At 41.5% G+C, this 56,882-nt stretch carries 61 protein-coding genes, 2 rRNA genes, 1 riboswitch and 2 other annotated features (2 of these 66 only partly in view); of the genes, 13 read left to right on the top strand and 50 right to left on the bottom strand.

What is annotated here, in order from left to right; genetic code table 11:
- The 10 genes from NSQ49_RS21465 to NSQ49_RS21420 form a co-directional block, all read right to left on the bottom strand.
- Positions 1-390, bottom strand: the 5' portion of a protein-coding gene (locus tag NSQ49_RS21465) for a response regulator (protein WP_159862805.1). 264 nt of this gene lie to the left of the window's left edge; only the first 390 of its 654 coding nucleotides appear in the window; the start codon lies at positions 388-390; its stop codon lies beyond the left edge, outside the window.
- A 91-nt stretch (positions 391-481) separates the two neighbouring features.
- A complete protein-coding gene (locus NSQ49_RS21460; protein WP_159862804.1) occupies positions 482-1,132 on the bottom strand; it encodes a sensor histidine kinase in 651 nt (216 codons plus the stop codon).
- A 36-nt stretch (positions 1,133-1,168) separates the two neighbouring features.
- Complete coding sequence (locus tag NSQ49_RS21455) at positions 1,169-2,674, bottom strand: nitrate/nitrite transporter (protein WP_251284003.1); 1,506 nt, start codon at positions 2,672-2,674, stop codon at positions 1,169-1,171.
- Positions 2,675-2,679: 5 nt separating this feature from the next.
- Positions 2,680-2,955: a hypothetical protein gene (locus NSQ49_RS21450; protein WP_251284004.1), complete on the bottom strand. Its 276-nt coding sequence runs from the start codon at positions 2,953-2,955 to the stop codon at positions 2,680-2,682.
- The gene (locus NSQ49_RS21445) at positions 2,942-3,253 is read right to left on the bottom strand and encodes a hypothetical protein (protein ID WP_159862801.1); all 312 of its coding nucleotides are present in this window, start codon (positions 3,251-3,253) and stop codon (positions 2,942-2,944) included. Before NSQ49_RS21445 ends, NSQ49_RS21450 begins: the two co-directional genes overlap by 14 nt.
- A gap of 5 nt (positions 3,254-3,258) precedes the next feature.
- Positions 3,259-3,450 carry a hypothetical protein gene (locus NSQ49_RS21440; RefSeq protein ID WP_159862800.1) on the bottom strand — a complete coding sequence of 64 codons (192 nt, stop codon included), beginning with the start codon at positions 3,448-3,450 and terminating at the stop codon, positions 3,259-3,261.
- Positions 3,440-3,964: a Rieske (2Fe-2S) protein gene (locus NSQ49_RS21435; protein ID WP_159862799.1), complete on the bottom strand. Its 525-nt coding sequence runs from the start codon at positions 3,962-3,964 to the stop codon at positions 3,440-3,442. Before NSQ49_RS21435 ends, NSQ49_RS21440 begins: the two co-directional genes overlap by 11 nt.
- Before the next feature lie 12 nt (positions 3,965-3,976).
- Entirely contained in the window at positions 3,977-4,537 is a 561-nt protein-coding gene (locus NSQ49_RS21430; RefSeq protein WP_159862798.1) for a 4Fe-4S dicluster domain-containing protein, read from the bottom strand.
- The gene (locus NSQ49_RS21425; RefSeq protein ID WP_159862797.1) at positions 4,538-6,706 is read right to left on the bottom strand and encodes a molybdopterin oxidoreductase family protein; all 2,169 of its coding nucleotides are present in this window, start codon (positions 6,704-6,706) and stop codon (positions 4,538-4,540) included.
- Entirely contained in the window at positions 6,693-7,775 is a 1,083-nt protein-coding gene (locus NSQ49_RS21420; RefSeq protein ID WP_251284005.1) for a hypothetical protein, read from the bottom strand. Before NSQ49_RS21420 ends, NSQ49_RS21425 begins: the two co-directional genes overlap by 14 nt.
- A gap of 248 nt (positions 7,776-8,023) precedes the next feature.
- On the opposite strand from NSQ49_RS21420, the gene NSQ49_RS21415 reads away from it, so the two are divergent.
- Positions 8,024-8,290, top strand: a complete 267-nt coding sequence (locus tag NSQ49_RS21415) for a hypothetical protein (protein ID WP_159862795.1) — start codon at positions 8,024-8,026, stop codon at positions 8,288-8,290.
- 43 nt (positions 8,291-8,333) lie between these two features.
- On the opposite strand, the gene NSQ49_RS21410 is transcribed toward NSQ49_RS21415, so the two are convergent.
- Positions 8,334-8,666, bottom strand: coding sequence for a hydrolase (locus NSQ49_RS21410; protein WP_251284006.1), 333 nt, complete (start codon positions 8,664-8,666; stop codon positions 8,334-8,336).
- Positions 8,667-8,821: 155 nt separating this feature from the next.
- On the opposite strand from NSQ49_RS21410, the gene NSQ49_RS21405 reads away from it, so the two are divergent.
- The gene (locus tag NSQ49_RS21405; protein WP_159862793.1) at positions 8,822-9,334 is read left to right on the top strand and encodes a DUF3231 family protein; all 513 of its coding nucleotides are present in this window, start codon (positions 8,822-8,824) and stop codon (positions 9,332-9,334) included.
- Between the two features lie 148 nt (positions 9,335-9,482).
- On the opposite strand, the gene NSQ49_RS21400 is transcribed toward NSQ49_RS21405, so the two are convergent.
- A complete protein-coding gene (locus NSQ49_RS21400; RefSeq protein WP_251284007.1) occupies positions 9,483-9,764 on the bottom strand; it encodes a hypothetical protein in 282 nt (93 codons plus the stop codon).
- Between the two features lie 136 nt (positions 9,765-9,900).
- Here NSQ49_RS21400 and NSQ49_RS21395 point away from each other — a divergent pair, with 136 nt between their 5' ends.
- Positions 9,901-10,038 (top strand): hypothetical protein, encoded by a 138-nt coding sequence (locus tag NSQ49_RS21395; protein ID WP_201306492.1) that lies wholly within the window; start codon positions 9,901-9,903, stop codon positions 10,036-10,038.
- An 87-nt stretch (positions 10,039-10,125) separates the two neighbouring features.
- Positions 10,126-10,305, top strand: a complete 180-nt coding sequence (locus NSQ49_RS21390; protein ID WP_159862791.1) for a hypothetical protein — start codon at positions 10,126-10,128, stop codon at positions 10,303-10,305.
- 177 nt (positions 10,306-10,482) lie between these two features.
- Here NSQ49_RS21390 and NSQ49_RS21385 read toward each other — a convergent pair whose 3' ends face one another.
- Complete coding sequence (locus tag NSQ49_RS21385; RefSeq protein WP_159862790.1) at positions 10,483-12,609, bottom strand: peptidoglycan D,D-transpeptidase FtsI family protein; 2,127 nt, start codon at positions 12,607-12,609, stop codon at positions 10,483-10,485.
- A gap of 184 nt (positions 12,610-12,793) precedes the next feature.
- Here NSQ49_RS21385 and NSQ49_RS21380 point away from each other — a divergent pair, with 184 nt between their 5' ends.
- The gene (locus NSQ49_RS21380; RefSeq protein WP_251284008.1) at positions 12,794-13,258 is read left to right on the top strand and encodes a DinB family protein; all 465 of its coding nucleotides are present in this window, start codon (positions 12,794-12,796) and stop codon (positions 13,256-13,258) included.
- 13 nt (positions 13,259-13,271) lie between these two features.
- Here the strand turns inward: NSQ49_RS21380 and NSQ49_RS21375 are convergent, their stop codons facing one another.
- A complete protein-coding gene (locus NSQ49_RS21375; protein WP_251284009.1) occupies positions 13,272-13,958 on the bottom strand; it encodes an SOS response-associated peptidase in 687 nt (228 codons plus the stop codon).
- Positions 13,959-14,056: 98 nt separating this feature from the next.
- On the opposite strand from NSQ49_RS21375, the gene NSQ49_RS21370 reads away from it, so the two are divergent.
- Positions 14,057-14,212, top strand: coding sequence for a hypothetical protein (locus NSQ49_RS21370; RefSeq protein WP_201306480.1), 156 nt, complete (start codon positions 14,057-14,059; stop codon positions 14,210-14,212).
- Positions 14,213-14,245: 33 nt separating this feature from the next.
- Here the strand turns inward: NSQ49_RS21370 and cdaS are convergent, their stop codons facing one another.
- Positions 14,246-14,845: a sporulation-specific diadenylate cyclase CdaS gene (cdaS, locus tag NSQ49_RS21365; protein ID WP_159862787.1), complete on the bottom strand. Its 600-nt coding sequence runs from the start codon at positions 14,843-14,845 to the stop codon at positions 14,246-14,248.
- 120 nt (positions 14,846-14,965) lie between these two features.
- On the opposite strand from cdaS, the gene NSQ49_RS21360 reads away from it, so the two are divergent.
- Positions 14,966-15,571, top strand: coding sequence for a methyltransferase domain-containing protein (locus tag NSQ49_RS21360; protein WP_251284010.1), 606 nt, complete (start codon positions 14,966-14,968; stop codon positions 15,569-15,571).
- A 35-nt stretch (positions 15,572-15,606) separates the two neighbouring features.
- Here the strand turns inward: NSQ49_RS21360 and NSQ49_RS21355 are convergent, their stop codons facing one another.
- The 13 genes from NSQ49_RS21355 to NSQ49_RS21295 all read right to left on the bottom strand — a co-directional run bounded on the left by NSQ49_RS21355 (position 15,607) and on the right by NSQ49_RS21295 (position 27,689).
- Positions 15,607-16,347 carry a TPM domain-containing protein gene (locus tag NSQ49_RS21355; RefSeq protein WP_159862785.1) on the bottom strand — a complete coding sequence of 247 codons (741 nt, stop codon included), beginning with the start codon at positions 16,345-16,347 and terminating at the stop codon, positions 15,607-15,609.
- A complete protein-coding gene (locus tag NSQ49_RS21350) occupies positions 16,344-16,922 on the bottom strand; it encodes a LemA family protein (protein ID WP_159862784.1) in 579 nt (192 codons plus the stop codon). The genes NSQ49_RS21355 and NSQ49_RS21350 overlap by 4 nt, the downstream gene beginning before the upstream one ends.
- A 289-nt stretch (positions 16,923-17,211) precedes the next feature.
- Positions 17,212-18,204: an aliphatic sulfonate ABC transporter substrate-binding protein gene (locus NSQ49_RS21345; RefSeq protein WP_159862783.1), complete on the bottom strand. Its 993-nt coding sequence runs from the start codon at positions 18,202-18,204 to the stop codon at positions 17,212-17,214.
- A gap of 16 nt (positions 18,205-18,220) precedes the next feature.
- Complete coding sequence (locus tag NSQ49_RS21340) at positions 18,221-18,976, bottom strand: ABC transporter permease (RefSeq protein WP_159862782.1); 756 nt, start codon at positions 18,974-18,976, stop codon at positions 18,221-18,223.
- Entirely contained in the window at positions 18,960-19,748 is a 789-nt protein-coding gene (locus NSQ49_RS21335) for an ABC transporter ATP-binding protein (RefSeq protein WP_159862781.1), read from the bottom strand. Before NSQ49_RS21335 ends, NSQ49_RS21340 begins: the two co-directional genes overlap by 17 nt.
- Positions 19,749-19,903: 155 nt before the next feature.
- The gene (gene trpA, locus NSQ49_RS21330; protein WP_159862780.1) at positions 19,904-20,689 is read right to left on the bottom strand and encodes a tryptophan synthase subunit alpha; all 786 of its coding nucleotides are present in this window, start codon (positions 20,687-20,689) and stop codon (positions 19,904-19,906) included.
- Positions 20,686-21,891, bottom strand: a complete 1,206-nt coding sequence (gene trpB, locus NSQ49_RS21325) for a tryptophan synthase subunit beta (protein WP_159862779.1) — start codon at positions 21,889-21,891, stop codon at positions 20,686-20,688. The genes trpA and trpB overlap by 4 nt, the downstream gene beginning before the upstream one ends.
- A complete protein-coding gene (locus NSQ49_RS21320) occupies positions 21,888-22,511 on the bottom strand; it encodes a phosphoribosylanthranilate isomerase (protein WP_159862778.1) in 624 nt (207 codons plus the stop codon). Before NSQ49_RS21320 ends, trpB begins: the two co-directional genes overlap by 4 nt.
- Positions 22,508-23,296 (bottom strand): indole-3-glycerol phosphate synthase TrpC, encoded by a 789-nt coding sequence (gene trpC / locus NSQ49_RS21315; RefSeq protein ID WP_159862777.1) that lies wholly within the window; start codon positions 23,294-23,296, stop codon positions 22,508-22,510. Before trpC ends, NSQ49_RS21320 begins: the two co-directional genes overlap by 4 nt.
- The gene (trpD, locus tag NSQ49_RS21310; RefSeq protein WP_159862776.1) at positions 23,297-24,322 is read right to left on the bottom strand and encodes an anthranilate phosphoribosyltransferase; all 1,026 of its coding nucleotides are present in this window, start codon (positions 24,320-24,322) and stop codon (positions 23,297-23,299) included.
- Positions 24,294-24,905: an anthranilate synthase component II gene (locus tag NSQ49_RS21305; protein WP_159862775.1), complete on the bottom strand. Its 612-nt coding sequence runs from the start codon at positions 24,903-24,905 to the stop codon at positions 24,294-24,296. The genes trpD and NSQ49_RS21305 overlap by 29 nt, the downstream gene beginning before the upstream one ends.
- Entirely contained in the window at positions 24,902-26,293 is a 1,392-nt protein-coding gene (gene trpE / locus NSQ49_RS21300) for an anthranilate synthase component I (protein WP_159863028.1), read from the bottom strand. The genes NSQ49_RS21305 and trpE overlap by 4 nt, the downstream gene beginning before the upstream one ends.
- 68 nt (positions 26,294-26,361) lie before the next feature.
- Positions 26,362-26,605, bottom strand: a binding site (T-box leader).
- 139 nt (positions 26,606-26,744) lie between these two features.
- Positions 26,745-26,996 (bottom strand) — a binding site (T-box leader).
- Positions 26,997-27,056: 60 nt separating this feature from the next.
- Complete coding sequence (locus NSQ49_RS21295) at positions 27,057-27,689, bottom strand: MOSC domain-containing protein (RefSeq protein WP_159862774.1); 633 nt, start codon at positions 27,687-27,689, stop codon at positions 27,057-27,059.
- A 181-nt stretch (positions 27,690-27,870) separates the two neighbouring features.
- Here NSQ49_RS21295 and NSQ49_RS21290 point away from each other — a divergent pair, with 181 nt between their 5' ends.
- Positions 27,871-29,130 carry an MFS transporter gene (locus tag NSQ49_RS21290; protein WP_251284011.1) on the top strand — a complete coding sequence of 420 codons (1,260 nt, stop codon included), beginning with the start codon at positions 27,871-27,873 and terminating at the stop codon, positions 29,128-29,130.
- 36 nt (positions 29,131-29,166) lie between these two features.
- Here NSQ49_RS21290 and NSQ49_RS21285 read toward each other — a convergent pair whose 3' ends face one another.
- From NSQ49_RS21285 to NSQ49_RS21245, 10 genes are all read right to left on the bottom strand, one after another.
- Positions 29,167-29,946: an alpha/beta fold hydrolase gene (locus NSQ49_RS21285; protein ID WP_159862772.1), complete on the bottom strand. Its 780-nt coding sequence runs from the start codon at positions 29,944-29,946 to the stop codon at positions 29,167-29,169.
- 69 nt (positions 29,947-30,015) lie between these two features.
- Entirely contained in the window at positions 30,016-30,141 is a 126-nt protein-coding gene (locus NSQ49_RS21280) for a hypothetical protein (RefSeq protein WP_268891644.1), read from the bottom strand.
- 278 nt (positions 30,142-30,419) lie between these two features.
- Positions 30,420-30,476 carry a hypothetical protein gene (locus NSQ49_RS26745; RefSeq protein ID WP_369425971.1) on the bottom strand — a complete coding sequence of 19 codons (57 nt, stop codon included), beginning with the start codon at positions 30,474-30,476 and terminating at the stop codon, positions 30,420-30,422.
- A 167-nt stretch (positions 30,477-30,643) separates the two neighbouring features.
- Entirely contained in the window at positions 30,644-30,898 is a 255-nt protein-coding gene (locus NSQ49_RS21275) for a hypothetical protein (protein ID WP_201306479.1), read from the bottom strand.
- An 88-nt stretch (positions 30,899-30,986) separates the two neighbouring features.
- A complete protein-coding gene (locus NSQ49_RS21270) occupies positions 30,987-31,784 on the bottom strand; it encodes a DUF2935 domain-containing protein (RefSeq protein WP_159862771.1) in 798 nt (265 codons plus the stop codon).
- Between the two features lie 123 nt (positions 31,785-31,907).
- The gene (locus NSQ49_RS21265; protein WP_159862770.1) at positions 31,908-32,774 is read right to left on the bottom strand and encodes a GNAT family N-acetyltransferase; all 867 of its coding nucleotides are present in this window, start codon (positions 32,772-32,774) and stop codon (positions 31,908-31,910) included.
- A 429-nt stretch (positions 32,775-33,203) separates the two neighbouring features.
- On the bottom strand, positions 33,204-35,075 hold the full coding sequence (locus NSQ49_RS21260) for a PTS fructose transporter subunit IIABC (RefSeq protein WP_159862769.1): 1,872 nt from the start codon (positions 35,073-35,075) through the stop codon (positions 33,204-33,206).
- Position 35,076: 1 nt separating this feature from the next.
- On the bottom strand, positions 35,077-36,006 hold the full coding sequence (gene pfkB, locus NSQ49_RS21255) for a 1-phosphofructokinase (protein ID WP_159862768.1): 930 nt from the start codon (positions 36,004-36,006) through the stop codon (positions 35,077-35,079).
- Positions 36,003-36,755, bottom strand: a complete 753-nt coding sequence (locus tag NSQ49_RS21250) for a DeoR/GlpR family DNA-binding transcription regulator (RefSeq protein WP_159862767.1) — start codon at positions 36,753-36,755, stop codon at positions 36,003-36,005. Before NSQ49_RS21250 ends, pfkB begins: the two co-directional genes overlap by 4 nt.
- A gap of 403 nt (positions 36,756-37,158) precedes the next feature.
- A complete protein-coding gene (locus NSQ49_RS21245; protein ID WP_159862766.1) occupies positions 37,159-37,434 on the bottom strand; it encodes a DUF2188 domain-containing protein in 276 nt (91 codons plus the stop codon).
- A 267-nt stretch (positions 37,435-37,701) separates the two neighbouring features.
- On the opposite strand from NSQ49_RS21245, the gene NSQ49_RS21240 reads away from it, so the two are divergent.
- The 3 genes from NSQ49_RS21240 (at position 37,702) to bioB (ending at position 40,875) form a co-directional block, all read left to right on the top strand.
- Positions 37,702-39,078, top strand: coding sequence for a M28 family metallopeptidase (locus NSQ49_RS21240; RefSeq protein ID WP_159862765.1), 1,377 nt, complete (start codon positions 37,702-37,704; stop codon positions 39,076-39,078).
- A 183-nt stretch (positions 39,079-39,261) separates the two neighbouring features.
- A complete protein-coding gene (locus NSQ49_RS21235) occupies positions 39,262-39,858 on the top strand; it encodes a biotin transporter BioY (protein WP_159862764.1) in 597 nt (198 codons plus the stop codon).
- A gap of 24 nt (positions 39,859-39,882) precedes the next feature.
- Complete coding sequence (bioB, locus tag NSQ49_RS21230) at positions 39,883-40,875, top strand: biotin synthase BioB (protein WP_159862763.1); 993 nt, start codon at positions 39,883-39,885, stop codon at positions 40,873-40,875.
- Positions 40,876-40,913: 38 nt separating this feature from the next.
- Here bioB and NSQ49_RS21225 read toward each other — a convergent pair whose 3' ends face one another.
- The 9 genes from NSQ49_RS21225 to NSQ49_RS21185 all read right to left on the bottom strand — a co-directional run bounded on the left by NSQ49_RS21225 (position 40,914) and on the right by NSQ49_RS21185 (position 54,380).
- Positions 40,914-41,951: a ribonucleotide-diphosphate reductase subunit beta gene (locus tag NSQ49_RS21225; RefSeq protein WP_159862762.1), complete on the bottom strand. Its 1,038-nt coding sequence runs from the start codon at positions 41,949-41,951 to the stop codon at positions 40,914-40,916.
- A 10-nt stretch (positions 41,952-41,961) separates the two neighbouring features.
- Complete coding sequence (locus tag NSQ49_RS21220) at positions 41,962-44,184, bottom strand: ribonucleoside-diphosphate reductase subunit alpha (protein ID WP_159862761.1); 2,223 nt, start codon at positions 44,182-44,184, stop codon at positions 41,962-41,964.
- Between the two features lie 134 nt (positions 44,185-44,318).
- Positions 44,319-44,512: riboswitch (cobalamin riboswitch) on the bottom strand.
- A 732-nt stretch (positions 44,513-45,244) separates the two neighbouring features.
- The gene (locus tag NSQ49_RS21215) at positions 45,245-46,438 is read right to left on the bottom strand and encodes a hypothetical protein (RefSeq protein ID WP_236566139.1); all 1,194 of its coding nucleotides are present in this window, start codon (positions 46,436-46,438) and stop codon (positions 45,245-45,247) included.
- 51 nt (positions 46,439-46,489) lie between these two features.
- Positions 46,490-47,656 (bottom strand): amidohydrolase, encoded by a 1,167-nt coding sequence (locus tag NSQ49_RS21210; protein ID WP_159863025.1) that lies wholly within the window; start codon positions 47,654-47,656, stop codon positions 46,490-46,492.
- Between the two features lie 350 nt (positions 47,657-48,006).
- A complete protein-coding gene (locus tag NSQ49_RS21205) occupies positions 48,007-49,365 on the bottom strand; it encodes an IS1182 family transposase (protein ID WP_159871981.1) in 1,359 nt (452 codons plus the stop codon).
- A 110-nt stretch (positions 49,366-49,475) separates the two neighbouring features.
- Positions 49,476-50,774 (bottom strand): hypothetical protein, encoded by a 1,299-nt coding sequence (locus NSQ49_RS21200; RefSeq protein WP_159871873.1) that lies wholly within the window; start codon positions 50,772-50,774, stop codon positions 49,476-49,478.
- 469 nt (positions 50,775-51,243) lie between these two features.
- Positions 51,244-53,667: a heavy metal translocating P-type ATPase gene (locus tag NSQ49_RS21195; RefSeq protein WP_251284999.1), complete on the bottom strand. Its 2,424-nt coding sequence runs from the start codon at positions 53,665-53,667 to the stop codon at positions 51,244-51,246.
- A gap of 147 nt (positions 53,668-53,814) precedes the next feature.
- Positions 53,815-54,021, bottom strand: a complete 207-nt coding sequence (gene copZ, locus NSQ49_RS21190; protein ID WP_159871879.1) for a copper chaperone CopZ — start codon at positions 54,019-54,021, stop codon at positions 53,815-53,817.
- A 17-nt stretch (positions 54,022-54,038) separates the two neighbouring features.
- A complete protein-coding gene (locus tag NSQ49_RS21185; RefSeq protein WP_251284998.1) occupies positions 54,039-54,380 on the bottom strand; it encodes a metal-sensitive transcriptional regulator in 342 nt (113 codons plus the stop codon).
- A 166-nt stretch (positions 54,381-54,546) separates the two neighbouring features.
- Between NSQ49_RS21185 and NSQ49_RS21180 the strand changes: the two genes are divergently transcribed.
- Positions 54,547-54,696, top strand: coding sequence for a hypothetical protein (locus NSQ49_RS21180; RefSeq protein WP_201306630.1), 150 nt, complete (start codon positions 54,547-54,549; stop codon positions 54,694-54,696).
- Between the two features lie 36 nt (positions 54,697-54,732).
- Here NSQ49_RS21180 and NSQ49_RS21175 read toward each other — a convergent pair whose 3' ends face one another.
- Positions 54,733-54,912: an H-type small acid-soluble spore protein gene (locus NSQ49_RS21175; protein ID WP_159871885.1), complete on the bottom strand. Its 180-nt coding sequence runs from the start codon at positions 54,910-54,912 to the stop codon at positions 54,733-54,735.
- Between the two features lie 313 nt (positions 54,913-55,225).
- Here NSQ49_RS21175 and NSQ49_RS21170 point away from each other — a divergent pair, with 313 nt between their 5' ends.
- Positions 55,226-55,849 carry a LysE family transporter gene (locus tag NSQ49_RS21170; protein ID WP_251284997.1) on the top strand — a complete coding sequence of 208 codons (624 nt, stop codon included), beginning with the start codon at positions 55,226-55,228 and terminating at the stop codon, positions 55,847-55,849.
- Positions 55,850-56,080: 231 nt separating this feature from the next.
- On the opposite strand, the gene rrf is transcribed toward NSQ49_RS21170, so the two are convergent.
- Together rrf and NSQ49_RS21160 are read right to left on the bottom strand one after the other, a co-directional pair.
- A 5S ribosomal RNA gene (rrf, locus tag NSQ49_RS21165) occupies positions 56,081-56,197 on the bottom strand.
- Positions 56,198-56,400: 203 nt separating this feature from the next.
- Positions 56,401-56,882 (bottom strand): 23S ribosomal RNA (locus tag NSQ49_RS21160) (it continues 2,454 nt past the right edge of the window).

Raw genomic sequence — 56,882 nt, 5'->3', positions numbered from 1 at the left:
TGCAGAAGGATGCAGGTACGCATTCCCGCTAGCAACAGACCGGATGGCTGTAAGCAGTTCATCATGGGGTGCACTCTTTAAAATACACCCGGAAGCACCAGCTTGAATCGCCCTGAATAAGTACTCTTCATCATCATGCATCGTCAAAATAAGGATCGCTATTTCAGGCATTAACTTTTTTAATTCTGAGGTTGCCGACATGCCATCTTTCCCATGGGGCATGCTTAAATCCATGACAACCACATCAGGCTTTAATTCCATGGCCTGCTGAATCCCCTCATTGCCTTCAGAAGCTTCACCAACCACCTGCATGTCATCATGGTTATTTAAAAGCATTTTCAAACCCATCCTGACCACCGCGTGGTCGTCGCAAAGTAATATATTGATCAAGCCTGCTCCCCCTTAGCTTTTGTCCGTATATAAAATTCCACAATAGGCAACAAGGGAACCGCTGTATGCAGATCCCTTGATAAGAATAATCTTAGTATAACGGAAGGGTGATATCTATTGAAGTCCCTTCACCGATTTTTGAGCTGATGGCGCATTTGCCGTTGATTAACAGCATTCTTTCCATCATGGCAGCAATGCCGGCTGAGTTTTTCATCGCGGCATCTACATCAAAGCCCTTCCCCTTATCATTAATCGTGATTGAAAGCTTTCCCGGCTCCCACCGAATGAAAATGCCTGCACTCATTGTATCCGCATACCTTGCTATGTTAGCCAGAGCTTCCTGGCAAACACGGAACAGAGTAATCCTTTCCTGTTCTCTGATTTGCACTTCCTTTCCCTCATGCTGAAGATCAACGGTGACTCCATATGTGGAAGTGTATAATTTCAGATAACTTTTCAGGGCCGGGAGCAGGCCGAGGGTTCCTAGAGCAGGGGGATGCAATTCCACAGCCAAAAGCCTAATCTCCTGAATTGTCTTTTCCATCATTTGTGCCATATCCCCTATATGACCTTTCATCTCTGGCTGATCGACAGAAGTAAGAATGAACTGCATGCCTGTATATAAGCTGTAAAGCGTCTGCCCTACCCCTTCGTGAAGCTCCAGGGCAATGCGCTTGATTTCATCTTCCTGAGATTGAATGATATATGAACTGATATTTTTCTTAGCTGGCTGGGTTTCCATTTCATCCCTCCTCCTTTTGAAATTATTTAGCTTATTTTATGCTTTTTTTACCCGATGGCTGGAAATATCGCTGAACATGCCTGCATATTGAACTACATCTCCGGCATCATTTTTAATGGCACTTATGGTAAGCCATTGGAGATACTGTTCCCCATCCTTACGGGAATTCCATATCTCCCCTTGCCAGAATCCATTTTTTTCAATTGAATTCCACAAGTCCTGATAGAAGGCTTTAGATTGCCTTCCTGATTTAAGGATACTTGGTTTTTTGCCGACTACTTCCTCTTGCTTATAGCCGGTAATCTCTGTGAAAGCAGGGTTTACAGAGATGATTTTTCCGTTCTTATCTGTAACCAGTATACCTTCGATTGTATGATCAATCACCTGGCTCGCAATTTCCATCCTTCCCTGGAAGTACATCCATACAACCAGAATTAGGCTGGCAAGCGCGACCTGAGATAATGCCATAAAACCTATCGCATAATGCCCTGTAATATTAAATAGGAGAGTTAAAAGCAGCGGAGGGAAAAATCCGCCCAGACCGCCCATAGCAGACACAATTCCGTTTACAATGCCTGCCTGCTTCTGGAAATACATAGGCACAAGCTTAAAGATAACGCCATTTCCTATTCCTGCTGATAGAGCAATGCTTAAGCATCCAAATGTATACCATGTAATAGAAGGAGATAGAGATAGAATCACCGCAGAAATGGTATAGACTCCAAAAACAAACATCAGCAAAACTAAAGAGTGAAAACGGTCAGCCAGCCATCCGCCTATTGGTCTCATGGCAGTTGCCAGAACAATGAACCCTGCTGTTCTTAATCCCGCATCAACTTTATCAAGTTCAAAGTGAGCTACAAGGAAGTTTGGCAGATAAATAGTAAAAGCCACAAATGACCCAAAGGTAATAAAATAGAATAGGCTCAAAAGCCATAGTTTTTCATTTTTATAGACGCCTTTTATTTGCTCGATAAGCGGAGTCTGTACCTTAATTTCTTTTTTATCTCCCAGGAAGAAGTTAGCCGCAATGAAAATCCCCAGCAGAACAAGGTAAATCTGTACAGTTAGGGACCAGCCAAGTTTTGTGGCAACAACTGGTGCTGCAAAGGCAGTGATGGCCGTTCCAAGATTCCCTGCCCCATAAATGCCATTTACAAATCCATGGCGCTCCTTTGGGTAATACTTCGGAAGGGAAGTAACACCTACAGAGAATACTGCTCCGCCAAGGCCAAGGAATAATCCCCCGATAAGCAAATCAGTAATCGAATCTGCTATGCTGATATAATAGACTGGGAATAATAGAAGTATAAAACTCAGCATAAAGATTACTCTGGCGCCAAACTGATTAGCATAATATCCCAGAGGTATTCGAAGCAGCGATCCGAGGATGACCGGAACAGCTGTTACAAGCGCAAGCTTGTCGGATGGAATATTGATATCTTCCTTTATAAACGGCATAAGGGAGGATATCAGCACCCAAACCATAAACCCGGCCACTAAATTTAACGTCTGCAAAGGAAGCTGTATTTTTCTTATCATTTTGTTCACGCTCTCTTCTTAATTACATATTTTAATCCGGCTTCCTGATCAATTGCAGCCCACTGGGTCTCGGATGCTTTTACAGAGGATGTCAGCGGGACCGCAAAAAAGTTCATTTTATCAAAATAAATCCGCAAGTGTGTTCCATCAGGGCAAAGTCCGGTTTTTTCAATTATCTTAGGAACAAATGGCGCTTTGTCACTTCCATCTTCATCTAAGATTGCCACCTGAACCCTTTCCCTGACAAATCCATCCAGTTCCTTTTTATTAATGAGTTCCACAGCTGCCGCACCCTCTTTTAGCAGGGTAAACATACATCTGGTATCCCTGAAGATATTTCCAGAAGGATTCTCCTGCGTTTTCTTCTATAAATTCAATGGTTTCCTCTTCCGATTGCCATTTGCTCATGCCTTTTACCTCTGCTACAACAATGTCCATGCCGTCATGTGACTTTTCATCCAAGTACCAGTTAAGGCGGACTCCCTTAAAGAGCTCAGACAGGAGCTGATCAACTTCAGAAACAAAATTGCCGGATTGTTCTCGTACAAAACAAAAATCAAGATAAGTTTCACTATTCATGTAAATCACGCCCTCATGTTAATCGTCTTTTTATAAGCGAATACAGCCAGGGGAAAAAGAATAATATTCAGCCCGCCGAAAATCAGTACATTTTCATAGTTTTCGTAATAAAATTGATGGACCATATATTGAGTGAAGACAATATTCATCATTAGTATCGCGGCTAAGATAATGACGCCCAGGTAACTACGCTTCATAACGCTTCACCCTCACTGCATAGACTGCACCATTCTCAACTTTAACCTGTATTTCCGGAAGCGGCCTTCTTGGCGGTCCCGCTGTTGGCGCACCGGTTTCCACATCGAACTTCCCGTGGTGGCAAGGGCATATCATTTCTCCTTGCTCCTTCACCCAAAATACCGGGCAGCGCAGATGTGTACACGCATTTTGATAGGCAACATATTTGTTCTCTGATAAGCGAATCAATATCGCATCATCATGATCACCGGGAAATTTGAACTCCACTGCATCACCGATTGGCAGCTTGCTTACTTCGGTTATTTTCTTATGAGGATATTCTTTTTCGCCCAGCCCCATTAATTCTTTGGCAGCTACCGCCCCCCAGGGAAGGGAGGACACCGCAAATACGCCGGCAGCACCAACCAGGGTTTTCATAAATCCCCTTCTATCCAGTTTTCTTTCATTATTCCGTTCGATATTATGCGTGTAATTATCCTCATTAAAGGGAATCTTGTTATTCCTTTCAGACATCCCTAATCCCTCCTAAAACAGCTTTGTAATCCCCTGCAGAATTCCCGGCAGATTTACCTTTACGTTTGTTTCGCCTTCAAGATAAGGCATGCTTGTAACCCATTTGCCGTTATCAAGATTAAATTGCTTCTTCTTGTTTTCAATTTCTTCATCTGTCAGCCACTGCAATGTGTTGGATGGACATACACTCGCACACATAGGAGGAATGCCATCTTTAGTACGGTCAATACATAGGTCGCATTTGTACATTAAGTTCTGCTCAGTATCAAATTTCGGGATGCCATATGGGCAGGCAATGGTACAGTTCTGGCAGCCGATGCATTTTTCGACAAGTGCGGATAACACAGCGCCTGTTTCATGAATTTGAATAGCCTGGGCAGGACAGCTTCGCGCACATGCTGGATTTTCACAGTGAAGGCACATGAGAGGCATTGTCTGCCGGTTTACAAGAGGATTTACATCATACACATAGTTTCTGTTGCGCTCCTCATGCCCCCCGCATTGTGTACATGCTGCCAGACAAGAACGGCATCCTATACAGTTTTCAAGTTCCAAATACAGCCTCTTTTTCATTTATTGCACCTTCTTTAATTCGACTTTTTCCAGCTGTGCAGCACATGCCTTGAACTCAGGCATACGGGAGATTGGATCTAATGCTGCAATTGTTAGCAGATTAATAGAATCTTCATGTCCAAAATGGTATGGAACAAAGACTGTATCCTTGCGGATAGCTTCCGTAATTTTGACTTTATAAATAGCCTCGCCTCTTCTTGTATATAAACGCACTCTTTCTTCATGCTCCATATTATAGGCAGAAGCTGTTTCAGGATGGATTTCTACAAATGGTTCCGGACACATATCATGCAGGAATGGTATCCTTCGGGTCTGATTGCCTGATAGATAATGATAAACTACCCGGCCAGTTGTTAAGCGGAGCGGATACTTTTCACATGGTTCTTCGGCTGGCGGACGGTACGGCAGGGCGCATATTTTGGCTTTGCCATCTGGATGGTAAAATTTCTTATCAAGGAACATATGCGGTGTCCCTTCATCATTTTCGTCTTTGCACGGCCAGAAGACTCCGTCCTGCTTATCGATTTTATCCCATGTAGCTCCATAGTAATCTGCATAGCCGCCCTTTGTTGCAAGCCTGAACTCATCTGCAACATCGCTTGCTGTTTTTAGGTGAGAAAAATATTTTCCTCTGCCTAACCGCTCAGCCAGCTCGACTTGAATCTGCCAGTCCGGCTTTGATTCGCCTACAGGCTCCTGAGCCTTATTGATCTTAATAATACGTCCTTCAATATTTGTTACTGTTCCTTCATCCTCTGACCACGTAACTGCTGGCAGGATTACATCTGCAAATTCAGCAGATTCAGATAGATAAAAATCGGAGCAGACCATGAAATCTAATGTTTTAAATGCTTTTCTGACAAAATTTTGATTTGGTGCAGATACAGCCGGATTTGAACAAAGAAGATATAAACCGCGAATGGTCTTTTGCTCCATTAGCTCTATCATTTCATACGCGGATACACCAGGCTGCGGCATTTCTTCCGGGCTAATGCCCCATACACTGCATACTTCTTCAACATGTTTTGGATTTGTAATTTTTCTGTAGCCTGGAAGCAAATCTGACTTTTGTCCATGCTCCCTTCCGCCCTGTCCATTGCCCTGCCCGGTGAATGTGGCTACTCCGGCTTTTGGACGTCCGATTTTTCCTGTTACAAGAGCCATATTGGTGTAGGCGGAAACATTATCAACACCTTTATGCTGCTGTTCCACGCCTCTTGCAAACATAACAACTGCATTGGGTGCTTTTCCGTATATTTCAGCTGCTCGGATTATTTTTTCCGGTGCTACACCAGTCAGCATGCTTGTATATTCAGGGGTGAATTCCTTTACCAGTTCCTTTGTTTCTTCAAATCCGTTCGTATGTTCATTAATAAATTCTTCATCTATATAGCCCATTTCAATTAATTGATATATAATTCCGTTTGCAAGTGCAAGGTCTGTTCCGGGCTGCAAATCAAGATGGAGGTCAGCCCTTCTCGCAATTGGCGTTTCACGGGGATCCACCACAATGATATAACCGCCTCTTTCCTGAACGTTCCAAATACGGAACATGGAAGTTGGGTGGCACTCAGCTGTATTACTTCCGGCGATGAACAGACAGTCAGTTTCATGAATATCTGTCCAGGGCAATGTTGACCCTCTATCCACTCCGAAGGAACGAAGGAATCCGCCGGCTGCACTTGACATACAGAATCGGCCGTTATAGTCGATATAGCGTGTTCCCAGAGCAACCCGGGCAAACTTTCCTGTCAGATAACATTTTTCATTTGTCATTGAAACTCCGCTGAAAACGGACAGTGAATCTTTTCCGTATTTTTTCTGAAGCTCTTTGAATTTTTTTGCGATCAAATCATACGCCTCATCCCAGCTTGCTTCCCGGAATCCTTCTGCCGTTCCTTTCAAAGAAGCATCATCCCTGATCAGCGGTTTTAGCAGACGATCTTTGTGGTTGGTCTGCTGGTAGGCGGTAACACCTTTCGGGCACATTTTGCCAACAGTAACCGGCCAGTCATAACGGGGTTCAACCCCGATAATTTTATTTGTCTGTGTATTAACCCTCAAGTTCATTCCACATTGCATGCCGCAATAACTGCAGTGAGTTTTTATCAATTTTTCGTTCGGATGGTTTAAATTCTCTATTTCTTTAAAAAACTTATCCCTTTGCATTCTGGTTTGCCTCCTTGACCTTCACTTCATGAGTAGGGAATCCGGAAAATTGTGCAATCCGGTATTTTCTTCGGCAAGGGAGGCACATTTCAGCAAGATGATGCCCTTCCTTTGCTTTGAATTCAATAGCGTTCACGCCGAGTACATCGACTACATCTTTTGATTGTTCAACTGAAACAAACTGATCTCCGCAGACCCTGCATTCCTTCATGCCCTGTTCAGCGTAATGTTCCCTGTAGTTTCTTGCCAGAACACTCATTGGGCGGAAAGGAATATGTGCAAGCTTTCCAAACGGCAGGTAAATCAGTGTGATGATGACTGACCATTGATGGATCAGGGACATTGCTGGCTGTCCTGAGCCGTGCAAAAAGATATTCATAAAGGTTAAAGCCAAGCCTGTGAAACTAACTAGAAGCAGCATATACAGTGGCATGAAATCATACAGGAATTTCTGCTCTGCTCTAGCCTGCATATTTCTCAGGCGGCGGTAAAGCGCCATGCAAACACCGGCAATTACCATTACTGCTGTGATATTCAGTGCATTGTAAGAAAGGTTGGCGATAATGCCATCCGCCGGAACCGTCATCACCTTCATGCCCATTGCAATAATGTTGTAATGGCCATTATCATCCATCGTAAAATACATCCAGCCGAACACGAGAGGGAATGTAACAAAGCAGGATAGGATACATCCCCAGCCGATCAGTACGTGCTGAGTCCATCGGTAAATTCCCCTATTCCAGATAAAGTTGTAAGTTGCAAGATGCTCAACAGATGTCTTTGGCGTTGACTTTCTAAAAAGCAGCTTCAATCCTTTTTTCAAAATAAGCTTAGTTGGCGGTCTTTCGCCCCAGGCGATGAATCTATAGAAAAACCCTCCAATAAACACAATCGTTCCGACCATATATCCGTAAAGGTTTAAATCAACATGTGTAAACATTCTCGTGCCAATAAAAGAAAGAATAGCTAATGCTGTTACAGATAAAAACATCGACTTGGCAAAATGTGATGCAAACGCATTGTTTAATGTGTTTCCTGATTTTTGATTGACTGCAGCTTTTGCCTGCATAATAACTCCTCCTCATTCACAAACAATTACCTTAACCTTATTGTAAAATCGGGAGGAGTTTTTACATATCGGGGAAATTCCCCATTAGGAGGGGGAATTTCCCCTATCTTGGTATGCTGTTAATTTCATCAAAAAAACTCCCGCGTTCCCGAGAGAGTCCGAATAGAGCCTTCATTCTCCTTCTTCCAGAAATAATGCCTTCTCTCTGGAAGAAGATATGCTATTATTAGAAAAAAGGAGTGGTTATTATGGCTAAATCAGCAGCAAAGAAGATGCGCGATAAAGCAGTGCGTGAGGGGAAAAGGAATCCTGAATGCAGCAGAAGTCCCTTTGTATTTACAGACATGCGATCGAGGAAAACAAAAACAAAAAAAGATTATTTATATAGAAGTAAAAATAAGAACCTCAATTCTGAAGAAGGCAGAAAAGATGGTTCTTTTTATTATACATATTTGAGGGACCTTGATTATAATGCTCAATTTATCTTGCCTGGACTGCAGTTTATTTCACAATAAAAAAAAACGGCCTGTCCATTAAGACCAGCCGCTTTTTCTGCTTTTATTTACTAATGCCCTTTTGTAATATTCCCATTTCTTCAATATTTCTCCGCGTTTCATTATCACCAAGTTCATAAATCAGCTTATACATATCCTCCATAGAAGCATCATAATTATGATTTTCTGCCTTCTCCTTATCCTCCACAAACGGAACATGTGCAAGCTCAAAAGTTTTCATATCTGCGTCATAATTACTCTCAATGTAATCAGCAAGCTCCTGCATTTCCTGGTCATTGGCATGAATTTTAAACTGCCATTCAACTGCTTCAACGGGTTCTGCGTAAACTTGTGCATTTTCAATATCTATATAATATGATTTTTTTGTTTGATCCATAGTTCACATCTCCTCTGCTTTTATACGCTATTTACCACAAATCATCGAAGTTTAACCATTTATATTGAATACATTTTTAGGCTTCGGATGGGCATGATATAGCTGTGCATTTTAAGGAAGGTGGCACAATAATGAATTTTCTCAGGAGGTATACTATGGGTATTTTAAGCGGAAATCCAAAAGATGAGCCGATGCACTATGGTGAAGTCTTCAGTACTTGGTCTTACCTGCTTGCTGGAAAAGGAATGGCTTCTGCGTACCAGACCATGCTAAGCCACTCTGGAGATGAGGACTTAAAGAAATTGCTTCAGGAAGCTATTCGCCTATGCAAGCAGGAAGAAGAACAAATCGAGGCGATGTTAAAGGAAAACGGGATTGGCCTTCCTCCTGCACCGCCTGACAGGCCCGATGCTTGTGTGAATGATATTCCTCCAGGTGCCAGGTTCATGGATCCTGAGGTAGCTGCAAAATTAGCGGGAGACCTGGCTGCAGGATTGGTTGGCTGCAGTACAATTATGGGACAGTGTATTCGTGAAGATATTGCAGGCATGTTTGGCCAATTTCATACACAGAAAGCTGCATTAGGTATAAAGGTTCTTCGCATGAATAAAGAAAAAGGATGGCTGATTCCTCCGCCGCTCCATCTTCACAAATCAGATAATTGCTAAAGGATTACTTAAAGATGCAGGATGAAAAAGAGAGCAGAGTACAGTCTGCTCTCTTAGTGATTTCTGATAGGTATGTATTACAGATTCCCCACCAAACAAAATTATTATAAAAAAGCCTTAGTCCGCAATGTGACTAAGGCTCATTTTGTTACTCAGAGTATTTGCTTTCGCTCGAATCAGGTGAGACCATTCCGCCCGCACCGCTGGAATTAATATCAGGTTCTGCTCCTTCAGGCTGAGATGGCAGCACTTTGTTTTTCTTTTGATTAGGAAGGCCGGAATTCTCCTTTAGATACTGATCATTTTCCATAATCGTCACCACTTTGAACCCTGTTCCCTCCAGCTGGCTCTTCAATTGATCAAATACTTGTGTCTGATTATGATTCAATTCCTGATTATCATACTGAAGCTCTACATTTATTGTTTTCATGTCAGGACCTCCTTTTCTAACTTAATTTCCCGAAAGTCCCTTAACTAAACAATATTGAAAGTTTTAAAAAAATAAAGGTTTGTCACAGATCATAATAGGCTATTAAAAAAATAACAATTGGAACAGGAGCATGATAGTGATAAAAGAATGTGAATATTTGTCGTTTATTAAAGAAATCGGACGTCTTGTGAATGATTATTATAGATGCAATGACGAAAGGATAAAGCAAATACTTTTAGCGGATATCCAGTTAATCGGTCAGGCATTAAATTAATTGGATAGAAATACCATTCCCTTCATTCCTTTTTGAATCCTGAATATATATATTATTGTATGCTGGAATGATGAAAGGAGCAGACACATGTGGTTTTGGATTCTGGTAATCTCCATGTCTATTTTTATCCTCGCCATATTTGAAGAAACGATTCAATTTCTGGTTAATCGCAAAGTCTTTGGAAAAAGCGATACACCTGTTTTGGTTAAGGAAAAATTAAATCAAATAAAAAACAAATTAATGTTCAAGAAAAGCCATTCCCAATAGGAAAGGCTTTTCTTGAGGTCCCGCAATTTGCAGCTGCCTGTTCAAAGATAGTGCTCTTTCACTTAATGCAGTGCCGGCCATAGTGATCCAGAACGGCCTGCCATTTCCTTTTTAATTGGGGACAATACAAAATTTACTTATTAATAAAAGCCCTCCTGAAAACAGGAAGGCTTACTATCAGGATTCCTCTGCCCCGGAAGTTTCTTCATCTGACTGTTCCTCTTCTGCTCCGTGCTTCCGCTTCTTTTTCATCTCAAAATAGACATCTAAAACCTTCCTGCCAATTTCATAATTGGCTGTATGCCCGCTTCTTCCCTGGTATGCCCATGGAACAATGACAGACATGGCAATTTGAGGATTATTATGCGGTGCATAGGCAACAAGGCTTAAGTTCATAACATCTATTAATTTATCACCCTTTTTTTTGAGCGGGCCGTCATAAAATGCTTCGGCTGTACCTGTTTTTCCTGCAGGAGAATATGGTGCGTCTGCGAACCTTCTATATGCAGTCCCTTCAGGATGCTGCATCACCTGTCGAAGTCCCTCTTTGACAGTGTTAAGTTCAATATCACTCACATCTATCGTATTTAAGACTGTCGGCTGGATATCCTTCCAGATAGGACCCAACTCCTCCTGCTCTTTGGCAGGCTCACGGATCTCTTTTACAAGCCTCGGCTGAACACGATAGCCGCCATTTGCAATCGTTGATATATATTGGGCCATTTGCATCGGAGTATAGGTATCATACTGTCCGATTGCCAGGTCTAATAGGAAGCCCGGCAATCTAAGAGGCCCCTCATAGCCTATTGCCTCATTCGGCAAATCGATCCCTGTTCTGACACCAAGTCCAAATTGGCCGAAGGATTCTCTCATATCTTCAAATGCATTAGCGTTTTTAAATCCAAGAGGCTGATCATAAGCATACCTTGCATCCGCGATTTCGATTGCAGTTTTGAACATATAAACGTTTGAGGATATGCGCAAGGCCCTTGTTTCGTTCATTATTGCCTGAAAGTTAAACCACGATTTTTTAACCTGTGGTGTACCTGCTATTTTCATTGGTGCATCTAAAAATGAAGTCCCTGGTGAAATTGCACCGGTTTTATACCCTGTTAAAACAGTTGCCCCTTTTACAGAAGAACCTACATTATATGAGGAGGCAATCGTACCCAGCGCATAATCCTGCATAACTGTTTTGCCATCATCATCTTTGTCTATCATTTTCCCTGCCATTGTCAACACTTCACCAGTATACGGATCCATCAGGACGACGAATGCCCGGTCCATTAAATATGTTCCCCGGGTCCGCTTAGCAGCCCAAATTTCCTCTTCCAAAATTTTTTCCACAGCTTTCTGGAGGTCCATATCAATCGTCAGGACAAGATCCTTGCCTCTTTGGCCTTCCGAAACCACTTCACTTCCGAGAATTTCCCCTTTTTTCGTAATCAGCTTTTCTTTTGATTTTTGACCATGCAGAACATCCTCATATTGCATTTCCAGATAGCTCTTTCCAACACGCTCATTTCTGCTGTAATCCCTGGCCAGAAAATAATCAAGCCGCTCCTGGGGCAGCCCTTCACTGGAATCCGTAACCTTCCCCAGCACTGTCTGAAGCGTACTGTCAAAAGCATAAGTCCGGTCCCAGTCTGTGGTTGTATTGACACCTGGAAGATATTGAAGATTCTCGCTTACTGCCGCATATTCCTCATGTGATACGCCTTCATTCTTAACAATTTGCGGTGTCATCGCATAGCCGCTCGTAAATTCCCGAAAGATTGCTCTTACTTCCAGGTCCTGCTTGCTCAGCAGCTTCAGGTCTTCTTTAGTGATTCTTTCAAGCTGCATGTCATAAATTTGCTTATCATCCAGTTTTTTCTCTTTAAATAGCTTCCATTCCTTTTCAGTTATTTTTTCCCGGACAGCATCGGGATTTTTTAGAATCCAATGATCCTTCATATCCCTTTCGGTCACTTTATCTATCTCTTTATCAATCAGCACGGCCAGCCGCTCTGCCACCTCAAGCATTTCTTCCTGTTTGGCGTTCCGGTTGGTATATGTAATCGCACTCTTTGGGATATTATCTACGATAACCTGATGGTTCCGGTCAAGCATCCTCCCCCTTGGAACCGGGTTTGATACGATAACATCCTCTGTCCTATCAACCTCTTTTTTGTAGGTCTCTCCATTTACAATCTGAACTACGCCAAGCCTTAAAATTAGTACAGAAAACAAAACAAATACAGCAAAAAACAATAAATTGACCCTAAAAGGCACATGGCTTTTCTTTTTCTTTTTTTTCCCCATGTACGAATCTCCCCCCTAATGAACACGATGTCTGAATAATAGAGATTCTTCCAAATCTTCCCCAGTTAAATAATTCCACAAATGTAGTGGAATTCCTGCCAGTCTTAATTTTTTGTTATATAAAGGAATTTACATTAGGTAAGGAGAAATGTTAATCTGATTATCTTTTTAGGAGGGAATTAGCATGGAAAGAGCACAAAAATATTTAACCTATTTTTTATCCCATCGAAAGGTGACCAATGAGCTGATTTGGAAGATTGATAATAATAACGTTGATTATAAACCAGCAGAAACAAGCATGTCTGCCGGTAAACTGGTTACGCATATGCTTACTTCATTTTATATGTTTGCCAAAACAATCAAAGATGGCAGCCCGGCAGTGTTTGGCGAAAAGTTCGATGAAATTGCGCCAAATCTATCTGAAGCTGCTGAGAATTTTACAGAGAAAACAATTAAAGTTATTTCATCTTTAACCAATGAGGAATTAGAAAGAAAAATTGATATGTCACAGATTTTTGGAATTGAACTTACCGGCAGCCAGCTGTTGCAGATTGCAATGGATCATGAAATTCATCATAAAGGGAATTTGTTTGTTTATGTACGTGAGATGGGCCATACGGAGCTTCCGAGATTTGTAAGCAGAGGGTAAGAAGACGGACGCATTACGCGTCCGTTTTATATAAACTATTTAGTGGGGAAATTAATTCCGCCAGTTCATTTTTTGGTGAATTCACTTTGGATGATACCGGATATTTATCCATTTTTTCTGCCGGATAAGGTTCAAGTAAAGACTTTAAGTATGCAGTGTCATGAAGATGCGGATTCAGCCAATCCTCAAAATCTTTTTCCTCTAAAATGACCGGCATTCTGTCATGGACTTCTTCTGTTACTTCATTAGGCCCTGTTGTAATAATTGTACAGGTTAATAAGGGAGATTTGCCTTTATTCCAGATATCCCAAATTCCTGCAAAAGCAAAAGGCTGCTCATCTCTCATAATGAACCTGTAAGGCTGTTTTCCTTCTTCGCTTTTTTTCCATTCATAAAATCCGTCTGCAAGGATTAAGCACCTTTTGTTTCTAAAGGGACCTTTAAAGCTCGGTTTGGAATCAATGCCTTCTGCCCTGGCGTTTATCATTTTGTAACCTATTTTTTCATCCTTCGCCCAGTAAGGCACCAGCCCCCATTTCATCTGCCTGCCGATCCTCTGCTTGCCGTCGCCGGTGACTGTTAAGATATTTTGGCTCGGGGCAATATTATATCGGGGGATAACCTCCCCTTCTGCATATTCAAACCCAAACAGCAGCTGAAGATTTTGAATTGTTTCCGTCAGAGTAAACCTGCCGCACATTAAATTCACCTCTTTAAGTTAATTTTAAGATATTGTTCATCTATTCCTGGCTATAGCACATATTAAGACTGTCAGCTATTTTAAGGGAGGTATGTAATATGACAAAACAAGGAAGACAAAATCCTAATCAAACAAGAGCTCAAATTGAAAAACAGGATAAGCGAAATGATGTTGAACTCGGAAGCGAGTTTCAGGCAGGAAACACAAAATCTCAAAGCCAGAAAAAAAGCGGAAAACAAATTAATAAGAACTAATTAAGATGAAATCCCCCAGGTAACGGGGGATTTTTAAGTCCTAATTGTATAAATCTGGCCATCTACCGCAAAAGAAATCCGCCCTGTTTCCTCTGATACAACTATCGCAACCGCGTCAGATTTTTCAGTGATACCTATTGCTGCTCTATGCCTGGTTCCAAGTTTCTTTCCTTCCATGCTTTTTTTAGTAAGAGGAAGGATACTGCCTGCAGAAATTATCGTATCTTCTCTAATTAATGTTCCGCCATCATGCAGCGGATTCCCCGGGTAAAAGATTGTTTCGATTAGTGTGTGGCTTACTTTTGCTCCAATCGGCGTCCCGTTATGTATATATTCTTCTACCGGCTGTCTTCTTTCCACAACAATCAGCCCGCCATGCCTTTTTTCGGACAGGTGCTGGGCGGCGAGTGATAAGCTTGAGTATTCCTTCGTAAATGGTGCTAAATATGACTGCAGATAATAAGTCGAAGCAATGGCGTGGGCTTCTGTAACAGTCTTATGCAAGGTTTCAAAATCGGATAATATACAGCAGCTGAATTCCTCAAGGGTTTTGGAAAGTGAGTGAATTTGATCATCAATACTTCCAATGTACCGGTTTAAATCTTTTCGGTACTGTTCTTCGCCATAAATCACCAGACTTCCTCCAATCTTAATTCATAATAGTACCTTTTCCAGTAAAAAATTATTTATCCATTTTACGGAATAGGTTTAGAACCTCTTTATAGGGACTAAATATAAGTATTACACAGCGAGGTGAGGGACTTGTTCGATATTTTCGCAAGACAATTTGAAAAACCACAAGGGTTACTGGGAAAGCTCGCCGGGAAAATTATGTATTTTGAGAACCGCAAGATTAACAGATGGACGATAGAACAATTACAGATAAATCGCAGAGATTCTATTTTAGAAGTTGGCTTTGGCCCCGGATATAGCATTAAACATATTATGGACCAATGGCGCTATTCAGAAACGGATGGAGTCGATGTATCGGAAGATATGAGAACAGCTGCAGCCAAACTGAATGATGACTATATTCAGCAGGGAAAAGTCAGATTGTTCGTGAAAGATGTTCATGATTACTTTCCGGATAAAAGGTATAATAAAATATTTTCAGTCAACAATTATCCGCTTTGGAGAAAACCAAGGGAGTCTCTTCAGCATCTGCATGGGATGCTTGAAAAAGACGGAAAAATTGCCATCACGGTTCAGCCAAGAGAAGAAGGAGTGGATGAAACCATTACCAAAAATTTGGGGCAGGTAATCAAAGCTGATATGGAGGCTGCAGGATTCCATTCCATTTCCATTTCATTTAAAGAGGCCCGTCCTGTATTAACCGTTTGTGTAACTGGAATTAAATAATAGGAATGAGCGGGGAAAACCCCGCTTTTTTTGCTTTACCAGCCCCGGCTGGCTCCCCCGCCGCCAGATGAGCCGCCTCCACCTCCCCGCGGACCGCCACCTCCTCTGCCTCCGCCTCTTGAGAGAATGGATAGTATGGCATATGAAAAGGTCCCGCCAAAGAATTTAATATCAAGAAACAGCAAACCGATAGCAATGAAAATCAGCAGCCAGGAAGGAATGCCAATGCCTCCATCCTCTTTCCCGGCATCAGTATATTCGCCGCTGTTTCCCAGGTTCACTTCTCCGGCAGCCTCCTGTACAAGCACCTTATAGGTTTCAATTACCGCATTATTGGGCTGCCCATTCTGGAGATATGGAATTGTTATCTGATCCAGAATCCTTCCGGCTTTCCCATCCGGAATTCGGCCTTCAAGCCCATAGCCAACCTCAATGCGCACCTTCCGATCCTGCATGGACACAACTAATAAGACACCATTATTTTCTGCAGCGCTGCCTATGCCATATGACCGGAAAGCTTCGTTTGCATATTCTTCAATCGTCCTGTTCCCAATTGTTTCAACAATTAACACTGCTGCCTGAGCAGTTGTCTGATCCTCTAACTGCCTTCCCAGGCTGTTCAGTTCTGATTTTTCCTGTTCATTTAGAACACCTGCAAAGTCCTGTACATAAATATCTCCAGCGGGCTGGGGTATGGATTCTTCTGCATGGACTGAGAAAGCCCCCATAATTACATTTACTAAAAGAAGGGTCAAAAAGACCCTGCGGATGATCATTCTCCATTGCCTCCAAAGTCCACTTCAGGCGCTTCATTCGCCAATGGATCCGCCCTGAAATACTCTTTTTCATCAAAGCCTGTTATCCCGGCAACAATTGCACCTGGAAACCTTTTTACTTTTTTGTTATATACAGAAACCTGGTCATTATAATCCTTGCGGGCTACCGATATCCGATTTTCCGTACCGGCAAGTTCGTCCATTAATTGAGTAAACTGCTTATCCGCTTTTAAATTGGGATAGTTCTCAACTACTACCAGCAGCCGGCTCAGAGCACCTGACAGCTCAGCGTTTGCTGCTGCTTCCTCTTCTGGCGAACGGGCTCCCGCCAATCTCGCACGTGCATCTGATACCGCCTGAATCGTCTCCTTCTCGTGAGCAGCATACCCCTTAACTGTTTTAACCAGATTAGGAATCAAATCCAGCCTTCTCTGCAGCTGATTTTCAATTTGGGAATAAGCCTGATCCACATCTTCCTCAGCACTGACGAATCCGTTATAACTGGACATCAGCATCATACCTGCTATGACTACTGCCGCAATCACGGCAATTAAAACTCCCATGCCTTTTTTCATTTGCGCCACTCCTATGTCTGTGTTGTTTTTATCACTTGCATGATATTTTTCCTTTTTTGAGAGGAAGTTAAACCAAGATATTAGGCGGGAAGCTATTGCACGGTAATTTGTTTCTGGGAAATGTTTTCGTTGAATTATGCCCGTGCTGGATTGCCAGGTAAATGGTAATTATCATATAGTTTCTCGGGAACTGCATGTGGGAGATTCCTACTCTTTTGCGCTTCTTAATTCCGTCAAACCCTGTAACACAGAAAAACCGGAACCCGCCAGGGCTCCGGTCCAAATATGCTTATTTAATAAAGTTCTTTGCAATCAGTTCACTGAATTCCGGTTTATCCTTCAGGAATTTCAGCGTGTAGGAAGAATCTGCGAATTCCTGGATTGTGTCTGCATCAACATCATAAGTGAACCCGATTCTATCCCAGGCGCGGTCTACTACTTCTTTTTCCAGCTCCTGTCCGGTTACTTCTTTAATGTCCTTGATTGTAATAGCCTTTGCTTCTTCAGGATTTTCTTCAATAAACTTCACAGCATCTTTATGCGCATCCACAATTTTCTGTACTTTTTCAGGACTGTTCTCCACTGCGTCACCCGTTGCAACTAAAACAGATGCCGGAAGTGTTTCACCAAAGGATACTTCATCCCATCCTATTACCACTTCTGCGTTTGTTTCCTGTTCGATGACGGCTGCCCATGGTTCTGGGGCAACTGCAATATCAACTTTGCCTGTTTTCAGCATGCTTGCATATTGTGCAGGATTGCCAGTTAAATGCTTCATAGTACCGCCAATCCTTGCTGATGTAATGCCGGCTTCTTCAAGATATGTCTCATACTGGACATCATGTGTGCAGCCTACGCCAGGTGTAATAAACGTTTTTCCCTGGAAGTCCTCAAGTGAGTTAATTTCTACTCCTTCTCTGGCAAGGACAACCGTTCCGCCAGTTGAAGCACCCGCGATAATTTTAACGTCAGCGCCGGTTGAGAAGTTGTTCATTGCTGGTCCTGGCCCTACAAGACCTGCATCAATATCACCTGTTTTAAGAGCAGTCATGAAAGAACCGCCTTCAGCAAATGTCTTGTATTCGACTTTTGTTCCATCGCCGAGCTGTTTTTCAAAATATCCTTGATCTTTCGCAACCATTGCCGGCACATGGTTGATATTAGGAAAATAACCGATGACAATTTTGTCTTCCTTGCCGCTGCTTTTCTCAGATGATCCGCAGCCCGCAAGCAGCCCGGTAAACATAAATAATATAGCAGCCCATAAAAACGCCTTTTTCATAAATACCCCTCCAAATTTAAGACTCAAGTCCCCATTTTTTACTAACCGATTTTTCAATGCGCTGGAATATGAATTGGTCAACAATCATTCCGATTGCTCCAATGATAATCATCACACCGATTACGATATCCATTCTTCCAAAGTCTGAAGCATATCGAAGTGTGTAGCCCAATCCAGGTCCTGTGCTTAAAAGCTCACCGGCCATCAGTGCCCGCCAGGCGAATGCCCAGGCAAGACGTGAACCGGTTACTACGTAAGGAATGGATGCTGGAAAGATGACTCTAGTGAATAAGTCAATGCCAGTCGCACCCATTGTTTGAGCTGCTTTGATGTATAGTGGTGAAACGTTTTTAATACCTGTTCTCATGTTAAGAGCCATTACAAATGTTCCGCCAAGTATGGTCACAAAAATAACGGCTTTTTCATTTAAGCCGAACCACATAATCGCGATAGGCAGCCAGACAATGCTGGGTACACTTTGCAAAGCAAGAATGACTGCACCCAGTGTTTCATCAGCAGTCTTGGATTTCCCTAACAGAATTCCTATCAGGGTCCCAAGAATAAGGCTGATTGTTAAACCGATTGCGAGCCGCTTAAAACTTGCGATTAAATCATAGATTAGTGTTTTATCCTGAAACCCTTCAACAAGTGCATTGAAAACACTGGACAGGGAAGGGAAAATCAGCGGGTGCCAGAGTTCAAGCCGTGATCCGATTTCCCAAAATGCAATGACCGCTGCAAAAAATATGATTCGTTTAATGGCTGTTTGCATATTGGAGCTCCTCGCTGACAACTTTATCAATTTCCTTTTTCAGGTATTTCATTATGTGTTCTTCAATCTCCAGCATTTCTTTCTTGTGTTCCTCACGCGGTCTGGGAATATCCACCATTATATCCTGTAAAATAGTTCCCGGCTTTGTTCCCATAACAATGATCCGATCTGACAGCTTAATAGATTCAGAGATGCTGTGAGTAACAAAAAGAATGGTTTTCTTTGTCTCTGTCCAAATGGTTTCCAGCTGTCCATGCAGACGTGAACGGGTCTGTTCATCAAGAGCTCCGAATGGTTCATCCATTAGAAGTGTTTCAGGGTTCATGGCAAGTGCTCTCGCAATTGCTACCCTTTGCTGCATTCCTCCAGAAAGTTCATGAGGATAATGGGATATATATTTACCCAGCTGCACCTTTTGCAGATACTTAAGTGCCGCTTCCTCAGCATCCTTCTTCTTCATTTCTTTTTTCAGCGGAAACGTGACATTTTCCATGACTGTCAGCCAGGGGAATAATGCTGCCTGCTGGAAAACCATTCCTCTGTCCTTTCCAGGCTTTGTTATGGTTTTCCCATCGATTTGAATGTGGCCTGAAGTAGTTTTAGTCAGACCAGCGACGATTGAAAGAAGTGTAGACTTTCCGCATCCTGAAGGTCCTAAAATAGAGACAAACTGGCCTTTTTCAACCGATAGATTGATATCTTTCAAGACATCAACAGGACGATTTTCTTTATCGCTATATTGTTTATTTACCTCATTTATCTCAATGAACATTCAAGATCACCTATTCCTATAAATCTCATTAATTTACTCGGATTACTTGTAATTATAATGTATTCACTTAGCATGTCAACCTTTACAATCAATATTTTTAATAAGGAGCATAATAAAACAAAAAAGCCTCCTCCACCAGGGAGAAAGCTTTTGTTTCATAATTTAATTTCTTCTATTTTAGATGAAGCGATCAGCTCTTCAACTTTTACTAAATCTCCGCTTTGAAAAAGCTCGATAATCCTGCTCCCCACAATTACCCCGTCACAATGCTGATTCATTTCTTTAACATGCTGGGGTTCAGAAATTCCGAAGCCTGCCAATACCGGAATCGGACTTACCTCTTTAACCCTTTTCAAATGCTTTCCGAGTTCTTCTTTAAATCCTTTTCTTGCACCGGTGATGCCATTAACTGTTACAGCGTATAAAAAGCCTCTTCCTTTGCCTGCAATCTCCTGAATCCTATCTACCGGACTCGTCAATGTTACAAGACGAATAATTTCGATTCCGGCTTTTTCTGCAATTGGTGCAATAATCTCTTCTTCCTCTGCAGGAAGATCAGGCAAAATGAGCCCGTCAACCCCGCTGCTTGAGGCATCAGAAATAAAATTGCCAATACCATAAGCCATGATCGGATTCATATATGTCATAAAAATAAGCGGGATGTGAACGATAGGGCGGATTTCCGCAACTGCTGCTAATACGCCCCTAAGAGTTGTTCCGGCTTCTAAAGCCCGGATGCCTGCCTGCTGGATTACAGGCCCATCTGCGACCGGATCGGAAAACGGAATCCCGATTTCTATGGCTGTTGCTCCTGCTTTCTCGAGAAATGTAATTTTCTCAGCGAGCGTGTCCAAGCCCCCATCACCAGCCATAATATATGGCACAAATGCTTTTTCATTATTTTGCTTTAGATTCTGAAAAACTTTTTCGATCCGGTTCATTGTCCTTTCCCTCCTAATCTTGCTCTCACCGTTTCTACATCCTTGTCCCCTCTGCCGGATAAACAGATAATGATACCTTCGTCTTTTTTCATTTGCGGCGCAAGCTTTAATGCGTACGCAACTGCATGAGAGCTCTCTAGGGCCGGAATAATGCCCTCAAGCTTGCATAACAGCTTTAGCGCATCCAGTGCCTCATCATCTGTGATCGATTCATACTCGGCCCTCCCGCTATCTTTTAAATAGCTGTGCTCCGGGCCTACCCCGGGGTAATCAAGTCCTGCAGAGATGGAATGGGCCTCCTGAATCTGTCCGTGTTCATCCTGCAGCAAATACATTAATGCGCCATGAAGAACTCCCGGAGTTCCTTTTGTTAAAGAGGCAGCATGTTTTTCTGTATCTGTCCCCAATCCTGCCGCTTCCACCCCGATCATGCGGACTGATTCATCCTTAATGAAAGGATAAAACATTCCCATTGAATTGCTTCCTCCTCCAATGCAGGCTACAACTGCCTCAGGGAGTTTGCCTTCTTTTTCAAGATATTGCTTTTTCGTCTCATTTCCGATAACACTTTGGAAATCCCGTACTATCATAGGGAAAGGATGCGGGCCCATCACAGAGCCAAGGATGTAATGTGTATCCTCGACGTTCGTAACCCAGTAGCGAAGCGCTTCATTGACTGCATCTTTTAAAGTGGCACTTCCCGAATGCACCCCTACCACCTTCGCTCCGAGCAATTCCATTCTGAATACGTTCAGCTGCTGTCTCCTTATATCCTCTTCACCCATAAAAATAATGCATTCCAGATTTAAAAGAGCACATGCTGTAGCTGTGGCGACTCCGTGCTGCCCTGCACCCGTCTCAGCTACGATTTTACGTTTACCCATTCGCTGTGCCAATAGAGCCTGGCCGAGTGAGTTGTTTATTTTATGGGCTCCTGTGTGATTCAAATCTTCTCTTTTAAGATAGACCTTCGCACCGCCAGCGTATTTTGTGAGGTTCTCAGCAAAATAAAGAGGAGTTTCCCGTCCGACATAGTCTTTCAGCAGTGATTGCAGCTCGGTCTGAAACCCTTCATCGGCTTGGGCTTTCTTATACTCATTCTCCAATTCAATTATAGCCTGCATTAGTGTCTCAGGCACATATCTTCCTCCAAATTCTCCAAAATGCCCCCGTTCATCTGGCAATGTATAAGCTGCGTTCATTTTACTTCCTCCCTCTCCATACGTTTCGCATTATCTATGAATCTTTTTATTTTCTCCAGATCTTTTTTACCTTCAGTTTCAACCCCGCTGCTTACATCAACCATATAAGGATTGGCTGCTGTTATTCCTTCGGCCACATTTTCCGGCTTGAGCCCTCCTGCGAGGATGATTTTCTTATCATTCATTGAATATCTGTTTAGGAGTGACCAATCAAACGGTACCCCGTTGCCCCCCCGATACTTCCCTTTCGGACTATCAAGAAGTACATATTCACATGAATATTCATCCAGTTGAGATAGATCATCCGGGGAACCAATGCTCAAAGCTTTTATAACCGGCAAGGAGAATGAGCTGCAAAATTCCGGCGGTTCATCTCCATGAAGCTGAATGACATTGATCCCTGAAATTTTTGCTATTTCTTCAATTGCCGCTTTCGTCTCATTTACAAATACTCCGACTTTTAATACTTCTCCTGGAAGTTTTCTGATTATCTCTCCCGCTGTCTCAGGTCTAATTTTTCTTTTGCTTTCAGCAAAAACAAATCCCAGGGCATCCACACCGTTTTCAACAGCGGAAAGTGCCGTGCTTATATCCCTGATTCCGCAAATCTTCACCCTCATTGTCTGACAGCCCCCTGCAAAGGGATCTTCATGGCCTTCAAAAGCCCTTCCAGATTATCTGCCTGCATGAATGCTTCTCCGACAAGAATGGCGTTGGCCCCAGCTGCAATGACACGCCGGACATCGTCTTCAGACTTAATCCCGCTTTCACTGACCAGGAATCTTCCCGCCTTCTTTATAAGAGGGGCAAGCCTTTCTGTCACCCCCAGGTCTACTTCGAACGTTTTTAAATTCCGGTTGTTGACTCCGATCAGCTGTGCACCAGTTCTAAGAGCTATTTCCAATTCTTCTGCATTATGAACCTCCATTAATACCTCGAGTCCTTCACCTTCAGCAAAATCGAAAAGCTCCTGAAGCCGTTCTGCATCCATGGCAGCAGCAATTAGCAAAATCAGGTTTGCCCCGGTTTCTTTTGCCTTTAATATCTGCACCTCATCCACAATAAAGTCTTTGCAGAGGATCGGCAGGTCAACTGTCTCTCTAACAGCAGACAGATCATTAAAGCTGCCTTTAAAAAATCTGTTGTCTGTCAGAACGGAAATCGCATCTGCGCCATATTTTTTATAAAATAATGCCTGATCCGCGGGGTTTTGCCCGGTATTTATATCACCTTTGGATGGTGAGGCTCTTTTGAATTCGGCAATCACAGCAAGGTCGTTCCCTAACTCAAGCCTTTTTATAAATGAGCGTTTTCCAGCGGATTCTGCAGCCTCGATTACCTCCTGTTTCAGCTCGATGACTTCTTTTCTTTTTTCAGCCAGTATTTGATCTAAAATTGTTCCCACTTATATCACCTCTTTTTGGACACTTTTACTTGCTTCAATTAACTGATGAAGCTTCTGTAATGCAGCTCCCGAATCAATGCTTTCTTTGGCTAAATGGATTCCCTCTTGAATGGTTTCAGCCCTGCCGCCTGTAAAGATGCCAATCCCGGCATTCAGAAGGACCGTATCTCTTCTTGCACCTTTTTCTCCCTTCAGGACACTCAGAAGGATTTCCGCATTCTCCCTGGAATCTCCTCCTTTGATTTCGTCATTGCTGCAGACTGATAAGCCTACTTCCTCAGGGTGGAGAACCTTTTTTGTTACTATGCCGTTTTGAAGGATGGCCAGGTGATTTTCCCCCTGCAAGGATGCCTCATCCATGAACCCTGCACCATTTAAAACAACTGCCCGTTTTCTTCCCAAAGCTCTTAACACTTCTGCAAACATTTCAATATAATCTCTCCGGTAGATGCCCAGAAGCTGATTGTCAAGTTCAACCGGATTGGTTAATGGCCCAATTAGATTGAAGGTTGTCGGTATCCTTAAATCCTTGCGCACTTTCATGATCCTTTTAATATTCGGATGCACATGAGGGGCGAAAAGAAACGCAATCCCGATTTCCTCCAAAATCTCCTCCGTGCGCTCTGGCGGGTGATTTAAATTTATCCCCAAATGCTCCAAAACATCGGCACTGCCTGTTTTGCTGGATACACTCCGGTTTCCGTGCTTGGCAACTGGAATACCGGCACCTGCAATTACAAAGGCAGAAGTGGAACTGATATTAAAACTGCATGAACCATCCCCTCCCGTACCGCAATTATCCAAAACATTAGGAATTTTCTTTCTAAATGAAAGAGATTTATCCCTCATGGCTTTTACAATGCCTGCAATTTCTTCAACTGTTTCCCCTTTTGTTTTAAGGCTTACCATAAATGCCGCAATCTCACTGTCCGTCACATCATGGGCAAATAAATTATCCATCGCTTCCTTCATTTCTGCTTCTGTTAGTGACTCCCGATCAGATAACCTCTGCAGTATTGTTTTCACTCTTTTTGTCCCTCCCGATTGTTTGTAAAAAGTTTTCCAATATCTTTTTTCCAAGGTCTGTTCCCACAGACTCCGGATGGAATTGCAAACCGTATAAAGGGTAGTCTTCATGCTTGATAGCCATAATTTCATTGTCATCCATCGATCTGGCCAAAACCTTAAAGCTGACAGGCAAAGTTCCCGACTGAATAATTAAGGAGTGATAGCGCATAATGCTGATTGGCTGCGGCATGTATTGGAATAGCTGAGATCCATTATGCTTAAGTTTAGACACCTTACCATGCATGATTTTCCTTGCTTTTTCAATTCTTGCACCAAAGGCATAGCCGATAGCTTGATGGCCCAGGCAAATACCCAGGATAGGAAGCTTCCTGTAATATTGCTGAATAACTTCCACAATCACTCCCGCTTTTTCTGGCCTTCCCGGTCCGGGGGAAAGAACAATTGCATCGGGATTCAGTTTTTCAATTTCATCGATTGTTATTTGATCATTCCTTACAACTTTAATTTCCTGACCCAGTTCACCAAGATACTGATAAAGATTAAATGTAAATGAATCATAATTATCAATCAGCAGAATCATTTTTTGTCCTCCAAAAATGCTTTTAATTTATGAAGTGTTTCTTCGTACTCTTTTTCAGGAATAGAATCATGCACGATGCCCGCACCGGCTTGTATATAGGCATAGCCATCTTTAATCACCATTGTCCTGATTGCCAGGGCAAAATCCATATTGCCGTTCCCGGAAAAATAGCCGACTGCACCTGAATAAATTCCTCTTTTCATTGTTTCAAGTTCATTGATGATTTCCATTGCTCTAATTTTTGGAGCACCTGAAACTGTTCCAGCAGGCAGACATGCTATTAAGGCATCAATCGCTGTGTGTGGAGATTTTAGCCTGCCGCCCACTTCGGATACAAGGTGCATGACATGCTTATATCTCTCAATTACCATATTTTTTTCTATAGTGACTGTTCCAAATTCGCAGACACGGCCCAGATCATTTCTCCCCAGATCGAGCAGCATTCTGTGTTCTGCGAGCTCCTTTTCATCTTCTATCAGTTCCTTTTCAAGCTGCAGGTCTTCGTCATCTGTCTTGCCTCTTGGCCTTGTTCCTGCTATAGGGTTGGTGATTACTTTGTTTCCTGCAGCTTTTATAAGACTTTCCGGTGATGCCCCTGCCACCGCATATTCTTCAAAATCAAGATAGTACATGTAGGGGGAGGGATTTTGCACCCGCAATTTTCGGTAAAATGCGAAAGGATCACCAGTTAGTTCTGCTTTTAACCGCTGAGAAAGCACCACCTGGAAGATGTCACCCTCTTCAATATAGGACTTGGCTTTATTTACTTTTTCAATAAAGTCTTCTTTAGATATCGAAGCTTTAAAAGCTGACAGTGATGCTGCTTCCGGTTCAATTGCCACGGTCCCCTTCTGTATTTCATCCTTTCTCTTCTGTAATCTTTCACGAAGCTTGGATTCATCGGTTCCTGCCATCAAAGGCATGGCAACGAGATATACCTTTTGCTCCAGATGATCAAAAACAGCCACTTCCTCAAAAAACATAAGGTGTACATCTGGTACATTCAGCTCATCATGAGGTATCATTCCAATATTTTCGTATTGCCTGATGACATCATATCCTGCGTATCCAACAGCTCCTCCACAGAATGGGAAGCTTTCAAACGGGTGAGGTTTTTGCTCAGGCATCAGTCTTCTAACAACATCGAGCGGCTTTTCAGAATATACATCTGTTTTTCCTCCGGCAGAAACTAATGTCCTGGCCTCTTCCCCTTTTAGTTCCATCACAGGATCTGCGCCAATAAAGGAATACCTTCCCGATTTTTCATGCTTTAGCGAGCTTTCTAACAGGAATTTCTTTCTTCCGCTCATTCTCTGATAGATGGAAATGGGTGTTAATGTGTCACCCTCGAGTTCTTCGATAATATACGTTTCATCCAATTTTGGCATCAATTTATCTTTCCTCCAGTTCTTTAAAGAAAATAAAAAAGCCCTCTATACACACAGTAGCTGTGGGTATAGAGGACGTGTCTTGTGAACGTGGTGCCACCTCTTTTCAGAGCAAAATGCTGCTCCCTTTTTCGGGTACGGAAAAAATATCGATACCCTATCCTTTTAACGGCGGAAACCCGTGCTTCCCTACTATCTTTCGGGAAGCCTCTCGCAAGTCCATTCGAATGACTTTCCGTACCGGGCTCTCACCATTCCCGGCTCTCTTGGACGGATTCCAATCATTCTACTCCTCTTGCTCAGCGATTTAAAGTATTAAAGCTTTTAAATAAAGCGGAAGCGCCTTGCCCACCCCAGCCCTTGAGGAAGCAGGCTGCTTGCACTGGACAGGTTATCATGATGCGAAAATTCTGTACATTTCCTAAGCTAAATAAAAAAGGGCCTCCCGTCAAAAAAGGACGAGAGACCCGTGGTGCCACCTTCATTAGCTGAATCAATCAGCTCACTTAAACAGATATCAAAGCGAAGATCGCCTGAATATCTGTCTCTTGTAACGATGAGACCGTTCGCCAAAGCCTACTGCTTAAAAGGTTCGGTTTGGAGGCTCGAAAGTCCATTCACTGCCACTTCCACACTGATTTCCACCAACCATCAGCTCTCTTTAGCTTCACCAGCAGTTACTACTCTTTGTCATTGCCAATCGATATATTGCTTATTATACTATTCCGATAAATGAAAAATGTCAAGAGTGTTTTTTATTTTTTTAAACTAAATCTTTTTCCAGCTTTTCCCTCCAGACATCTGCAAGCTCCTCAATCCTCAGCAATTCTTCAATTGCATTACGGTTTTTGCGGTCATGGAACATGATAAAATTCCCTTGCAGAACCGATACCTTTTCCTGCTTTCTGTCCACGAGCTTAAGGACGCTGTCTGCTGTTACAGTTCCTTCTTTCAGCACTCTGAAAAAGTAGCCTGTGAAGCAGGTTTCAACAATTCTGCCTAAAAGCCGGTCTTCCCTGTTATGCTTTGATAATGTGGAGCACGGGATACGCCCCTGTGTTATTTGGATGAAAGATTCTCCCAGTGAAAACGTGTCACCTATAAAAACATCCTTTTCCAGCATGTTCCCTGCACAAATATTTTCACCAAATGAAGGCGGTGAGAATGTCTTTTTAAATTCTTTTTCCCACTTCCCGTAATGTTCGTAAGGGTATAGGCAAACTGCACGGTCCAGGCCGCCATGAAACGCAGTATTAGCCACTCCATCCCCCTGAAAACCTTCCTTCGTTAAAAACACACTGTTTATTCTCTCTTTGCCAATTCCCGAGATTTCCTCTTTGTTTTTCCAGCTGTGCTTTTTTGGCTTTCCTATGCTTAAGGCGATAATCTCCTTCACATAATCCCCCTCACCAGATTTCTCTTTTCTAAATATTTTAACGCATTCTATTTAGCAATTCGAAACATATTCTTCCAGAAATTGAATTTTCCCATAAAAAGACAGAGCTTTTTCTAGTTAGTTTTCCTCCAATTAGCCCATATTAAGACTAGTTTGATTAACGAAAAGGCAGGTCGGAAATATGGAGCACATTGAAAATTTACAATCTGTAAATTCCAAAGCTAAAAAGAAGTCCGGTGATGATGCTCATAATCAAAAATGGGCCATTCTCTCTCTTTCTTCGATTCCTCTCGTTATGACGCTGGGGAATTCCATGCTGATTCCTGTTCTGCCGGCGATGGAAAATAAACTAAATATTACTTCATTCCAAACCAGCATGATCATTACCGTATACAGTATTGTCGCCATTATATTGATCCCGATTGCAGGCTTTTTATCGGATCATATCGGCCGGAAAAAGGTCATTATACCAAGTCTTCTGATTGCAGGAATTGGCGGGCTGATCTCGGGTTGGGCAGCATGGAAAATGGCGGATGCCTACTGGATTATACTGGCCGGGAGGGCATTGCAGGGTGTGGGGGCTGCAGGTGCGGCACCAATTGTTATGCCTTTGGTCGGGGATATGTTTAAAAATGATGATGATGTCAGCAGCTCCCTTGGCCTGATTGAAACTTCCAATACATTCGGAAAAGTTCTATCCCCTATTCTTGGGGCGTTTCTGGCAGGGTTTATTTGGTATTTGCCGTTTTTTTCATTTCCGGTTTTTTGTACCATTTCAATTTTGCTGGTTTTCTTTCTTGTTAAGACACCCAATAAAAGAGAAGAGCCAATTCCGCTGAAGGAATTTTGGAGCAATATCAAGGATACCTTTAAAAACAATGGAAAATGGCTTTACGCAATTTTTTTTATTGGCGCCATTCTCATGTTTGTTCTCTTCGGGATACTTTTCTATTTATCTGATGTGCTTGAAAAAACATATGATATTAAAGATGTTAAAAAAGGCCTTCTCCTGGCTGTCCCGCTTGGCGCATTATGCCTTTCATCGTATTTAACAGGAAAAAAAATAAAAGAAAATAAAATACTGATGAAGTGGATCATTTTCCTGGGCTCAGTGCTTGTGGCAGCTGCAACTGCGATCTTAAGCTTTTCAAATAATATGTGGTTCATGATCAGCATGTTCCTGTTTGCCGGTGTTGGCATTGGCGTAGCATTGCCTTCATTGGATGCACTGATTACGGAGGGAATAGCAAAAGAAGAACGGGGCACCATTACTTCGCTATACAGTTCAATGAGATTTATTGGGGTTGCAGGAGGGCCGCCGGTCATTGCCATTCTGTTAAAGCATTCGGATCGGGGGCTATTTTATATATTAAGCGGAGTTACTATTCTTGCCGCCCTTGCAGCCATTATCGCGATCAAACCTGACGCAAATGATACCTGAAAAAATCCGTATCGTTCAATGACGATACGGATTTCTTTATTTAAATTGCTGCAGTACAAAACCAGTTACAACCTGATTGAATAGCTTCCACTTTTTAGTTGGCACCTGATGGGAAACGCCTTTTATTATGGCCGCCTGAAAGCTGACATATCTTCTATAGCTTCTAATATGCTGATTAACAAAGTCTCTTGAGCCATAAATCAGGAGAAGCGGAACATGTAAATCCCTCAGGCGGTCAGTGCAGGAATAGTGGAGTGATCGATTATAAAATTGAAACCACATGGTGTGATTTGCCTTTTTCATATGTTCCAGAATCTCGTCTCTGACCTTTTTATCATTTGTATGGCTCGATGCTATTACATACCTCAGGAAACCCGGGAAGTGCTTCACAAAGTACATGCCCAGAATATGCTCATATCTGAAGGTTTCGGATAACACCTCAGGAAACCCTCCTGAGAGAATAACTCCAAGTGTCCTTTCCGGATATGAAAGGGCAAACTCCTGAGCAATTATACCGCCTGATGAATAGCCCAGAATAACAGCTTTTTCAATATCCAAGTGGTCTAATACAGCTTTTATCTCTTCAGCATATCCTTTAATAGTTACTGTTTTCTCTGGCCCAATGGTATCTCCGTTTCCGCTCAGATCAGGAAAAATAACCTGAAAGTGCTCAGCAAGCAGGCCTTGATAATAAAATACCTTTCTTCCCATAGCAGGGGGATGTATAAAGATAATCGGCACACCTTTGCCCATCGTTTCATAAAAAATTTTTGTATCCTCTAAAGTCAATACCGGCAAATGGATCGTCCTTTCCATACGACTGCTCCATAAAAAAATGGGACAGTTTTAGTCTGCCCCATCATGGTTAATTTTTTATTTCCAACATCAGTCAGGCCTTGTCTTTTTTGCGTTTTTGCTTTCTGGCCCAAGCTCTTTGGAGAACTCCATTTCATTAATGCTTTTCTTCGTACTCTGCAATCCTGATTTAGTCTTAATATTGCGCTTTGTCATATCAGTTCCTCCTTATATCGATGCCATTTTAGTATTTCACACCAGGCTAAGGATCATTATGGATTTTTTGCCGAGATCGGCATATACTATAAGTGATCATGCGACAGGCTTATTTCCGTGACTTTCTAAGACGTATATGATATCCTTGAATTAAGAATATGAATAAAAAACGACCGCAGGTGTTGCCGCACCCACGGTCATTCGCAATAGTCGTTCCCTTAGGGGATCGGCATGTCTATGACATAGACCTCTCCCTCAATTGTCAGATCAAGGGAGGTCTATTTTTTATGGTTAAAAGTCATGACAGCAATGATCAGACTGGAAAAAGAAATCATCATCATGATCGATTCGAAAACTGTCAAAAGGCATCACCCCCTTTCAGTACGGGGCTAGCCGACCACCCTTGAGAAACTCCCATTGCTTCTTTATTATACCACATTCCTGTCCATTTAGTCGAACGTATGTTCTATTTTGGGTAAATTGATTCTTCTTTCCTATTTTTTCAAATTTTACTTTCTAAGTTGTCTGCCGATTTCCTTTGAAGATATCCATGAAGGAAACCCATTTCCTGGTTAAGCAAATACTCCATTTCTTCAAGCTGCTCTTTCCCAATTAGCTGGGGGTTTTCTCTCCATTCCGCACTGTGGATAAAATAAAAATTTCGTATCCTTTTAAAAATAATGATTGCATCAGGAAAACAGTCAAATAACCCCTTTACCTGATTTCTCCGCATATAACTCCATTTTATCAGTTTCATGATATCAGCCTTTTTATATTCCTTTACCCGGAAAACATGGATTCATGTTCTGAATACAAAAAAACTGCCGGAAATGGCAGCTTTGAAATTATTCTTTAAGCCTTGGCTTGGCCGGATCACATTTTGGCATTTCAGACTGAGTGGACTCTGCAAGCTTTGAGAGGTAATAGCATTCTTCACGGTACATGTGGTCCGCCATTAAAGGTGCAAATGTTCCCAATGCCTCTTTGCTTAATTCAAGCTCTTCGATTTCATTAAGGAAGTTCATAAACAAAGACATTTCAAGCGAAACATCGCTGTTAAACTTCCGCAGTGCTGGGAATGATTCAACATTAGTCCGAAGGAAGCCGGACATTTCTACAGCCTTTAAATAAAAGGCTTCAAAATCCTTTGTATAGCCATCACTGACGTTTTTTATTTTCATCTCAACCCGTTCCATATTGTCCGATATGGCACCTGCATGCCCTGCTGCGTCCAGAAGCCAGATTAAATGGTGATGGAGCTCATGAAAAACAGGCGGGGTTTCTCCCTTAGTTAAATATTGCAGGACAAGCATATATTCTTCAAGTTCATTGACCATATGGTTAATAAAAACCGGGCCAAGATGAATGGTTATTTTCCCTGTCAAATGTCGTTCCAGCAGGTTCAATTTAAATTCCCTCAGCTTTTTAGCTTCCTGTTCCGCCCTCTGGCTCAACTCCTCGAGATTATCCACTTCAACCCTTCCTAACAGCTGATCAAAGGTTTGTATGAAGTAATTTGCCCGTTCAATGCTGTCTTTTTCCTTCGGTGATAGCGAATCATGTATAAAGCGTGCATGATCGCCCAAAATCTGCAGCCAAAAGCCGTGTTCAAATTTTGCAGCATTTTCATATTCCTCAGCCAAGTGTATCTCCCCTTTTTAGCTTATTCATAAAAACATATCAGAGGCCAGCTGAAATTATGCCTAAGCATTTTTAATCAGCAGCTTAGTTTTTGGCAGAAAGGGGAGAATTGTAAGGCAGGTCTACTATAGCGGCTTTTCCATCATTACCTGGCCAATCTTTTTTTCGAATCCCATTTTAAGTAAAGCATTTGAGACAGGATTGGAGACAGAGATATTAACTGCAGTGAAATCAATAGAATCATCCCTATCCAGGAACAGTTGGCCAAGGATGCTTCCCATTACTTTTCTATTAACATTTCCATTGCTGAACCTTAGCTGAAAGATAATAATGCGGTCTGTACGTCCATCGGCTTCCAGTATTCTTTTATATAAAATGTAGCCAGCTGCTTTCCCATCTTCACCTATAAGCACAGCCGCTTCTCCGTGCTTTGCACTTTGCCACTGGCACTGCCAGGCAGCGGCGCTGTCATAAAAGCTAAGTGACTGCAGCTGTTCAGGGTATACTCTTTTTAGGGAATAACTGTTTTCCTGTAAGGAGTCCAGTTCTTTATATGTAAGCCTCCTGTTTAAATGAAGCAAGTGATCAGTTTTCACATAGCCTGCTTTTTTATACAGCTTAATCGCCCTTTCATTTTCTTCAATTGCTTCGAGGACAGCAGTGTGAGCATTCTCAGCTTTATAGATGTTAAGCACCTCTGTCATCATTGCTGCAGAAAGTCCTTTTCCCCGGAGTTCAGGTGCGATTCCCGTTCCTCCGTTCCAGGCTATTTTCCTGCCATCAATTTCCCGGAATCCATTCATAATAATTCCGCAAGGCTCTCCTTGCATAAACACAACTATTGATTTTTCAGGCGAAAGACCTTCGAATATCATTCGATTAACAAATGACTGGATATCCATCTTAATGGGCACTAAATAGCCTTCAAATCCCCTATTCCAGGCAGTCAATGCCTCCTCCAGGGTACACTGGGAAAGTCTTTTAATTTTCATAAACGCTTCTCCTTCAAGTATGATAAAGCACTGTTATTTATTTTTTATTCCCTCTTTTAATTACAATGATAATGGCCATTTCCACCACCTCCATTTAAATAGACCGAACAGTTTATTTAAACACAAAAAATATAGACTAATGAGTTTATTTTAATTAAAACATTTATTTTCTGTTTTTTCAATCTATTTAGAAAGTATTTTTTACAAAGACCCTTTTCGTATAAATAGATTATTTTGCTTTTCAACATTGCCGATTAATTCCGCTTCATGCTGTTCAGCGAACAGCTGGGCATTCATTAAACACCGCGCGAAGGAAATGCGCATTCATTTTTGATAGCCTGCCCTGCAATCAACTCAGTAAATATTAGCGAAAACAGCCTTTCATAAAAATGAAAGCCGATACATCAAGTACCGGCTCTTGTTCATACATCATTTATTCATAGGCTTTTTCAAAAATCCCATAAGGACAGCGGACAGCAGAGCACCTGCTATTATTCCAGCAAGATAAATCCCCCATGGTCCATCGACAAGAGGGACCACAAAGACTCCGCCGTGCGGCGCCCTTAATCCGATTTCAGCCATCATGGAGATGGCACCTGCAACGGCAGCCCCTGCCATGATGGATGGGATGACACGCAATGGATCTGCGGCTGCGAATGGGATTGCGCCTTCTGTTATAAACGAAAATCCCATTATATAATTTGCTTTTCCTGCATCCTGTTCCTGTTTGGTAAATCTATTTCTAAATAAAGTCGTTGCAAGCGCGATGGCAAGAGGCGGCACCATGCCTGCTGCCATGATCGCAGCCATTGGCTCATATACTCCATTTGCAAGCAGCCCCGTACCAAATACGTATGCTGATTTATTAACCGGGCCTCCCATATCAAACGCCATCATCAGCCCAAGCACCGCTCCCAGCAGGACAGCGTTTCCAGTGCCAAGACCTGAAAGCCACTCGGTAATAGCAGTATTTAATGCTCCCACTGGTTTATTGACTACATAAAGCATCAGTAATCCTGTGAAAGCAATTCCAAAGAGCGGATAGAGCAAAATCGTTTTAATTCCTTCAAGAGATGAAGGCAGGCCTGCAAATACTTTTTTCAACCCAACTACTACATAACCTGCAAGGAAGCCTGCAATGATGCCGCCAAGGAAACCTGCCCCTCCGGATACAGCCAGCATTCCGCCGACTGCGCCAGCAGCAAAGCCGGGACGGTCCGCAATGCTCATGGCAATAAACGCTGCAAGGATTGGAACGATTAATCCAAATGCATTCCCTCCGCCAATGGTCATCAGCGCTTCAGCGATAGGATGGTATGACGGATCATTAGGATCTGCTGCTTTATAGCCGAACATAAAGGAAATGGCAATCAGGATTCCTCCGCCCACAACAAATGGAAGCATGTTGGATACGCCATTCATTAAATGCTTATAAATTCCGGCTTTTTGTTCTTTTTGATTTCCGGCGGATTTGCTGCTGTCCGCGCTTCCTCCCTTGTAAACAGGAGCATCCTGATTAAGCGCTTTTTCAATAAGCTCCTTAGGTTTCCGGATGCCATCAGCAACTGCCGTTTCAAGGACATGCTTCCCGCTGAAACGCTCCATTTCCACCTTGGTATCTGCTGCAACTATAACCGCTGCTGCATTCGCAATTTCGTCCGGTGTCAAAACATTTTTTGCACCGCTTGAGCCATTAGTTTCCACCTTAATATCAACGCCCATTTCAGCTGCCTTGGCCTTTAGTGAATCAGCTGCCATATAAGTATGGGCAATTCCTGTTGGGCAAGCTGTTACCGCCACTACAAAGCGCTTACTGTCAGCAATATTTTGGTCTTCCTCATCTTCTGTCTCGTCATAGCTGTCAATGATTTCAATAATTTCGTCAGCAGAGGCAGATTGTCTAAGTTTTTTGCGTGCTTCCTCGTTCATTAATATTGATGAAAGCCTCGATAAAGCCTCCAAATGGGTATTATTTGCTCCTTCTGGGGCTGCAATCATGAAAAATAGATGTGCCGGCTGACCATCAAGCGATTCATAATTTACACCTTTAGCTGATTTCCCGAAAGCAATCGCAGGCTCCTTGACAGCACCCGTTTTGGCATGCGGAATGGCTATTCCGTCACCTATGCCTGTTGTGCTTTGTTCTTCCCTTTTAATAATGGCATCCCTAAACGCAGACCGATCATGAAGCTTCCCGGCTGCATCAAGCTGGCTTACCAAGCCATTTATGGCATCCATTTTGCCTGTTCCGCTCATTGAAAGCAGAATCGTTTCTCTTGTCAGCAATTCTGTTATTCTCATCCTAAATCTCCCCTTTTAGGCTGACTTTTTCAATCGAAACTTGGGAGAGCAATTCCTCTGCTTTTTCCTTTGTGCAAAGACCAAGTGAAAAAGCTGTGGCGCTCCCTGTAGCCACACTGTATTGAAAAGCCTTTTCTATATTTTGGTTTTTTTCGTAAGCTGCAAGAAAACCGGCTACCATGGAATCTCCGGCACCTACAGAACTTTTTACTTTTCCTTTTGGAACGCTTGAAATATAAGCAGCTTCATTAGAAACCAAGACAGCTCCCTTGCCGGCTAATGAAACAATGACATTCTGGGCGCCCATTTCAACAAGTTTCTTCCCGAAAGGAATGACTTCTTCAGCGGATGTAAATTTTCTGCTGAATATTTCACCCAATTCATGGTGATTGGGCTTTATTAAAAACGGTTTGTATGGAAGGACCTTTTTCAATAATTCTCCCTCTGCGTCCACCACAAATGCCGCTCCATTTTTTGAACAGATTTTTACCAGCTCTTCATAAGTTGTTTCCGGCAAGGTTGATGGAATACTTCCTGCCAGGACAAGCATATCTCCTGCTGATAGGCTGCGGATTTTATTTTTAAGATCCTCGAAATTCCTTCCTGTAATGGCCGGCCCTTTGGCATTGATCTCGGTTTCCGTCTCTGTTTTAATCTTTACATTGATTCTTGTGTCGTCATTTACTTGTACAAAGTCAGTTTGGATATTCTCCTTATTTAGGCAATCAACAAGATAATCTCCAGTAAAACCGCCTGCAAAGCCAAGTGCCCTGCTTTCAACATCCATTCTTTTCAGAACTCTGGAAACATTTATCCCCTTTCCTCCTGGGAACTTCGTATCCCGCTGCATGCGGTTAAGCCCGCCGACCAGTATCTCATCCAATTCTGCGATGTAGTCCACTGACGGATTTAGCGTCAATGTGTATATCATGCTGTCACGACCTTTATTGTAGTTTTGCTGGTATAAGGCTCCTGCTGATCCTCATTCAGCTCATTTGTAATAATTGCTGCTGCGTGCAAATCGGCAATTTTGGCAAAGGCGATTTCTGAAAACTTTGTGTCATCTGTAAGCACGAATGCCTCTCTTGAAAGCGAAATGGCCATTTGCTTGATCATCGCCTCATCCTGATCGGGTGTGGTGTAGCCGAATTGAGGATGAATGCCGTTAACCCCCATAAAGCATTTATCGAACCGATAATTTTCCAGGCTGGCCAATGCCCCCCTGCCAATGATTGCTTTTGTCTGTTCCTTGGCAAATCCTCCGATAATAAATGTTTTTATATTCCTTTCCAGCAATGCTTGAATATGCATTAATCCGTTCGTCACAACTACAATTTCTTTTGCAGGCAAAAAGGGAATCATTTCAGTTACTGTGGAGCCTGCATCCAAATAGATCGAATCTCCCTCTTCAACAAGGTTTGCCGCGTATTGGGCAATTTGGCGCTTTTGCTGAAGGTTTTTGGATGATTTCTCAGACATGCTGGGTTCCTGAAGCTTTCCCTGAAGCCTGGCTGCACCTCCATGAATTCTTTTGAGATACTTTCCCTCCTCAAGCTGGGTAAGATCCCTTCTGATAGTTGATTCCGATGTTTCTGTCAAGTCAACGAGATCCTGAATTTTCACTACACCTTTTTCTTTTAATAGCTGCAGTATCATTTTGTGGCGCTCTGGTGTTAACAAAACATCACCTCCCTGGGCCTGTTATTCTTCTTGACTACATCATACTGAAACCGATTGCAAAAATCAATCATTTTCGATCAAAATAAACCAAAAACAATCATAATGTGCGTGTTTTTGAATGATTATAGATTGCTTCCTATTTTTATTAGAATATTTTAAATATATTAAAATAATAGTTTGCTCTCTATGGTTTATTATGCTAGAATCTAAAATAACAATATATAGTTTCATCTGATAACTTCCGCTACTATATATTGTTTTATGTTAAGAATTAACTCGTTCCAAGGTCTCTTTTTTGAACCGCTTTCTTATCGAAAGCGGATTTTTTTATTTTAGGAAAAAAATTACATATACCCATAACAAAAAAAAGAGCATTACTCAATGGCAATGCCCTTCTCTTAGATTATTTATCTTCATAGTTTAACAGATCTTCAATTTTTCCATCCTCATTATGCAGTATGGCCATTGTGCCTGCTTCTTGAGCCATGCGCTTTGCTTCCTCAACTGCATCTGACTGGGAATCTGCAATGTACTCAGGATCGTCCTGACCTTCTTTTTTGACTGCCCACCCTTCTTCAACATGCGGTACTACATGGAATCTTGCGTCATCTGTACCTGCCCGGTCCTTAAAATATTGTTTCTGTTCGTCACTCTGAAGGTTATTTTTATTATTCGCCATGTTTATACCTCCTTTAATTGTGGGGACATCATTTATTAATGAGCAATATCACTTTACCCTCTCTGGAAAAATAAAAAACACCCAGATTTTAATTAATATAGGAGTTAGGTACTGATGAACTTTGTCATTTACCATAAAGAAATGGCAGATGATGTCGGAACAATGGGTATGTCTAGTAGGGATTATTACACTATTCATAAAATACCATTTTCTACTAAACTAGGAATCGTTAGGTAATCGAAAAATACTAGTCTTCAGGAGGTTATTATGCCAAGAAAAAACCGAAAACCTGCCAGGATAATGGCAGCAGCTTTAGCAGCTTCCTTAGCATTTGGGACAGTCGGGTATGCTGCCCCGCTAAGTACTGAGAACGGAAACTCATCCAACTCACAGGACCAGAAGATTATTGCCAGAGTGAATGCTGAACGTGCAATCGGTCACGTAAGGTATTTATCAGAAGAAATAGGGACAAGACCGGGCGGATTAGAAAATGAAAAGAAGTCAGCACAGTATATTGCAAATACACTTATGAGTTATGGTTATGATGTCGAATTTCAATACTTCCCAGTAGCAGATCAATACATAGGCAATGCTGCATTTGGAGACGGAACTGTATGGGAAATGGGAGCTGCCCCGAATGGAGCAATCAGCGAAGCACCAGTTCAGGCTGAAGTGATCTATGTGGAAAATGAAAATTTCCATGGGGCTGAGGGTAAAATTGTACTGCTGGCTCGCGCAGATACTACAGCTGGATACCGGGAGCAGGTAGCCAAAGCAGTTGAGGCAGGAGCAGCTGGTGTGATTCTGCAAAGCCTTGTTGGAAGCAGAGGAAATTTCGGTCAAACTTTTAATCCCAGCCTGACTGGGGAATATAATATCCCGGTTTTCGGGGCTTCCTATATTCATGGTGAATGGCTTAAGGAACAAATGGAGCAAGGTGCAGTTGAACTCTCCCTGACAGCAAAGCACTATAAAGATCTTAAATCGGTAAATGTAATTGCTACAAAGAAAGCTAAATCAAAAGATGAAAATGCAAAAGAGGTTATACTAGGCGCCCATCATGATAGTGTAGTGGGTGCTCCCGGCGCTAATGATAACGCTTCTGGTGTTGGGTTAATGCTTGAGCTTGCCAGAGTTTATAAAGGATACAATACAGACAAAACTCTTAAATTCATTGCATTTGGCTCTGAGGAACGCGGACTTTTAGGAGCAAGATATTATGTAGATCAGTTAACAGAGGCACAAAAAGATCAGATAGAGGCTGTTTTTGTCCCTGATATGGTTGCAACAAATTATGATAAAGCAAAAAATCTATATGCCATGACACCGGACGGCAGCCAAAATATTGTGACAGCCTCAACTGGTGAAGCTGGGGCTCGCTTGGGAAATTCCGATATTCTGCCTGGTAAATTCGGATCGAGTGACCATGTTCCCTTCCATAATGCAGGCATTCCTGCTGCCTTATTTATCTGGATGGGCATAGACAGCTGGGATCCGCTTGTCTATCACATTGAAAAAGTATACCATACACCTCAGGATACTATTGAAGATAATATTTCTGAAGAAAGAATGCAATCAGCACTAGATATTATCGGTTCCGGACTTTTTGATGTGGTTCGAAAAAAAACAAAAGGCAATAATTAATACTACAATACAGCCGCGGCAATTTGCCGGCGGCTATTTAATTTGGAAAAAGCAAGCACCCCAGTTCCATCACAATTTGTTTTACCCCTCTTATATGTAAACCTTATTTAAATTAAGGTTGACAATGTTCATCTGCTGCTATTATTCTAAATTGTATAAATATAAAACTATCAGGAGGCTTTTATGAAGACAGGTTTGAGGACAATTGATCTAACTTTGGCTGGTATGTTTGTGGCCCTGATGGCAGTTGGGGCAAACATCACGTCCTTTGCGCCATTTTTGGTGATCGGAGGAGTGCCCATTACGTTACAGACCTTTTTTGCCATTTTGGCAGGGGCAATTTTAGGGAGCCGATTGGGTGCTATTACAATGGCTGTCTATACTTTCGTCGGGCTTGCAGGCGCCCCGGTCTTTTCAAAATTCGGAGGCGGTTTTGCTTCACTGCTAAACCCCACTTTTGGTTTTATCCTTTCGTTTATTCTAACAGCGTATGTCACAGGAAAAATTATCGAAAAGAAAAAATCAGTTCCGGTATATATTACTGCAGCTCTAATTGGGATGGCGATCAATTATCTATTCGGGACAAATTGGATGTACATGGCTTATAAACTCTGGTTCACAGCACCTGAAGGATTTACCTATCAAATGGCTTGGCTATGGATGGCGGTCCCTCTTCCAAAGGACATTATTCTTTCTGCTTTTGCCGGATTAATGGCATATCGGCTGGAGCATAGAGTATTTGCCCGCAGTCAGTTCAGAAAAATGAACCGTGCAGCTTAACTAATAGTATAGAGGGGGATACATATGAATTTTCAAAGATTAGCTCTTAATGTATTGGAAGGACATGAATTAACCGACTCGGAGGCAATGTCAATATTAAATTGCCCAGATGATGAGCTTCTGAATTTATTGCACAGTGCCTATAAAATCCGTCATCATCACTACGGAAATAGAGTAAAACTAAACATGATCATTAACACAAAATCCGGTTTATGTCCTGAGAACTGCGGCTATTGTTCACAATCGAGCATCTCAACTGCACCTATCGAAAAATACAGAATGATGGATAAGGACTCGATCTTACAGGGAGCTAAACAGGCTCATCAGCTTAATGTTGGAACATACTGTATCGTTGCTAGCGGAAGAGGTCCGAGCAATAGGGAGCTAAACGAAGTCGTTTCAGCTGTTAAAGAAATTAAGGATACTTATAATATGAAGGTCTGTGCCTGCCTCGGGCTTTTGAAGCCTGATCAGGCCGAGAAGCTTAAGGAAGCAGGAGTGGACCGCTATAATCACAATATTAATACATCTGAAAGTCATCATGAAAATATCACCACCTCCCATACATACCGGGATAGAGTCAATACTGTTCAATTAATAAAGGAGGCAGGCATCTCACCATGCTCAGGTGTTATTATCGGCATGAAAGAAACCAAAGAAGATGTCATAGCGATGGCCCAAAGCTTAAAAGTGCTTGATGCCGACTCTATACCGGTTAATTTTCTGCATGCCATTGACGGGACGCCTCTGGAAGGAACCAATGAGCTGAATCCCCGCTATTGCCTGAAGGTTCTCTGTCTCATGCGGTTTATCAATCCATCAAAGGAAATCAGAATCTCCGGGGGCAGGGAAGTAAATCTCAGGAGCCTTCAGGCGCTTGGATTATATCCTGCCAATTCTATTTTCGTTGGAGACTACTTAACCACTGCAGGACAGGAAAGCACGGCAGACCATCAAATGCTTAAGGATCTGGGCTTTGAAGTTGATTTTGCAGCTGGCAAACCAGTATGCTCATGATTAAAAAAGATTCTGCGCAAATGCAGAATCTTTTTTTTCTATAATTCATCAAATCCATTATCGATTTGAACTTTTGTATATTGCCGGGATTTTTGTTCAAAAAAGTCAGACTTCCCGTGGTCAACCTGCTCGTAAGCTACTATCCAGCGGAGAGGATTGGTCCGATACCCTTCAAACGGCCGGTCATATCCCAGCTGGTTGCAGCGGACATTGGCATAAAATTTAATATAAGCTTCAACATCAGTCAGTAATATGCCTTCTGTTTTGCTGCCGATCACCTCTCTGGCCCATTCAATCTCCAGTTCAGCTGCTCTTTTAAAAGTCTCCTGAACGAATTCACTTAGTTCGGCTGTATTAAGCTCCGGATTTTCCTTAATAATTTCTTTGAAAATTTTAACAAACAAATCTACGTGAATTTGCTCATCCCGGTTGATGTAATTTATCATCGTTGAGGTTGCTACCATCTTCTGATTCCTTGCCAGGTGATAAAAGAATGCAAAGCCGGAATAAAAGAAAAGCCCTTCCAGAACTACATCAAACACAATCGATTTCAGCAGGTTCTCGGCACTTGGATTCTCTGCAAAATCTTTATATCCGTTCACAACAAATTCATTTCTTTCTTCTAATATAGGTTCTGTCCGCCAGAATTCAAAAACCTCATCCTGTTTTTGTTTGGGAACCAGGCTTGATAGAACATAGGAATAGGAATGATTATGAATAACCTCCTGCTGTGCCAGAATGATCATAAGTGCTGACAGACTTGAGTCGGTAATGTAATCAGCGACTTTTCCTGCATAATCCGTCTGGATACTGTCGAGCAATGCAAGCAGCCCAATGATTTTCAAAAATGCGTCTTGTTCACTTTTCGTTAATTTCGGAAATTGCTTAATGTCCTGTGACATGTTTATTTCAAATGGCGTCCAAAAATTCGCGAGCATTTTTTTGTACTTTGGATATGCCCATGAGAAGCGGACGTCATCCCAATTAAGGATATTAGAGCATTCTCCATTGATGATTGACGTTGATTTATTAGGTGCCAATTGATTAATTATTGGTCTTTTTTTTAGAATATTCATAAGTCCTCCTTTAGCTTGAGCAAGATTCGCAGTCTTCAACCTCTGATGAAGTTGAACGGATATAGTAAGTTGTTTTTAATTTATTCTTCCATGCCGAAAGATGCAGATTTAAAAGATCTATAGCTTTTATATGGTTAGGTATATAAAAATTAAATGAAATAGCCTGATCTATATGTTTTTGCCTGTTTGCATTCTGCCTGATGCTCCACTCCTGGTGAATGTGATAAGCAGATTTGTAATACCAAATGGTCTCACTATTTATATCAGGAGCAGTAACAGGGATCCGATAATCCTTTTTCTCTTCGGAATACTGCTTGTTAAAGATAGGATCAATACTTGGAGTGCTGCCTGCAATTAAAGCCGTTGATGCATTAGGGGCAACAGCCTGCAAATAGGCATTTCTAACACCGTACTTCCTTACGTCTTCCCTCAATGCAGCCCAGTCCATGGCTGACTCTGCCTCCAGATATCCCCGCTTTTCAAAGTAGGCGCCTGTTTCCCAATCAGAGCCTTTAAAAACCGAATAGCTTCCTTTTTCTTTTGCCAGATTCATAGAGCTTTTTATCGATAAGAAAGCAATTTGTTCATATAGAGAGTCAGCAAATTCTTCTGCTTCTTCGCTTTCCCATGTGATTTTTTTCAGTGCAAGAAGGTGGTGCCAGCCAAAAGTCCCCAGCCCAATCGCGCGGTACTTTTGATTTGTGATCTGCCCCTGAGGAACTGGAATTTTATTAATATCAATAACATTATCAAGCATCCTCACCTGAATTGGCACAAGTCTTTCAAGGACTCCTTCATTTATGGCCCGTGCAAGATTGATGGAAGAAAGATTGCAGACAACGAAATCTCCCGGCTGTTTTTCGATAATAATTCTACCGTCCCTTGTATATTCTTCGACCCTCTTTGTAACACTCTGGTTTTGTACAATCTCAGTGCACAGGTTGGTGCAGTAAATCATCCCGCAATGGGAATTCGCATTCTTTCGATTCACCTCATCCCGATAGAACATGAATGGTGACCCAGTTTCAAGCTGACTTCTCATGATGGATTTCATGATCTCGATAGCAGAAACTTTTTCCCTGGATAAGATCGGGTTATCTATACACTCTTTATATTTTTGGCGGTATGAACCTTCGCCTTCCCCTTCGTCATAAAAATCTTCCAGTGAGAAACCCATTACCGTGCGGACTTCATGGGGATCAAATAAATACCAATACCCGCGGCTTTCCACTTTTTCCATAAACAAATCCGGAATGCAGACACCTGTGAATAAATCATGTGTTCTCTGCCTTTCATCTCCATTATTTAGCTTTGCATCAAGAAATGAGAAGATATCTTTATGCCAGACATCCAGATACACGCTTATGGCACCCTGCCTTTGGCCAAGCTGATCGACACTGACGGCTGTGTTATTCAGCTGCTTCATCCAGGGAATCACACCGGAAGATGCCCCCTTAAACCCTTTAATATCACTGCCTCTGCTGCGGATTTTCCCCAAATAGACTCCGATTCCACCGCCATTTTTAGACAGTGATGCGATATCGGTATTGCTGTCATATATAGAATCAAGACTGTCATCAACCGTCTCGATAAAACAGCTTGAAAGCTGTCCCCAGTTTTTCCCTGCATTAGCGAGCGTTGGAGTAGCAACCGTCATATACAAGCCACTCATTGCCCAGTAAGCTTCTTTAACAAGCTCAAGCCGCTTGCTTTTCGGCTCCTTTTTCATCAGCACCATGCTGATGATCATAAACCGCTCCTGTGGCAGCTCATATAAATTTCTTTGTTTGTCCCTGGCTAGATATCGGTCAGCCAGCATTTTCAGCCCCAGATATGTAAATAAACGGTCATTTTCTTTATTAATAAAGTGGGACAGTTCATTTATCTCACTCTTAGAATACATATCTAATAAATCCTGCTCATAAATACCCACATCTGTCAGACGTTCAATTAGCGCATAAAAATGTGTGTAGCAGTCATCCGGATCGCATTCTCTGTTTTTGCCGGACTCGATATAGAGCTTTTTAAGAAGCAGACGTGAAGCGGCAAACGTCCAATCAGGCTCTTCAATGCTTATAAATGATATGCAATCAAGTATAAGCTGGTCATACATGGCCTCTGCTCTCAGCTGACTCATTTCTTCATACCTTTTTAACAGTTGTTCAATGCCGAGCTGCGGAAATTCATTCTTAAGTTCTTCTAAAATTTCTATCGGCTGTATGGTTTGGACCATTTTACTTCCTCCTAAAGGCAAAATAAAAATCCGCTCGGAAAATGAGCGGATCAAACGATAGAATAATAGCAGTAAGCAGATGAACAAACGGCCATTACGCGATCGTTTCATCATCTCAATCCCCGAAGATAAGAAACTTTCGATCGCCCTGGCAGGTCTCCTGGCTTGTGCTTCACTCTACTAAAAGCCCTTCCCATACAAGCGCCATAAAGCGTTTTGTACAGTGGCATGCTCTTTTCGTCTGCACTTACAGTTGCGGGGACAGCTTCGGTTTTTCACCGAATTCCCTATTAAGTCCATAAAGGACACCAATCACGATCTATATGTAGTTTTAATTCTTTTAATTTAATACTATATGTTGTAGATGATTCTATCATATAGGGAAATAGATTACAAATTTTTAATCGTTCATGCAGAAAAAAACATGAGGGGATCTCCCTCTTATTGCGGTAGTAACCTAGATAAACTAAATGAAGAGCCATATTTTTGCTATTTTTGTTCCAAGTCTATGAGTGAAAGCAAAACAAAAAAAACAGAGAAAGGCTGATGTCCCATTTAAAGATTTTGTCCCAGATAGCTATATGGAGAGGACAGCACCAGAACTTATGAGAATGTCCAGGTTTGAACTTTTGAACTTACCTAAATGATTCGGGTGAACGGACGCCCATGTATCATTAAATGAGTATTTTTCATAAAGCTGACAAAGAGCCACAGACGGATCAATACAAGAGTGCAGAAAAAGAAACAGGCCAAGATCTTATGTATTTGACGAAAAAAATGTTTGTGGCCGAGAATATCATTGGTTCACGGCGGAGGTATGTACCAGTCCGAATCACGGAGAATTATTTAGTACGTTATTTGGAGAATATAAAAAAGGATAAGAATGGACCTATGATCATTAGGACTGAGCGTCAAAAAACACATTAAATATAGGGTAGAACTAGACTAAAAGGCTAACCAAAGGGCGCTGACTATGTCGCACCCTTTTTTTATTCTCTACCTTATATTCATTATTAAAGGTCCACTTAATAGAAAAGGGACTTGTAAATTAATTTAGTGACTACAACGTTTTTATTAAAATACTCGCAATTACCACTGATCCTGCTGTTACAGTTGTAAATCCACCAATTAACATCGGGGTCAATATTTCATTTAATATCATTTCCTCTTCTTCTTTATTTCTGCCGACGCTTCTGCTGACTTCCTCGCAAATAAGATAATCACCAGGGAAACCTATTGTAGCCGTCAGTGCCACAGGAAGACCCTTTAAAGGATCCCATTTAAACAATTTTGAACCTATAAAGCCTCCGATAATAATACCCAAAATTCCGACAGCAATAATCGAGAACATTTCAGGAAGATAACCAATAAACATCTCGAATGTCGTATCGTTCATAGTAGCAATAATTAAAAATACGAGTCCTGCCATCCCAACTGTGAAAGCATTAGCACGCTCCATGACACGGTCTGGATAAAATCCTATTAATCTTCCGCCTATTCCAAGAACCAAAGCCCATATACTATAGGGTATGCCAGTAAATTGCTCTAGAACCACGGCAATAGCGCCTCCGATAAATAGCTGAAAAAGAAGAATAAGATTAGTTTGATACTTTTTTGGAATCCAAGCGGTATTTAGCTCCTTAGCGTCTTCTGTAGTTATAACATTTTCTACTTCTACTTCTAACGTGGAAGCTGTATAGGTTCTAGCATCTGCAGCTTTCCGATACTTTAATGCGTAACGACGTAATAAAATTGCGGAAAGAGGCATGCCAAACAGCGATTGGAATGATAGAATTAAAGCTGGAATTACCACTAGGCTTGCTAATCCCACTTCTTTTAACCCTTCTGCGGTTACTAAAAACGCAATTACTCCTCCTGTTAATGGTCCTGCTCCTGCAACCGCAGTTTTATAACCATACATCATTGTAATCAAAAGAAGGATTAGACCAGTGCCAAAAATAATTCCCAACAAAGATATTGCAACGGCCTTCCATTGACTACGTATAACCTTGAGAGGGATCAACGTGCCCATATGAATAATTATTGGAGCTGTCCCTAATACGGCACCAATCTCAATAAATTTAGAATCTCCGATTAATTCTTTTGGTATAATTCCCGTCCAAATTAACAAAAGATATCCTATTATAGCAACGAGGAACATAGAAACCCTCGCTTTTGTAAATATAGAAATAATTTCTCCTACCGCGATTAATGCCAAGATAATCACAGCTGCTATGACAGGTTCATGTATCACTTTTTTACACCCCTTTGATTATCTGCTTTTGTTTAGCAGTAGATTTAGTTTTTATTCCATTAATAATCTAAAAGATGATTGGACTAACAATTCAACACCGATTTCTAATGCATCTTCATCAATGGTAAAACGGGGGTGATGGTGTGGATAGATAATCCCTTTGTTCTGATTTCCTGCACCAATAAAGATGAAACAACCTGGAACTTTATCTGAAAATGCAGAAAAGTCTTCACCGCTCATAAGTGCCGGCATCCTAAGCAAAGTATCTTCTCCCCATACATCAATTATAGTTTCCTCCATAACTGCTCTTACCCTTTCATTATTTACAACTGGACTGTAGCCAAAATGATAATCAACTTCAAATGAAGCATTATGTGCTTCCGTAACGCCTTTAACAACTCTTTCAATTAAAATCGGAATCTGATTCCGAACGTCTGAATTAAAGCTTCGTATTGAACCGCTTAATATAGCATTATCAGGAATTACATTGTGAGCCGTACCGCTATTAAATTTCGTCACGGATACTACTAGCTTTTCGAGTGGATCACAATATCTCGAAACGATATGCTGAAGGTTGTTTATAACTTGTGCTCCAACTGCAATTGGATCAATTGTTGCATGTGGCTCAGAAGAATGACCGCCTTTTCCTTGAATTTTAATATCAAATGTGTCACTCGCGGAGGTAGCTGGTCCATGGCAAACTCCAATATTGCCAACCTCAATAGGTGAACATAGATGAATGCCAATAACTTGATCTACTCCATCCAATACCCCAGCTCTAATCATTTCTTGAGCACCACCTGGGAATAACTCTTCAGCATGTTGAAAAAGAAAACGAATTTCCCCTTTTATGTGCTCTTTTAATTGAGTTAATAATTTTGCTGCACCAAGCAGCATCGCAGTATGCCCATCATGTCCACAAGCATGCATTACACCTAAGTTCTGCGACACAAATTCAAAATCATTCTCTTCCTCAATTGGAAGCGCATCCATATCTGCCCGCAGTGCAATAACCTTACCAGGCTGCTGACTAATCAAACGGGCCATAATACTCGTTTTTGTTGGTCGTGAAATTTCCAAATCTCCAAAAGTTTGTAGAGTTTCATATACAAATTGGGCTGTTTTTTCCTCCTGAAATGAAAGCTCAGGATTCTTATGTAAATACCTTCGCCACCCAATCACTTCATCTTTAACAGTCTCGAGTAAATCATGAATCATAAATGTTTGTGTCACCCATTTACAGCTCCTTTTGCATTCAATTTATATAACAAATTTTAATTAAGGGTTAATAAAGGAAAATAGTCCTTAAATGAATTATAATATTTCAATGATTCTATTTCAATATTTTTCGAAAATTCTAAACTATATTTTCTCATTCTTAAATTTAATAGTGATAAATCTATAATCTACACCTGGATTTAAGGAACAAATTAAATAAGCACCCAATTATGGGTGCTTCAGTTTGTAGACAAAAGGGGTTCGGAATAGCCTTATTCCGGACCCTTTTTACTTTTTTATTGGACTTGAAAGCATTTTTTCATGACTGTAAACCTCTCCGAGGTCATCTTCTAGGCTATTACTGGGCCTTGCCAAGTCCAGTTGGCCATTTTCTTTAAATTCATGGCAGCGAAAGTAAGCATCGCCTGCATTGACAATTTTTTAAGTCCCCTTAAAGTTGTCCAACGCATGCCATGCTTTTCTTTTGCATCTGCGAAAACACGTTCAATTGTTTCTTTTCGCTTCTCATAGATTTTTTTGACGTTTTGATGGTGGCGAAGGTGGTCTGCCTCTTCCAAATGTTCCTCCCACACATGACGTTGAATGAGCTTTTGGTGCGCTTGACTCTGTGTGCATTGAGACAAGAACGGGCATCCAGCACAAATTCGCGGATCTGATTTATATTGACGATAACCTTCCTTTGTAGTCGTTTTATACTTTAATATCTCACCAGCTGGGCAAATGTAACAGTCAAAATGCTCATCATAAACATACTCATGTTTTCTGAAGAAACCCTCTTTTGTGCGAGGTCGTGTGTAAGGTAAAGCAGGTGTGATGTCGTTTTTCAATAAGTAGCTCGTGATAGCAGGTGTTTTATAGGCTGCGTCGGCCGCAACAGCTTCTGGTTTACTAACTTTCTCAATGACTTGTTCTACCAATGGCTCTAAAATATGACTATCATGCGTGTTACCAGGGGTTACAGTTGTGCCTAGTACAAAGCCGTTGCGATCTGCGGCAGCGTGAAAAGAATAGGCGAACTGTTTTGTACGCTCATCTTTTACATAGTATCCACTCTCTGGGTCAGTTGTACTTTCCTTAGTTTCTTTGAATTCTTCCTTATCAAACTTATCTGGCGGAAAAGGCTTTTTTCCATGATCTTCACGATCTCGATTAATTTCTTCTTGAAGGCGTTGTTGATAGGCACGGGTTTCTTTTCGAACAACTTTCTTTTCAAATTTCCGTTTATTCGCACTCGCTTTTACATGAGTAGAATCTACAAAAACATGTTCTGCACTTATTAAATTCTTTTCAGCTGCAGCTTTTAAAATTCGATAGAATATCTGTTCAAAGAGATCGGTATTTTTAAATCGGCGCTCATAGTTTTTTCCGAAAGTTGAGAAGTGAGGAACTTTATCGTGGAAGCCGTATCCTAAAAACCACCGATAGGCCATATTTGTTTTCAATTCCTCAATTGTTTGACGCATGGAGCGAATACCGAAGGTATATTGAATGAATGTGAGTTTGATTAAGATAACAGGGTCAATACTTGGGCGTCCTACTTCTGAATACATATCTTTCACCAAATCATAGACAAAGGAAAAATCAATCGCCGCTTCAATTTTGCGAACCAAATGGTCCGCTGGGACAAGTTCATCTAATGCAATCATTTCGATTTGATCCCGTTGAATTGGATTATGTTTAGAAAGCATCTTAATCACCTCAAGTATCGTATTACTTCTATTTTAAAACAAAAATGACTGCAGACAAGCTCAATTTTCATTGAGTTTGTCGACAGTCTGAAGCACCCAATTATGGGTGCTTATAATAATCTATAAATTTTACTTGGCCTTCCACGGGTGGCGTTAGCCTCTTCACCAACACATTGTGCCAAATCAACTTCGCACATATAAGCAACTATACGCCGTACATTACGCTCTGTCATCTCGAGATGTGTCGCTAAATCCTTTGTTGTAAACTCTTGCCATCCCATTCTTTTAATGAGAGCCAATATCTTTTTATATGTTTTTACGCTGATTGTTCCTTTTTTTAACTTTTTGAGAAGCGTTTCATTATGTGTACGGCTGTCATATTGTAGTTCTTTTTGTTTGCCTGGAGATTCAACAATATTTCCATTATCTTGAACAATTACAATTTTTCGTTTTTTCGTTGCCTTTGAATGTTGAATAGCCCGAAAAGCATTGATTTCTGCCGAAAAGGCAGTCTCGCCAAAGCCAATTCCAACGGCAACAGTAGTATCCGCTTCAAAAGCCAACTTTTGAACGGTATTTTCGAGCGTCATAATTTCCCTCTGAATGGCACCGCGTGAACTAATAATCATGTATCTGCCGTTTCCTTTTTCTGATAAAGAACCATTTAGTTTTTCACAAAGTTGAATCAACATTTCTTTTAGCCGGAGCTCTAAGTACTGTAAATGATAAGGAGTTTTCATCTCCTCTGCCACTCTGTTAAAATATTCAACTTCAATGATTTCAATTCCGATTTGTGTACCTTTAAAGTAGGAAGACCTTACTTTTTCAGAAAGTATCCGAAGCGTTTGCCGTATTTCCATCTTACTACTCGACATCTTATAGGCTGGAATTCCTTTTTCTCGTAAAGCTTCACACACTGACGGAAAACAAGTTAAAGCGCCTTCTGTCTTTCCCCTTTTCCATAAATCTAAATGAAAATTTAATAATTCATTCGTATCAACATTTAAATCATACTCTTTCGTATAAACCTTTGGGATTTTTAAATTTATTTGTGACGTCGCTTCCTCACTAATATTATTTAAGAGCATCGTATCAATACTAAGCTGCTCAATAATTTTTCCTTGCTCATAGATCATCTCTAAATAATATCTATAAAAGCCTGATTCCGTTGCAGGAACATGAACCATGATTTTATCCGTATCTAGGGTTTTTTTTGCAATTTCATAGGGAAGTGGACCAGAAAAAAGCCAAGCATGTACATGAGAATTATGTTCTCTAACAATTTTCTCTACCTCTTCGGTTTCTTCATAGGAAAAAGAGATGAATTCCAGCTCAGTTTTATATTCTTCTGCAAGTTCTATGATTGCTTCTATAGATGTTTTTAGACCGACTACCCCGATTTTATGCATTTGTATAATCGACTTCCTTTATCAATAGACTCCCCGTAATTGTAAGCACTGGCCAAATTAAGGCAGAGTAAATTTACTCTTCTAATGAAATTGCCTTTTTTGATTGATACCAATATAATAGCATATTCGAACTTTTCACATCATCACTCTTTGTAGTCTACATATAAATTTTAGAAGAAGTTTTTCAGAATAAGCTAAGAAAAAATATTTAGAAAATAGATGGCTATGAAGGAAAAGGGGGATTATATGAGGTCTCTTTATAGAGTAGTTTCGGTTAAGATGCCTTAAAATCTTAAAATCCTTATATTTAATCTATAATATAAAGAACCGAGCACCTGAATGGATACTCGGTTAATCATCAAAATCCAAAAATTTTAGCAAAATTAGTGATGGCGTTGTTGGTTTTAAAAGAAGGTGAATCCTATTGTTGATTCCATTGGGCTAAATCCAATGGTTTTAAATGTTTTATTTATTTGATTTTCACTCTTTGTAATCGAAGTGCGTTTAAAACGACAGATACGGAGCTGAAAGCCATTGCTGCGCCGGCAAGCCAGGGTGCAAGGAACCCTAATGCAGCTATCGGGATGCCAAGCGTATTGTATGCAAATGCCCAGAATAGATTTTGTTTGATATTCCTTATGGTTTTTTTACTCATTAGGATGGCATCTGCAATACTATTTAAATCTCCTCGCATAAGAGTAATATCGGCTGCTTCCATCGCAACGTCTGTACCAGTGCCAATTGCCATTCCAATATCAGCAACAGCAAGTGCAGGGGCATCGTTTATGCCATCGCCGACCATGGCAACTTTTTTTCCCTGATTTTGAAGTTTTTTAACCTCTTCTGCCTTGCCTTCAGGTAAAACCTCCGCAATTGCAGAGTCTATCCCCACTTCCTCAGCAATTGCCTGAGCCGTACGCTTGTTATCCCCTGTGATCATAATGACTTCGATCCCCAATTGTTTTAAGCGGGTGATTGCACTTCTGGAAGTTTCTTTTATTGTATCCGCAACTGCAACGATACCTGCATATTTGCCATCTATCGCAACAAGCATTGCCGTTTTTCCATTTCGCTCAAGATTTTCCATCTCGAGTTTAGCTGATTGGACATTTATATCGTATTTATCCATTAATCTACTTGTACCGATAAGGAGGTATTTTCCTTCCACTTTTGCTTTAATGCCATAACCGGGAATAGCCTCAAACTCCTCCGGATTAAATAGAGTGATTCCTTTATCTTTTATTCCACTCACAATCGCTTCGGCCAATGGATGCTCGGACTGTCTCTCAGCAGATCCTGCCAGCTGGAGAAATGTTCTTTCTTCAACTTGGCCACTTGTAACCACATCTGTTAAAACCGGTTTGCCATGTGTTACGGTTCCAGTTTTATCAAGGACGACTGTTGTGATTTCATGTGTAAGCTCCAGGTGCTCCCCGCCTTTAAAAAGAACCCCATATTCCGCTGCCCGGCCAGACCCTGCCATTATAGAAGTTGGCGTGGCCAGACCCAGGGCACATGGACATGCAATCACCAGGACGGCAATCAATTTTTCGAGTGCTTCAGCAAAATTCCCTGGACTTACCCATATATACCACACCAGAAAGGTAACAGCTGCTATAGTCACCACAATGGGAACGAATATACCAGAGATTTTGTCTGCCATTCGCTGTATGGGTGCTTTGGAACCCTGCGCTTCTTCAACCACTTTAATAATCTGTGATAGTGCTGTATCTTTGCCAACTTTAGTGGCTTTAATTTTCAGAAATCCATTTTTATTTAAGGTGGATCCAATTACTGTGTCGCCTGCCGTTTTATCAACTGGCACGCTTTCACCCGTCAGCATTGATTCATCCAATGCTGACTGTCCCTCGATAATTTCACCATCGACCGGAATTTTTTCACCCGGTTTTACATAAATGATCTCCCCGGCAATAACTTCATCAAGGGGAACTTCAATTTCTTCACCTTCCCTTAAGACAGTAGCTGTTTTTGCCTGAAGACCCATAAGCTTTTTGATTGCTTCAGAGGAACGCCCCTTAGCCCTCGCTTCAAACAGCTTGCCTAAAATGATTAATGTAATGAGGATAGCACTTGTTTCATAATAAAGCTCCGCTATATGTCCATTGCCCCCAATTGATAAAAATGATTGATATAAACTATAGAAAAAAGCGGCAGATGTACCCAGGGCAACCAGCACATCCATATTGGCGCTTTTATTTTTTAATGCCTTATACGCTCCGGCATAAAATTGCTTTCCTATGAAGAATTGCACTGGAGCTGCAAGCGCCAGCTGGACCCACGGATTCATAAACATTTCTGGAACGTAAATAAATGAGGTAAACTCAAAATGTCCCACCATAGACCAAAATAAAGGGATAGAAAGAATTAACGAGAAAATGAACTTGCCTTTTTGCTTTTCAATCTCTTTTTCCCTATAACCTTCGATATCCTGGTCATTATCCGTTTTTACTTTCGCCTGATATCCCAAATTTTCCACTTTTTTTATCATATCCTGTACAGAAACTTGCTCAGGATTGTATTCAACAGTCCCCGTTTCGAGAGCCAAATTAACCACTGCATGTTTAACACCAGGAAGTTTATTAAGGACTTTTTCAATTCTTCCTGAACAGGCTGCACAGGTCATCCCCAGCAATTCAAACTCTGCTTTCTCCGTTACTACTGCATAACCAAGATCCTCAATTTTTTCCTCAAAAGCGGCAACAGAAGTTACTTCCGGATTATATTTTATGGCTGCTTTTTCCAATGCGAGATTGACACTTGCTTCCTGGACACCATCCAGCTTATTTAGCCCCTTCTCGATTCGAGAAGAGCAGGCTGCACATGTCATTCCCGATATCGGAAGGTGAACCTCCTTAAGGGCCGCATCACCCATAACTCCCACTCCTTTATTTACGAAGTTACCTTACATTTATATACTATACCCCACTACCCTATATGTCAATCAAAATAAATTAGGCAAATTTCTTATTTGTAAAAAAAGAGAACGTGTATTTTATTCACACGTTCCTGCCCGATTAGATTACTCTACATCATAACCTTGATCGTCAATCGTTTCTTTGATTTGTTCAATTGATACTGAAGATGAGTCAAATTGAACCTGCACCTTGCCATTCTCAAGGTCCACTGCTACCTTATCCACACCGGTTAATTTGCCGACACTTCCTTCTACTGCTTTTACACAATGTCCGCATGACATTCCGCTTACTTTCAAAGTTACGCTATCCATATTAATGTAACCCCCTATTATTTTTTCATTAACTTTTGAATTGTGACTAAAAATTCATCAAGCACTTCTTGATCGCCTTCATGGATTCTTTCGACCACACAGCTTTTCAAATGGCCTTCCAGCAATAGCTTTGCTACGCTATTCAAAGCAGACTGAGTTGCAGAAATTTGCGTTATTATATCGTCACAATACACGTCTCTATCAATAAGTCCCTTTATTCCGCGTATTTGCCCTTCAATTCGATTTAATCGGGTCGTCAAATTCTTCTTAACTTTTTCTGAATGATGACTTTTTCTCTCTGATTCAATCGAACAGCAGCTGTCAGCAGATAAGTCTTCGTTTTCCAAATCAAAAGCCATTTGATCAGCCTCCTTTGAGTTTATTATATTATACCCCGGTACCCTATGTAAAGTTCTGAAATTCAAAATGGGATAAATTCCGGATTTTTAAGTATAATTTGCCTTTCATGTTATTGAAAAGCTCTGTTTATACTAACGGAAACACAATAAAAAGGAGGCCGCTGATGTGGATAGAAGGCATGAAAATGCAGAAGACACTGGCAAAGATTTGTATGGAATCGAAAAAGAAATTAGCCTGCAGTCTGTAAACTTTGCTGCTGCTGAAAATAAGTACTTAAATGAACGAACAGAAAATGAATCCAGTCAGGATATATAGATGAAAAGCCGCCAATGCTGGCGGCCTGCAGTCATTTTAGAATTCCGTTAATTCTGTAATGTCCACTTCAGATCTTTCTTCAAGCGGACCGCGCAAATGTACCGTAGCTGTTCTTCCATCCTCATTCAGCTTGTCGATCCACACAGACGTACCATTGTATTTTACCTCGATTTCTGCTGATGATGAAAGAATTTGCTTCACTCGTTTTGCATCCATAAGAACACTCTCCTCAGGTTTTTTTCAGTTTATTTTTTGCATGGACGAGAAATTTATGCTTAGTTTGTTAAAACGTGTGAAGCAGTCAAATTTTTTTTATGATTTTTAAGTATGTGTCCGAACCGAGGACACATACTTCGGACACAAAAATGCGGGAGAGTGCGGGTTAGAGTCCGAACCCGGGTCTTTTTCTGAAACAAAACTCTGGAATAGGCAGTTGCTGCTTATTCAGGATTAAATAGTTGTCCTATCCTTCCAATACTCTGAATACACTTTGTACAAACAGGTTTTGGCAGTTAGGAGCTGTACATATATGAACATTTTTCTAGGCTATGTTTTCTTGGGTCTATCGCTTGCAGCGCCAATTGGTCCCATTAATGCTGCCCAATTGGATAAAGGGATAAAGAATGGTTTTTTCCATGCCTGGCTTGTCGGGCTGGGAGCTATGACAGCAGAAGCAATTTACATGGCGGCAGTATATTTAGGTGTTGTACATTTTCTGGAGATTCCATTTATGAAAGCTTTTTTATGGTGCTTTGGGTTTTTTATCCTGATTTATACGGGTGTAGAAACTTTAATAAGCTCCGGCAAAGTAGTATCAAGCGTCAGGACTAAAAATGAATCTAAAGTTAAATCCTTCATGTCAGGCTTTCTCATGTCATTGTCAAATCCTCTAACTATACTGTTTTGGCTCGGCATCTATGGCTCAATTCTTGCAAAAACAGCTGCTGAGTATGACAAGGCCCATGTTATTTTATACAGCGGAGCAATTTTTACCGGTCTTCTTCTCTGGGATATTACAATGGCAGCAGTCGCAAGCAGCTTTAGAAGATTTTTAACGGGAAAAATTCTCGCTCTAATATCAATACTATCTGGAATTTCCTTGATTGGTTTTGGAATTTATTTTGGATTGCAGGCTTATAAACTTTTGTTTTAAATAACATATCCGGGCAATTCGGAGAAAAAAGATTAAGATTATTTTGAGGTAAAGTATTATTAAAGCTGTGCTCCAGTTTAATTATTTGCATTGAACAGATTTCGTTTAGATAGAAAAGCATTAAGTAGAGCAGCACCTATATCTTCCTCGATAAATCACCAATTAGGTTTTTCTATTCTAAAAATCATGAAACAACATAAAAAAGAGCACCCATCAGGTGCTCTTTCATTTGCCCGGCAGCGTCCTACTCTCACAGGGGGACAGCCCCCAACTACCATCGGCGCTGAGAAGCTTAACTTCCGTGTTCGGTATGGGAACGGGTGTGACCTTCTCGCTATCGCCACCGGACTATTTGGCTGAAGAAACTTCGTTCCCTCAAAACTAGATAATGTATGAAGAAGCGTTTTGCCGAGTATTCACCAATGACTTGTCTAGCTTCGGCTCCTAACTTCTCGGCCGTTTCGATCCGTCCCTCCAAACCCAAAACCAGGATTTGAATGGCCGGCTCTCCAACGTCTCTCAAAGTTGAACAGTCGCCTCCGCTTTTCATTTTGGTTAAGTCCTCGATCGATTAGTATCAGTCAGCTCCACATGTCGCCACGCTTCCACCTCTGACCTATCAACCTGATCATCTTTCAGGGATCTTACTAGCTTGACGCTATGGGAAATCTCATCTCGAGGGGGGCTTCATGCTTAGATGCTTTCAGCACTTATCCCTTCCGCACATAGCTACCCAGCGATGCCTTTGGCAAGACAACTGGTACACCAGCGGTGCGTCCATCCCGGTCCTCTCGTACTAAGGACAGCTCCTCTCAAATTTCCTGCGCCCACGACGGATAGGGACCGAACTGTCTCACGACGTTCTGAACCCAGCTCGCGTACCGCTTTAATGGGCGAACAGCCCAACCCTTGGGACCGACTACAGCCCCAGGATGCGATGAGCCGACATCGAGGTGCCAAACCTCCCCGTCGATGTGGACTCTTGGGGGAGATAAGCCTGTTATCCCCGGGGTAGCTTTTATCCGTTGAGCGA

Source organism: Cytobacillus sp. FSL R5-0377 (genome assembly GCF_038004385.1).
Classification (GTDB): Bacteria; Bacillota; Bacilli; order Bacillales; family Cytobacillaceae; genus Cytobacillus.
The sequence above is the reverse complement of the archived record's forward strand: the minus strand, read 5'-3'. Positions and strand labels throughout refer to the sequence as shown.

What these genes read in the sequence shown, in the direction of transcription:
- NSQ49_RS21460 (WP_159862804.1), bottom strand. Translation starts at nt 1,132, where the DNA reads ATGGAAACCCAGCCAGCTAAGAAAAATATCAGTTCATATATCATTCAA.
- NSQ49_RS21455 (WP_251284003.1), bottom strand. Translation starts at nt 2,674, where the DNA reads ATGATAAGAAAAATACAGCTTCCTTTGCAGACGTTAAATTTAGTGGCC.
- NSQ49_RS21445 (WP_159862801.1), bottom strand. Translation starts at nt 3,253, where the DNA reads ATGAATAGTGAAACTTATCTTGATTTTTGTTTTGTACGAGAACAATCC.
- NSQ49_RS21440 (WP_159862800.1), bottom strand. Translation starts at nt 3,450, where the DNA reads ATGAAGCGTAGTTACCTGGGCGTCATTATCTTAGCCGCGATACTAATG.
- NSQ49_RS21435 (WP_159862799.1), bottom strand. Translation starts at nt 3,964, where the DNA reads ATGTCTGAAAGGAATAACAAGATTCCCTTTAATGAGGATAATTACACG.
- NSQ49_RS21430 (WP_159862798.1), bottom strand. Translation starts at nt 4,537, where the DNA reads ATGAAAAAGAGGCTGTATTTGGAACTTGAAAACTGTATAGGATGCCGT.
- NSQ49_RS21425 (WP_159862797.1), bottom strand. Translation starts at nt 6,706, where the DNA reads ATGCAAAGGGATAAGTTTTTTAAAGAAATAGAGAATTTAAACCATCCG.
- NSQ49_RS21420 (WP_251284005.1), bottom strand. Translation starts at nt 7,775, where the DNA reads ATGCAGGCAAAAGCTGCAGTCAATCAAAAATCAGGAAACACATTAAAC.
- NSQ49_RS21415 (WP_159862795.1), top strand. Translation starts at nt 8,024, where the DNA reads ATGGCTAAATCAGCAGCAAAGAAGATGCGCGATAAAGCAGTGCGTGAG.
- NSQ49_RS21410 (WP_251284006.1), bottom strand. Translation starts at nt 8,666, where the DNA reads ATGGATCAAACAAAAAAATCATATTATATAGATATTGAAAATGCACAA.
- NSQ49_RS21405 (WP_159862793.1), top strand. Translation starts at nt 8,822, where the DNA reads ATGGGTATTTTAAGCGGAAATCCAAAAGATGAGCCGATGCACTATGGT.
- NSQ49_RS21400 (WP_251284007.1), bottom strand. Translation starts at nt 9,764, where the DNA reads ATGAAAACAATAAATGTAGAGCTTCAGTATGATAATCAGGAATTGAAT.
- NSQ49_RS21390 (WP_159862791.1), top strand. Translation starts at nt 10,126, where the DNA reads ATGTGGTTTTGGATTCTGGTAATCTCCATGTCTATTTTTATCCTCGCC.
- NSQ49_RS21385 (WP_159862790.1), bottom strand. Translation starts at nt 12,609, where the DNA reads ATGGGGAAAAAAAAGAAAAAGAAAAGCCATGTGCCTTTTAGGGTCAAT.
- NSQ49_RS21380 (WP_251284008.1), top strand. Translation starts at nt 12,794, where the DNA reads ATGGAAAGAGCACAAAAATATTTAACCTATTTTTTATCCCATCGAAAG.
- NSQ49_RS21375 (WP_251284009.1), bottom strand. Translation starts at nt 13,958, where the DNA reads ATGTGCGGCAGGTTTACTCTGACGGAAACAATTCAAAATCTTCAGCTG.
- NSQ49_RS21370 (WP_201306480.1), top strand. Translation starts at nt 14,057, where the DNA reads ATGACAAAACAAGGAAGACAAAATCCTAATCAAACAAGAGCTCAAATT.
- NSQ49_RS21355 (WP_159862785.1), bottom strand. Translation starts at nt 16,347, where the DNA reads ATGATCATCCGCAGGGTCTTTTTGACCCTTCTTTTAGTAAATGTAATT.
- NSQ49_RS21350 (WP_159862784.1), bottom strand. Translation starts at nt 16,922, where the DNA reads ATGAAAAAAGGCATGGGAGTTTTAATTGCCGTGATTGCGGCAGTAGTC.
- NSQ49_RS21345 (WP_159862783.1), bottom strand. Translation starts at nt 18,204, where the DNA reads ATGAAAAAGGCGTTTTTATGGGCTGCTATATTATTTATGTTTACCGGG.
- NSQ49_RS21340 (WP_159862782.1), bottom strand. Translation starts at nt 18,976, where the DNA reads ATGCAAACAGCCATTAAACGAATCATATTTTTTGCAGCGGTCATTGCA.
- NSQ49_RS21335 (WP_159862781.1), bottom strand. Translation starts at nt 19,748, where the DNA reads ATGTTCATTGAGATAAATGAGGTAAATAAACAATATAGCGATAAAGAA.
- trpA (WP_159862780.1), bottom strand. Translation starts at nt 20,689, where the DNA reads ATGAACCGGATCGAAAAAGTTTTTCAGAATCTAAAGCAAAATAATGAA.
- trpB (WP_159862779.1), bottom strand. Translation starts at nt 21,891, where the DNA reads ATGAACGCAGCTTATACATTGCCAGATGAACGGGGGCATTTTGGAGAA.
- NSQ49_RS21320 (WP_159862778.1), bottom strand. Translation starts at nt 22,511, where the DNA reads ATGAGGGTGAAGATTTGCGGAATCAGGGATATAAGCACGGCACTTTCC.
- NSQ49_RS21305 (WP_159862775.1), bottom strand. Translation starts at nt 24,905, where the DNA reads ATGATTCTGCTGATTGATAATTATGATTCATTTACATTTAATCTTTAT.
- trpE (WP_159863028.1), bottom strand. Translation starts at nt 26,293, where the DNA reads ATGCCAAAATTGGATGAAACGTATATTATCGAAGAACTCGAGGGTGAC.
- NSQ49_RS21290 (WP_251284011.1), top strand. Translation starts at nt 27,871, where the DNA reads ATGGAGCACATTGAAAATTTACAATCTGTAAATTCCAAAGCTAAAAAG.
- NSQ49_RS21285 (WP_159862772.1), bottom strand. Translation starts at nt 29,946, where the DNA reads ATGGAAAGGACGATCCATTTGCCGGTATTGACTTTAGAGGATACAAAA.
- NSQ49_RS21280 (WP_268891644.1), bottom strand. Translation starts at nt 30,141, where the DNA reads ATGACAAAGCGCAATATTAAGACTAAATCAGGATTGCAGAGTACGAAG.
- NSQ49_RS21275 (WP_201306479.1), bottom strand. Translation starts at nt 30,898, where the DNA reads ATGAAACTGATAAAATGGAGTTATATGCGGAGAAATCAGGTAAAGGGG.
- NSQ49_RS21265 (WP_159862770.1), bottom strand. Translation starts at nt 32,774, where the DNA reads ATGAAAATTAAAAGACTTTCCCAGTGTACCCTGGAGGAGGCATTGACT.
- NSQ49_RS21260 (WP_159862769.1), bottom strand. Translation starts at nt 35,075, where the DNA reads ATGAGAATAACAGAATTGCTGACAAGAGAAACGATTCTGCTTTCAATG.
- pfkB (WP_159862768.1), bottom strand. Translation starts at nt 36,006, where the DNA reads ATGATATACACATTGACGCTAAATCCGTCAGTGGACTACATCGCAGAA.
- NSQ49_RS21245 (WP_159862766.1), bottom strand. Translation starts at nt 37,434, where the DNA reads ATGGCGAATAATAAAAATAACCTTCAGAGTGACGAACAGAAACAATAT.
- NSQ49_RS21240 (WP_159862765.1), top strand. Translation starts at nt 37,702, where the DNA reads ATGCCAAGAAAAAACCGAAAACCTGCCAGGATAATGGCAGCAGCTTTA.
- NSQ49_RS21235 (WP_159862764.1), top strand. Translation starts at nt 39,262, where the DNA reads ATGAAGACAGGTTTGAGGACAATTGATCTAACTTTGGCTGGTATGTTT.
- bioB (WP_159862763.1), top strand. Translation starts at nt 39,883, where the DNA reads ATGAATTTTCAAAGATTAGCTCTTAATGTATTGGAAGGACATGAATTA.
- NSQ49_RS21225 (WP_159862762.1), bottom strand. Translation starts at nt 41,951, where the DNA reads ATGAATATTCTAAAAAAAAGACCAATAATTAATCAATTGGCACCTAAT.
- NSQ49_RS21220 (WP_159862761.1), bottom strand. Translation starts at nt 44,184, where the DNA reads ATGGTCCAAACCATACAGCCGATAGAAATTTTAGAAGAACTTAAGAAT.
- NSQ49_RS21210 (WP_159863025.1), bottom strand. Translation starts at nt 47,656, where the DNA reads ATGATTCATGATTTACTCGAGACTGTTAAAGATGAAGTGATTGGGTGG.
- NSQ49_RS21205 (WP_159871981.1), bottom strand. Translation starts at nt 49,365, where the DNA reads ATGCTTTCTAAACATAATCCAATTCAACGGGATCAAATCGAAATGATT.
- NSQ49_RS21200 (WP_159871873.1), bottom strand. Translation starts at nt 50,774, where the DNA reads ATGCATAAAATCGGGGTAGTCGGTCTAAAAACATCTATAGAAGCAATC.
- NSQ49_RS21195 (WP_251284999.1), bottom strand. Translation starts at nt 53,667, where the DNA reads ATGGGTGATGCGGCCCTTAAGGAGGTTCACCTTCCGATATCGGGAATG.
- copZ (WP_159871879.1), bottom strand. Translation starts at nt 54,021, where the DNA reads ATGGATAGCGTAACTTTGAAAGTAAGCGGAATGTCATGCGGACATTGT.
- NSQ49_RS21185 (WP_251284998.1), bottom strand. Translation starts at nt 54,380, where the DNA reads ATGGCTTTTGATTTGGAAAACGAAGACTTATCTGCTGACAGCTGCTGT.
- NSQ49_RS21175 (WP_159871885.1), bottom strand. Translation starts at nt 54,912, where the DNA reads ATGGATGCAAAACGAGTGAAGCAAATTCTTTCATCATCAGCAGAAATC.
- NSQ49_RS21170 (WP_251284997.1), top strand. Translation starts at nt 55,226, where the DNA reads ATGAACATTTTTCTAGGCTATGTTTTCTTGGGTCTATCGCTTGCAGCG.